A 57,671-nucleotide genomic window follows, 5' to 3' on the forward strand; every position below is an offset into this window, starting at 1 on the left:
AATAAGAGAAACTAGATATAATAGTAAATTTAGAAGGTGATAATAATGAGAAAAATAATAAAATCAATTTCTCTAATTATAATAGGTATTTTAATATTTGAATTAAATTCAACTACTGTTTTTGCAAAAGCAAGTGGCAAAACATTTAGAGTTAATGCAAGATGTGCTATAGCTATGGATAAAGATACACATAAAATTCTTTATCAGCAGAATGCACATGAAATTGTACCAATGGCAAGTACAACTAAAATTCTTACATCGCTTATTGCAATTGAGCAGGGCGATCCTAATAAAAAGGTTACTATAAGTAAAAACGCTTCATCAGTAAGAGGTTCTAAAGTAGGGTACAAGGCAGGAGAAGAAATATCTCTTAAAGAACTTATATTTGGCCTTATGTTTAGATCTGGGAATGATGCTGCTGTTGCTATAGCAGAATCTCTTGGAGGATCTGTAGAAAATTTTGCAGAGATAATGAATCACTATGCAAGGGGAATAGGAATTCTTGATTCGCATTTTGAAACCCCTCATGGACTTGATAAAAACGAGCACTATTCGACTGCGTATGATCTTGCAATACTCACATCAAAAGGAATGGATAATAAATTTTTTAGAGAAGTTGTTGGCTCAAAAGAAATAAAAAAAGAAAAATATAATTTTACAAGGGATTATTCAAATATAAACAAAATTTTATGGAAGATTCCTGGTGCAAATGGGGTAAAAACAGGTTACACAGGAGGGGCAGGAAAATGTCTTGTATCAAGTGTAAATAAGGATGGTAAAGATATTATAATAGTAGTTTTAAACTGTCCTGATAGATGGAATGTTACAGAAAAAATATATAAACATGTTTTAGAAGTATCTGCTTTTGAAAGTCTTAATATTAAAGAATTAATTTAAAAGGAAATTAAAGATTAATGTAGAATAAAAATATATGCTACTATTATCTCTTTTAGTAGCATATATAAATAAAAACATAAGAAGCGAGGTATGATATGAAATTTGAAGCAGTATACCATAGAACATCGGATAATTTATGTTATCCTTTAAATAATAATGAATTAATTGTAAATATAAAGACAGGGTATGATGTAGAGAAGATTTTTATTTATTATGGAGATCCATTTGATACAGGAATATTAGGCTCAAATCAAAAGTGGACAGGAACTAAGGAAGAAGTTATATATAAAAAAAGATTAAAAGACCAGATATGGTGGACAACCACATTAAAACCAGAGTTTAAAAGATGTAGATATTTCTTTGAATTAATATCTGCAGGAGAAAAGTGGTATTATTTTGAAAACGGTTTTTTAAGTGAAAAGCAGATAAATCTTTCTGGAAAACTTCTTCAATGTTTCACATTTCCATGGATGAATTCCGCAGATGTAAATGTAACGCCAAAATGGGTAAATAATACAACATGGTATCAGATTTTCCCAGAAAGATTCTGTAATGGAGATAAAAGTAATGATCCAGAATGGGTAACACCATGGGGAAAAGAGCCAGTTTTAAATAAAAATTTTTATGGTGGAGACCTTAAAGGAATTATAAATAAATTAGATTATCTTGACGATTTAGGAATTACAGGACTTTATCTTACTCCTATATTTGAATCTCCTTCATCACATAAATATGATACTACAGATTATATGAAGATAGATCCATGTTTTGGAGATGAAAATGTATTTGGGCAGCTTGTTGAAAAAGCTCATAGAAAAGGTATAAAGATAATGCTTGACGGTGTATTTAATCACTGTGGAGAGAATTTTAAACCATGGCTTGATGTTTTAGAAAATGGACCAGAATCTATTTATTTTAACTGGTTTATGATAAATAAGTGGCCATTTGAAAAACAATCAAGCGATACAAGAGATGGAAAGTATTATTCATTTGCATTTTCTTCAAATATGCCAAAACTTAATACTAATAATGATGAGGTTATAAAATATATACTTGGTGTATGTAAATATTGGGTAGAGAATTTCAAAATTGATGGATTAAGATTAGATGTTGCAAATGAAATCTCACATAAATTATGTAAGAAATTAAGAGAAGAAATGAAATCAATAAATCCTGACTTCTATATACTAGGAGAAATATGGCACGATTCAATTCCATGGCTTAGAGGAGATGAATTTGATGCAGTAATGAATTATCCTCTAACAAGTAGTATAACAGATTTTTGGATAGATAAAACGTTAGAGAAAGATGATTTTGAGTATACAATTAACAGGTGTTATACAATGTATATGCAGCAGAATAATGATGTTTTATTTAATCTTCTTGATTCACATGATACAGAAAGAGCAATAACAAGACTTAATGGAAATATAGATGCGTTTATTCAGCAGCTTGCGATTCTTTATACAATGCCAGGAAGTCCTTGTATATTTTATGGAACAGAAATAGGCCTTGAAGGTTCCTTTGATCCTGAGTGTAGAAGATGTATGCCATGGAAAGACATAGAAAGTGGAAAATATGATGACAGGATAAAACTTGTAAAGAAACTTATCCATTTAAGAAGAGAAGAGCCTTTATGTAGAAGTAGAAATTTCCATTTTCCTAATATAGTTGAAAATAAACGAGTTCTTGAATATATAAAATTAGATGAATATAAAAATAAATTAGAAGTATTTATTAACTGCTCTGATGAAGATGTAAAAATAAATGAATGTTCTAATGTAGTATTTAGTCACTTATTTGAAAATAGTATTCTTAAAAAAGGTGGAGTATTAATTCAAAAACTTTAAAAATAATATAAGTCTGGTTTTTATATTTTTATAAAAGCCAGACTTAATATTATCTTAAGTTATATCAGCATAATTTTTGATTAAAAACATTATCAAGATTAAGTTTCTTTATTCTTGATCTAATTTCAGAGGTATCTGTTGTATATAATCCAAGGCTTTTCATCCTTTCAAAATAAGCAGCTCCTGCAAAAGTATATCTGTTTTTTCTGCCTTCTCTATTTTTAGATTTTTGATTAGAATAAGATATAATATCGCCTATAGCGATAGATGTTGGAAGTATAAGAAGCGGAATTCCAAGAGCAAGTCGTACTGCATTATATCCTGCAAGTGTTCCTGTACATATTGCTTCAGTATGTCCAACGAAGAGACCAGATTTTTCACCAGCGCAAAAAAGATTATCAACGCCCATTACTTTTAAATCATCAGTTCGTGGAGCGACAGATAAATATCTTATTGAATTTCCTTTACTTCCTGCATAAGGGTCTACATATTTTGCAGATTCCATTCCTTTAATTTTTCTTAATTTCTCTAAAGGGTAATAAGTAGTCATTAATTTAGCATGTCCTGTATCAAGAAGTACAATATTTTCTGCAAATTCTTTAAGTGCATATTGCTGACATACTTTAGTATCTAGTTTTTTATAATTTATATCTTCTTTAGGAACTTTTAAAACAACTACGCCGTCTTTATCTAGTTTTTCTCTTATTTCATCAGAAAGACTTTCTTTTGCAAGCTTACATGAACCAGAAAAAGCACCTAAAGTATCATCTTCACGTTCACCTTGAATATCTGAGACACCACATTTAGCACTTATACTTATTCTTGGACCAAATGCAGGACATCTTAGTATACACATAGAACAGCCGTTTCCATATCTTAAGCAATTTCCCATAGGACCAGTAGTTCCAGTAGTTTCTATAAATACATCACCAGGTATATATTCATCATTAGCTAAATATACGCCTTTTATTTTACCATTTGAAAATTCTACATCATTAACACGGCTTTCTAGTAAAAGCTTTATGCCTTTTGATAAAAGATATCTTCTTACGGCACCTTCAATTTTATTTACATCATATAATGATGCATGCTTGTGTCCTGGGAAATCTATATTTTTATGTCTTGCATTATCATCTGTTATCTGAATTAAATCTCCTCCGCCAAGTTCAATTAATTCTTCAGCTGCAGTATATCTACCATTATTTCTCATTATTCCACCAACATTTCCAAGTCCAAGCAGAAGATCTGTTTTTTCGATTATGGTTACATCAGCACCAGCTTTTCTACTTTCAAGTCCTGCAGCAACTCCAGACCAGCCGCCTCCTATGACAACTATTTTCATATTAATCTTCTCCCTTCAAAAATATCTCTTACATCTGCCTGTTCTTTGCAATATCTTCTTATTTTATGATTCTTATAGCGTACTGTACATGCACCGCATATTCCTTCACCACAGCACATTTTAAAATTATTAAGACATGAAAGTTTTATATCTTTTCTATCTATAGAATCTAAATAATTTATTACGCTGTATGTCAGTATATCAGCACCAGCTATGTGTATATGAGTTATACCACTGTCTATGCTTTTTTCTATAAGAGCTTTTGCAATTTCTGTAAGATTACCTTTTTTAAGAAGGGAATTATATGAGATTTTCAAATTATTATTTTTAAAGAAATCATCATCTAATATTTCATTAAAAGGACTTTTATCTATGCATATAGAAACAGAACAGCTATTTGATATAAGTCTTTCTATGACTGGAATAGACGGTGCATATCCGATTCCTTTTGCAAGAATTAAAGATTTTTCACTTTTAGATTTTAAAATATTATTAATTCCAAAAACGCCATTAAAATATGGACCTCTTAAAAGAATGTTATCACCTGTTTTATAATTTAAAAGTTTTTTTGTCTTTATTCCTTTTATTTCTATAACAACCATTATAATATCATTATCAATGTCTGTTTTAGATATTGAGATAGGAATATCAAAATATTGATTTTCATCAGTTCTTAAAAAGATATATGTTCCAGGTCGTTTAAGATCAATTGCAAGTTTATGAGGAATTTCTATTTTGAACATAATTAGATTATCATCTGAATTTTTCATATCACAAATTTTACAGGAATAGATTTTTCGCCCTGGTTTTGCTTTATACCCATTGTTGTAAAATTCTTGAAAAACACAGACGCCTTTCCAATTTAAACAGTCACAGAAATTTTTTCCTTGACACTGAGAACATATTATACATTCATTAGTTTCAGCAAGTTTACATGGACAGAATTCTGTACCACAGTCTATACAATCAATAACATGCTTTGTCATCATTACTCCTAAAAGTATTATTCCACTTTTTATAATATTAAAAAATAATATAAAAAATACCTAATATTTAGTTTTAGTATGTTTTTTGTGTTTAAAACAATGTAAAACAACACATATTAGATAATAATTAAGAATTTTCATTTTGTACATTTGTTTGATTATAGTACATTAAAAAAAATATGCTATAATAATAAAAAAGGGGGACATATGATGAAACGATATTTTGTTATTGTATATGGACGAGTTCAGGGAGTAGGTTTTAGATTCTTCTGTCAGTCCCATGCAAAACTTATGGATATAACAGGCTATGCTAAAAATTTAGATGATGGCAGTGTTGAACTTCAAATTCAAGGAAAAGAAAATAGCCTTTTAAAATTTTTAAATATAATAAAAAAAGGAAATAGATTTATAAGAGTAGAAGATATGTCTGTTGATGAAATAGATGTAATTGATGAATATAATTTTAAGAGTCTAGGATATTAGACTTTCTATTTATTAAAGAACTTTTTGGATGGAGGAAATTTAAAATGATAAAAAGAAAATTAATAAAAAGTGTATCTCTTTTAGGCATAATTTTATCTATATTTTTGATATGTCCTAAAGGTGCATCTGCAGAATGGAAGCAAGATACTACAGGATGGTGGTATAGAGAAGGTGACTATTATGCACTTAATTGGAGAAAAATAGACGGAGAATGGTATTTCTTTGATAATAAAGGATATCTTGTTCAAGATTGTTGGGTCCCAATAGATGATGAGTGGTATTGCTTTGATAAAGATGGCAAAATGGCTCACGATACTGTAATAGATGGAAATAAACTCGATTCTACTGGAAAGTGGGTGAAAGATAAAGAAATTCTCACAAAAGATGACTTTAATATAAGTAGTGAAAATAGTGATTCAATTGATGGATATACAAATCTTATTGATTGTTTTAAACATAATGGATGTACAGATGATATAGGATATTATTTAGTAACTGAAAGTCATGATTCAAAAGATACGGAAAAATTTACAACAAATAGGGGAATAATGCTTGGAGATAAACTAGATAAAGTATTAAGCATATATGGTGAAGCTGAACCTAAAATTGCATATACTGATGATATATTCTATAAATATAATAAATATTGGAAAGATTATCCTGAAAACAATTATGTTTCATACTGTTTTTATGATGAAATATATAAATATAATATAAGATTTTACTTTGACTATTCAGAAAGGGTAGTTCTTATTGCATATACAGTTAATGAATATAATTTCCCTGAAGATAAAGATTTAGCTTATCTTACATGGAACAAATAAATATCGTGATCATTTTTTTATTATAAGAATATATAATATATTAATAAAATTGCCTAAAAAACATTTTAAAAATGTTTTTTAGGCAATTTTATTTTTAATTCATATTGACAAGTATATCAATTAAGTGTACTATTACACATAGTACATGTATTTAATAAAAAATGTATTTAGGAGGATGTTATGAAAAAAAGAAAAATTGTTTTTTATACTATTATTATTATTGCTTTAAGCCTAAATTTATTAATACCATATTTATCAGGGAAAAATAAAGTTTATGAAAAAAAGAGTGAATTTAAAAACTCTGATGAAGTTATTCAAAATATTTCAAATGTAACTTTAAAAGACCCTAAGAATAATGATACAGATAATTTTAAAGAATGCCTATCTAAAAGAGAGAGAACTGCAGGAACTGATGCTACTTATTTTAATAAAATTGATGTAAAAAAAGTTGATTATACTTCTGAAACCGTAGATAAAATATTAAAAAGTTATAGAAATATTAGACAAAATTTTTATAAATCCAGTAGTGACATTAATGAAATTGCTGCAGTTATAAATGTTGATACCTATATGGATAATGAATTCTTAGAAAATTCAACATACGATGTTGTTTTTATCGATGAGGGTGAAGGATATGTAATAGACTATATTGAACTTCAATACAATGATGTGTATAATTTTCAAGAATAAGGAGTGTAGAATGTTATGATTAAAATAGATCCTAGAAGCTCTACTCCTATATATGAACAAGTTAAATTAGGACTTAAAGAACTTATTTTAAAAGGTGCTATAAAAAGTGGAGAAAAAATACCTTCTGTAAGAGAACTTGCAGGCATGTTAGTAATAAATCCAAATACAATAAGTAAAGCTTACAATGAACTTGAAAGAGAAGAAATAATAGAAACACTTCGAGGAAAAGGAACATTTGTAAGAAATAATTTTAAAAAAGAAGCTGATTTCAAAAAAATGGATTATATAAAAAGTGAATTAAAGAAAATAATTTTAGAAGGAAGCTTAAGTGGTATTAGCGAAGAACAATTCACAAAAATTGTTAAAGAGATTTATAAAAGTTTGGAGGCTAAATAGATGATTGATATAAATAATATATCATTTAAGATAGATGGAAATACAATTCTTAAAGATATAAGCTTTAAAGCAAAAAAAGGAAGCATATTAGGAATAATAGGGAAAAATGGTGCTGGTAAAACTACACTTTTAAGAATTCTTACTGGTATATATAGGAGTAATTCAGGTGAAGTTTTGTATGATGGCGAAAATGTTTATGATAATCCTGATATAAAATCAAAGATAGGCTATGTTGCAGATGAAAATATAATAAATTCTAGATTTAAGGTTAAAGAAGTAGTTAAATATTATAAATATTCATATAAAAATTTTGATGAAAAAAAGTTTGAAAAACTAAATAAAATATTTGAAATACCTCTTGAACGATATATATTCAATCTTTCAAAAGGTATGAAAATGAGACTTTCTATAATGCTTTCTCTTTCAATTCATGCCGAATTTTTAATATTTGATGAGCCAACATCAGGACTTGATGCAATACTTAAAAAGAAGCTGCTTGAGATTTTATCAGATGAAGTTTTAGAAAATGAAACTACTATAATAATAAGTTCCCATCATTTAAATGAACTTGAAAGAATTTGTGATAACATAGTTATTTTAAAAGATGAAAAAATAGCATATAAAAATTCAATAGAAAACATGAAAAATTTGATAAAAAAGATTCAATGTGTATTTAATGATAATGTTATTATAGAAGAGTTTGAAAAAATGGATGAAATTGTTGCAGTATCAAAAGTAGGAAGAATTTATACAATTGTCACAGAAAAATACGATGATAAGTTTTTAGAAAAATTAAAGAAATTCAATCCTCTATTTATAGAAGAAGTAGATTTAAGTCTTGAAGATATATTTATCTATAAAGTTCAAGAAAAGGAGAAATAACAATGAAAAAATATTTTAATAAAGCGCTTATTTATCAATGGTTTAAAGCATCTAAAGCAGCAATAATACTATCTCTTTTATTCTGGAGCTTTTTATCAAGTCAACTTATAAAAAGAGAATTTTCTACAGTTGTTTCAGGTATAAGAAATTATCAGAATAATAGTTTTTACAGTATATCAATCGCACCTTATGCGTGCCTTGGATTTATATTTGTTGCTATATATTTTATGTCTATAGGATTTAATAAAAAACTAAATGAAATGTTTCTTATGAGTGGACCATACACAAAAAAACAGATAAAATATAATGAGCTTATATGCTTAGCTATTACACTTTTAATGTTTGTTGGAGTTTTCTTATATTTTGCTCTATACATTTATTTAGATAATAAACTTATTATAGATATTTCATATGGATATAGTTATTTTATCATTTTAGAAACTTTGAAAATTATTTTCTTAGGCATTATAGGTATACTAATTATGCTTATTATATTATCAATGTTTAATAATACATTTGCAGGTATAGTTACACTTCTTTTTGTAATACCAGAAACTTTTATTTTTATTTTATTATATATACGATCAGTAATATCTTATTTTAAAGTATATAATAATGAAATTATAGAAGGATATAGACCTCTAGCATACTTTGGGCGGGATGTTAGTATCAATATATCAGAAATAAATTTTAAATATGCATTTTATGACGTACTTATATTAATAGCTACTATTCTTATATTGTACTTAGTTTATGTCTATGTTAACAAAATAATAGAAAATAAAACTGGAAATAGAATATTTGTGTCAAAATACGTAGAAAACTTTATATGCCTTTGTGTATCTTTTGAATGTGCTAGTTTTATTTGTGTAATGGCAATTGAGTATTTTAATATTGGCAGCGGTGATATACTTTCTATATCTACAGTTAATTACTTCACAATTATGCTTATAACTCCTTTAGTTTTAACAGCGATAATCTTCTTTATACTAAAAAAGATATTAAGAACTGTTAAATAGTATTTATTTTTAGAACCAATTTTTATTTTAGTGAATAATATGTATTAAACTAATGAATAGGAGTTGGTAAACTTGTCTAAACATTCTAATGACTGTTGCTGTTGCTGTAGATGTTGTCAGCCTACATGCTGTCAATGCTGCAATAGTAATAATAACTGTTGCTGTTGTAATTCAAATTGTGGATGCGGCGGCTATGGCGGTGGTTTTGGCGGCTGTGGTGGCTCATGGATATGGATTCTCTTAATTCTATTTTTTGGAGGATGCGGTTTTGGAGGCTGCGGCGGCTGTGGTGGCTTGTTCTAATACTTTCCAGATAAGAGGTGCAAATAAAGCACCTCTTATTTTTTATACTATCTGTTTTTATGTTATAATCATTAGAGATAATATAAAATGGAGTGATTAGTATATGGAAGAAAGACTTCAAAAATTTATGGCTGAATGTGGAGTAGCTTCACGAAGAAAGTGTGAAGAATATATTCTTCAAGGAACAGTTTACGTAAATGGAGAAAAGATTGATAAACTTGGAACTAAAGTTAATCCTGAAAATGACAAAGTGGAATTTAATGGAAATGTCTTAAAAAAGGAAGAAAAAAAAGTTTACATAATGTTAAATAAACCTGAAGGGTACATAACATCAGTAAAAGACGAAAAAGATAGGCTTACAATTCTTGATATTGTTAAATGCAGTGAAAGGATATATCCCGTAGGAAGACTTGACTATGATAGCTCAGGACTTGTTCTTCTAACAAATGATGGATCAATATATAATAAAATAATTCATCCAAGAGAAAAGCTTATAAAAAAATATATAGCAGTTGTTAAAGGAAAAGTAACTGATAAAGATATAGAACATTTGAAAAAAGGTGTTGATATAGGTGGGTATATTACAAGTGATGCTGATGCTACTATAATAAGCATCGATGGTGATATTTCAACTGTTGAAATTGATATACATGAAGGAAAAAATAGACAGATAAGAAGGATGTTTGCATCTCTTAATTATGAAGTTATTTCATTAAAGAGAATTGCTATAGGTCATTTAAAGCTTGGGTATTTAAAAAAAGGTGGATATAGAGAATTAAATGATATAGAAATGAATTATATTAGAAATTTAACATAAAATATATGTGAAAGAATTTAAAAATAAACTTTCATTATTATGCTTCACATAATGGTATTTCTTGAATAAGAGTAAAAAAAATGATAGAATAATGATATGATTATTCAAAGATATAGACAGGAAGTGTAATTTGATGGAAAATACGGAAAACAGCAAAGACTTAATGAGACTAATTCAGGGAAAATTCACAAGACTTAGTAAAGGCCAGAAGTTAATTGCTGAATACATATTAAAAAATTATGATAAAGCAGCTTTTATGACAGCAGCTAGACTTGGTGTTTCGGTGGGAGTTTCTGAATCAACCGTCGTAAGATTTGCAAATGAACTTGGGTTTTCTGGTTATCCACGTTTGCAAAAAGCTCTACAGGAGCTTATAAAAAACAAATTAACAACAGTACAGAGACTTGAATTAAAAAATGATTATTTTTCAGATGGAGATGCACTTAAAGGTGTATTAAAAGCTGATATGGAAAATATACGTTCAACACTTGAAAAAATAAATCAAAATACGTTTGAGAATGTTGTAAAATGTATATTCGATGCAAAAAAAATTTATATAATAGGACTTAGAAGTTCAACAGCATTATCTGAATTTTTAGGATTTTATTTAAATATTATTCTTCAAAATGTTAAAGTTGTAAGTTATGGAATATCTGATGTATTTGAACAGATGATAAACGTCTCAGAAGGAGATTTAGTTATTGGAATTGGTTTTCCAAGATATGCAGCAAAGACAATTGATGCTCTTGAATTTTCAAAAGACAGAGGTGCAAAAGTAGTTGCCCTTACAGATAGTTTATTATCTCCTCTTGCATCAAAAGCTGAATATACATTAATAGCACAAAGTAATATGGCATCTTTTGTGGATTCTTTAGTTGCACCTTTATCTGTTATTAATGCACTTATAATAGCAGTTGGTATGAGAGAAAAAGAAAATATTTCTGATGTATTTGGAAACCTAGAGCAGATATGGCAAAATTATAATGTTTATTCTTATAATAACCGCAATGTATCAGATGAATAAAATTGCATAAGGAAGAGTTGATAAAAATGAATTTTAGTTTGCCTTCATATGTTAAATATGTTCTTGACACATTATCTTTTAATGGTTTTAAAGCGTATCTAGTAGGTGGGTGTGTTCGTGATTTTTTATTAAATATAGTTCCATCAGATTTTGATGTAACAACAAATGCAAAGCCTAATGATATAAAAAATATATTTAAAAATGTTTCTCTATATGGTGAAAAGCATGGAACAGTTGGGGTTATTAAAGATAACAAGATTGTTGAAGTTACGACTTTTAGAAAAGATGGATGTTATTTAGATTCAAGACATCCTCAAGATGTTTATTTTGTTGATTCTTTAAAAGAAGATTTAAAGCGAAGAGATTTTACAATAAATGCAATGGCTTATAATGAAAAAGAAAGTCTTATAGATTATTTTAATGGAAAAAATGACATTAAAAATAAGATAATACGAACTGTTGGAGAGCCTAAAGAAAGATTTTCAGAAGATGCTTTAAGAATGCTTAGAGCAGTACGATTTTCAGCAAAACTAGGTTTTAATATTGAGGAAAATACATATAATGCTATAAAAGAATCATATAAAAGTATGAAAAATATTTCAAAAGAGAGGATACAGTCTGAGTTTTCAAAAATACTTATTTCTGATCCTAAAAAAATAGACTATCTTATTTCTACAGGTCTTATTGATTATATAATTCCTTATTTTAAAAAGGTTGCTTTGGTTAAACAGAATAATCCATATCATGTGTATGATCTTTATGATCATACAATAATTGCGTGCTACAATATAGAAAATGAACTTTACTTAAGGCTTACTATGCTTTTACATGATATTGGGAAAGTAGAGACTAAAACTACAGATGAAAAGGGAATATCTCACTTTTACAATCATCCTAAAGTATCATCGTTTCTTGCGTTAAACATTTTAAAATGGCTAAAATATGATAATGATACTATAGATAAGGTTGTAAAGTTAGTTACATACCATGATTCTTTTTTGGATTCAAAAAAAGTAATAAAAAAGGTATTAAATAAATTAGGACTTGATCTTTTTAAAGATTTATTAAAAGTTCAGATGGCTGACTGCATGGCTCAGAATTTAAAAATGAATGAAAAAAGGGTTAAAGCAGTTAAAAATGCACGATTTTTATTAAATGAGATACTAGAAGATAAAGAATGTTTTACTCTTAAAGATTTAAATATAAACGGAAAAGATATAATTAATCTTGGTATAACAGATGGAAAATGTATTGGAAAAATATTAAATGATGTTTTAAATCTTGTTATTAAAAATCCTGATTTAAATAACAAAGATAAAATTATAAAATATATAAAAGTAACATATAAGTTATAATTGCCAAAGTGCTTTGTGCAATTGTAACTTTTTTTATGCTATAATTTAATAAAAAGATTTGGGGGTAAAATTTTAATGATAGATTATAAAAGAGATGGACATATACATTCTCCTCATTGTCCTCATGGTTCATCTGATACGTTTGATATGTATGTTAAAGAGGCTTTAAGAAAAGGACTTCATGAAATTTCGTTTACTGAACATCTGCCTTTTCCATGTTATTTTATGGATGATAAAAAGCTTTTAGATGACTCATCACCATCTAAAGATGAGATGAAGTTATACTTTTCTGATTTAAAAAGAATAAAAGAAAAATATAAAGAAAAAATAAAAATAAATTCTGGATGTGAGGTTGATTTTCTAGATGGACTTGAAGATAAATCAAAAGAAGTAATTAATGAGTTTGGAAATTATATAGAGGATGGTCTTATTTCTGTTCATTTTATACGAATTAATGATAAATTTTATGATATAGATGGGCTTGAAGGATTTAAAAATGCAACAAAAGCATTAGGAAGTGTTGAAAAAGTATATAATAAATATTATGAAACTATTATAAAAGCAGTAAAATCAGACCTTGGTCAATATAAACCTAAGAGAATTGCACATCCAAATTTAATAAGAGTATTTAATAAATTATATAATATATCATATAATAATAGAAAACTTTTAGAAAATGTTGTATTTGAGATAAAAAATAATGGATATGAAGTAGATGTAAATACATCTGGACTTAGAAAAGAATATTGCAGAGAAATATTTGTTGATGGTATTATGAAGGAATTAGTTAAAAAGTATGAAGTAAAACAAGTATTTGGCTCAGATTCACATAAAGCAAAAGATGTAGGATCTAATTTTAATTTATATAAATAAAAATCAAGGAGAATGTTTATGAATTCTTATATAGAAAAAATCCCTTTAAAAACAGAAAACGGTGAAATAGAAGATGCCTATCTTATCAAATTAGATAATACATATATTTCTGACATGGTTAATTTAGATAAGAAAATTTATGCTGATTTAAATAATAAAGAGTATTATTTTTGTTCTCCAAAAGAAGAATATGAAACTATAATAAATGGGGCAGGTTTAGCACTTGGAATTATTGATAGCAAAAATAATCTTATTGCTATGGGAGTGTATTTTGAGCCTGGAAAAAGAGAAGAAAATTATGCTTTTGATATTGAAGAAATAAAAGAAAAGGCAGAATTAGAAGGTCAGATAGAAGCTACTGTTGTTCTTAAAAAGTATCGTGGAAATAAAATTCAAAAAAAACTTTGTATGTATCTTGAAAAAGAATCAATAAAAAATAATAAAAAATATCTATGTGCAACAGTTCATCCTGATAATAAATATAGCCTTAACACATTTTTATCTTTAGGATTTAAAAAGAAGATTGAAAAAAACAAATACAAAGGCCTAAGAAGAACAGTTTTATTAAAAATTTTACAATAATAAATAAAAAAATTTAAAAAAGTATTGATTTTATTAAAATTTTGAAATATAATAAAGTCAACTTATTAATACAGAATGATTTGTATATAAATGCACAGATTAAGAAAAGTAAGTTCAAATGAATGATTTAAGAGAGCAGATGATGGTGGGATGTCTGTATGAATTCTGAACCGAAAGAACACTTAGGAGTAGCTGACCGAAATAATAAATTATTAAAGTAGACTCAGCCGGAGCCAAACCGTTATAATTGGAAGGTATAAACAATGAAGTTTGTACTGTAATGAGATAGTCTTTTAGACTAATTTGGGTGGTACCGCGTGATATTTACGTCCCTATGTAGAAAATCTACATAGGGACTTTTTTTATACAAATTATCAGAAAAAAATTACATTTATATAAAAATATTGAATTGAAAGGAAGAATTAAAATGAAAAGAACTTTTATAAAGGACATATCAGAGAAAAAAGATCAAACCGTTCTTCTAAGAGGATGGGTACACAAAATAAGAGATTTAAGTCATGTAACATTTATTATGCTTAGAGATAAGTCAGGAATAATTCAGCTTGTATGCACTAAAGAGGAAGCTTCGGAGTTAAGACTTGAAAATTCAATAGAAATTACAGGAACAGTTATAGAAAATGAAAAAGCAAAGGGAGGATATGAAATCCATACTGAAAGCATAAAAACTGTTGGAAATGTTTATTATGATAAACTTCCTTTTGAAATTACAGCATATAAAAATAAGACAGCACTTGAAACACAGCTTGATTATAGAACAATAAGTTTAAGAATTCCTAAAATAAAGGCAATATTTAAGGTTGAAAATGAGATAGAAGAATCATTTAGAAGATTCTTTAAAAGTAAATCATTTGAGGAAATCCATACTCCTAAGATAATCAATTCTGGAACTGAAGGCGGAAGTGAGATGTTCACTGTAAATTATTTTAACAAAAGAGCATTCTTAGCACAGAGTCCTCAATTTTATAAACAGATGATGGTTGGTGCAGGATTCGAAAGAGTTTTTGAAGTTGGATACGCATATAGAGCAGAGCTTCATAATACATACAGACATTTAAATGAGTATGTAAGTCTTGATGCTGAAATGGGATTTATTAAAGATGAAAATGATCTTATGGATGTTGAAGAAGAATTTATAAGATATATGTATAATCATTTAAAAGAAACATGCAAAGAAGAGCTTTCTCTTTATGATGTTGAAATTCCGGAAACAATAGATATTCCAAGAATTCCACTTAAAAAAGCACAGGAAATTTTATTAGATGAATATGGAAAAAGATCTCCAAATGGAAACATCGATAATGAAGGAGAAGTATTATTTGCTAAGTATGTAAAGGAAAAATACAATTCTGATTTCGTATTTTTAACTGAATATCCAACAGCTAAAAGACCAATGTATGCGATGGAAAGAAAAGAAGATCCTGAAACTACAAATAGTTTTGATTTAATCTTTAACGGACTTGAAATCACAACTGGAGGTCAGAGAATACACGACTATAAGATGCTTAAAGAAAAAATGGAAAAGTTAGGGCTTGACCTTGATGCTTTTGGATTTTATCTAAACACATTTAAATATGGAATGCCACCACATGGAGGATTTGCAATTGGTCTTGAAAGAATAACAATGAAAGTTTTAGGACTTTCAAATATTAGAGAAGCATCATTATTCCCAAGAGATATGAAAAGACTTGAACCATAAATTTAAGAGGTGAAAAAAATGAGTGTAAGTATTGATGAAGTAAAATATATAGCAAAGTTATCAAAATTAAAATTTACTGATGACGAAGCAGAAAAATTTTCAAAGGAATTTGAGAGTGTTTTAGATAATTTTAAATATTTAAATGAACTTGATTTAAGTATAAAAGATGATGTAAAAGTAGATACATTAGAACCAGTTGAAAGAAAAGATGAAATTAAAGATTTTGGCGAAAAAGATTTATTTAGAAATGTTAAGAATATGCAAGATGGGTACTTAAAAGTTCCTAAGACTTTTGATTAGGATGGTGAAAAATATGATTGAAAAGATGAGTTTAAAAAGTCTTTCTGAAAAGATAAAAAAACAAGAAATTACAAGTGAAGAAGTAGTAAAAAAATATATAGAAAATATACAAGAAAATGAACCAAAAGTTAATGCATTTCTTACTCTTTTATGTGATGAAGCATTAGAAAAGGCTAGAGAAATAGATAGAAAAGCAAAAAACAACGAAAAACTTGGAGCACTTTGTGGTATTCCAATTGCAATTAAAGATAATATTTGCACAGAAGGAATAAATACAACATGTGCATCAAAAATGCTTGAAGATTTTAATCCACCATACGATGCAACAGTAATCAAAAAACTTCAAGATGAGGATGCAATAATAATTGGTAAAACTAATATGGATGAATTTGCAATGGGTTCATCAACTGAGAATTCAGCATTTAAGGTAACTAAAAATCCTAGAGATTTATCGAGAGTTCCAGGAGGTTCATCAGGAGGTTCTGCAGCAGCAGTTGCAGCTAAAATGTGTCCAGTTTCTTTAGGATCAGATACTGGTGGATCAATAAGACAACCAGCAGCATTTTGTGGAGCAGTAGGACTTAAGCCTACATATGGACTTGTTTCAAGATTTGGGCTTATAGCATTTGGTTCATCGCTTGACCAGATAGGACCTTTTACAAATACTGTTTCTGATAGTGCATATATGCTTAATATTCTTCAAGGAGCAGATAAATACGATTCAACAAGTATAAGAAATATTTCTAAAAAAGATTATACATTAAATTTAGATGATGGAATAAAGAACATGAAGATAGGAATTCCTGAAGAATTTTTATTAGAAGGATTAAATGAAGAAATAAAAGATGCACTCTTAAATACAGTTGATAAGCTTAAAGAACTTGGTGCAGAAGTTGAAAAAATATCACTTCCTATAATGAAAGATGGACTTGCAGCATATTATATAATTTCATCTGCAGAAGCAAGCACAAATTTAGCACGATATGATGGAATAAGATATGGACATAAGACAAACGATTATACAAATCTTGAAGAACTTATGGTAAATACAAGAACTGAAGCATTTGGAAATGAAGTAAAAAGAAGAATTATGATGGGAACATATGCTTTATCATCTGGCTATTATGATGCTTATTATAATACAGCAGATAAATTCAGAAAAAAATTAAAATATGAATTAAAGAAAACTTTTGAAAAATATGATTTAATTCTAGGACCTGTATCACCAATTCTTCCATTTAAGATTAATGAAAAACATGAAGATCCTCTTTCTATGTATCTTGCAGATATATATACAGTTAATGTTAATTTAGCTGGTTCTCCGGCACTTTCAATGCCAGTTTCAAGATCAAGAGAAGGTCTTCCAATAGCGATACAGTTTATAGGTGATAGACTTTGTGAAGATAAGATATTTAAAGCAGCACATACTCTTGAAAAAGCTTTAAATGTAGAATTATAGGAGGCGAAATGTTATGAATTATGAAACTATAATAGGTCTTGAAATACATGCGGAATTAAAATCGAAAACAAAAATATTTTGTAATTGTTCGACTTCATTTGGAGCAAAACCTAACGAACATACATGTCCTATTTGTACAGGTATACCAGGAACTCTTCCAATGCTTAATGAAGAAGTTGTTAATCTTGCAATTAAGGCAGGTACAGCACTTGGATGCAAAGTAAATAAATATAGCAAGATGGATAGAAAAAATTACTTTTATCCAGATCTTCCAAAGGCTTTCCAAACATCTCAGTATGATCAGCCAATATGCTCAGGAGGAATTGTTGAATTTGAGCATGAAGGTAAAAAGGTAAAAGTAAGACTTAATAGAATTCACATTGAAGAAGATGCCGGAAAGCTTGTACATCTTGAGGAGGAAGAAGTAACTTTAGTTGATTACAATAGAGTAGGTGTTCCTCTTGCAGAAATAGTAACTGAACCAGATATGAGAAGTGTTTCTGAAGCAGTTGAATTTATGAAAAGATTAAAAGCAATATTAGAATATGGTGGAATCTCAGATTGTAGAATGGATCAAGGTTCTTTAAGATGCGATGCTAATATATCTCTAAGACCAGTTGGTAGTGAAAAATATGGAACAAAGGTAGAGATTAAGAATATAAACTCATTTAGAGAACTTCAAAAAGCACTTGAAAAAGAAGAACAAAGACAGTCAGAACTTTTAAGCTTTGGTGAAGGCGATAAAATAGTTCAAGAAACAAGAAGATGGGATTCTGGAAAAGGAAGAACAATTTCAATGCGTACAAAAGAAGAAGCTAATGATTATAGATACGTTGTTGAACCAGATCTTCCTCCTATAATTATTTCAGATGAGCAGATTAAAAAAGAAAAAGAATCACTTCCAGAAATGCCTGATGCTAAGAAGGAAAGATTTATAAAAGAATACAATTTATCTAACAGAGATGTTGATATTTTAATATCAGATAAAACACTTGCATTTTTCTTTGAAGATCTTGTAAAGTTAGGTATAAAACCAAAAACTGCTGCAAACTGGATTTTATCTGATATCTTAAGAAAATTAAATGAAAATAAAATGGCATCAAATGATATGAAATTATCTGCAGAAAATCTTGTTAAATTATTAAAAACAGTTGAAGAAGGCAAAATAAGCAATAATATTGCAAGAGAAGTATTTGAAAAAATATTTGATGAAAATACTGATCCACTTAAAATAATTGAAGAAAATGGATTAAGCCAGATAAGTTCACAAGATGATCTTTTAAAGATAGTAAAAGAAGTTGTTAAAAATAATCCTCAATCAGTTGAAGATTTTAAATCAGGAAAGAAACAAGCAACTTCATATCTTATGGGTCAAGTAATGAAAGAAACAAAAGGAAAAGCAAATCCAAAGATTGCGAAACAATTAGTAGATAAAGTATTAGAAGAAATTTAGTTAAATAAAAAGAACTGAGTGCAAAAAAGACTCAGTTCTTTTTTTATTCATCATCAGCTGACATAATAACTTTATCGAGATAAAAATAAAATTCAATGCCATCTTTTATATTATGAAATTCGAATTCAGATTTATGAAGATGTAAAATATTCTTTACTATAGATAAGCCAAGACCTGTACTGTTACTTTGAGTCCTTTCTCGTGACTTATCAAGTCTATAAAATTTATCAAATAACTTTTTGAGTTCATCTTCTGGAATATTTACTCCAAAATTCTGAACTGAGATTTTATATCTTTTAAGTTCTTCGTCTTCAGCAATTATTATCTTTATAATATTATCGCTTGGCGTATATTTAATTGCATTTGTTAATAAATTAGTGAAGACTTCTTCCATCTGAAATGGATCAGCATATACATAACTATATTCATCACACGAATCAAAAAATATCTTTAGATTTTTTGAAGAAGCATCTGGTTCATGTTTTTTCACTACTTTTTTAATAAGCCTATTTATATTAAAGTCTTCAAAATTTGGCTTCAATACTCCTGATTCTAGTTTTGAAAGTTCAAGCATATTTGATACTAAAACTCCCATTTTTTTAGCTTCATCTATTATTGTTTCTAAATATAAAGTTGCATCTTCACCTGTTACTATTCCGTCTTTAATTCCTTCAGCATAACCTTCTATGATTCCAATTGGAGTTTTTAGCTCATGGCTTACATTATTTACGAAATCATATCTCATATTTTCAAGCTGCCTTTCTTTCTCTATATCATGTTTTAGAGTTTCATTTTTGTCTTTAAGATCATCTAATGCATTTTTTAGATTTAAAGAAAGAGAATTAAGTGATTGACCAAGACTTCCTATTTCATCATTTGATGTAATTTCACATTTTTCATTAAAATTCATCTTAGCCATCCTGCAAGCAACATTATTAAGACGTATAAGCGGCTTTGAAACAAGATCTGAATATATCATTGAAAGCATTGCAGAAATTCCTATAAGCCCTATAAAAAGATAGAGCGAGAATTCTTCTATTACCTGTGTAGCTTCTTCTATAGGCTGAATTGATGAAACACAGATTATTATGTAGTCATTTTTAGTATTTAAAGACATAGGAGAAACTATACCAATTTTTTTTAGATTGCTGCTTTCATTATAAAAATTTTCATACTGCGTTCTAGATGTTTCAAGTGCAGTATTTATTATAGTTTTGTTCTTTATAAGTTCTGAACAAAAGGCTGTAAGTGTATCAAAATTATCTTTATCGTTTGTTGATTTATCTGGAAGAAATATTTTATTTTCATTAGGTGAAAATAATGCAAGTTTTGCATTATTTTTTATTTCGAAATCCTTCAAAGCAGAAAATAATTCATCATCATCTTTTAAATCACTTGAAAAAACTATATTAAGTTTATTTATTTCTTTTACTAAAGAAGTTGTTTTTTTATAGGAATAGAACTTCTCAAACAAAAGTGTTTGAGAAGTATATGTAACTGCAATAAGACAGAGAATCATAAGCAAAGTTATTGTAAATAATTTTTTTGCAAGACTTGTTTTTTTCTTAATATTATTTTGCTTCAAATTTATACCCGCTTCCACGTACAGTTACTATATATGATGATTTATCTAAAAGTTTTTCTCTTAGTCTTTTTACATTTGTATCTACAGTTCGGATATCACCATAATAATCTATTCCCCATACATTATCTAAAATATTATCTCTTGTAAGAGCCATTCCTTCATTTTTTACAAGATATATAAGAAGTTCATATTCTTTCGGCGATAATGTAATTATATTTTTGTTAATTTTGACTTCATGAGAAAGAGTATTTATTGTAAGGCCATTAAAATCTTGACAGCTTGAATCTATATCATCTCTTGTTCTTTTTAAAAGGGCCTTAACTTTTGCAATTAATACTTTTGGGCTGAATGGCTTTGTTATATAATCATCTGCACCTGTTTCATAGCCTAAGAGTTTATCTGTTTCCTGCTCTTTTGCAGTGAGAAGTATTACAGGAACAGTTGAAACACTCCTTAATTTTTCAAGCATTGTCATTCCATCCATTACAGGCATCATAATATCTAGAAGAACTATATCAATTTTATTTTTTGAAAATGCTAAAAGTCCTTCCTCACCATTTGAGGCTTCAAATACATTAAAATTATCTTTCATTAGATAATCTCGTAGTAAAAATCTTATTCTAAGTTCGTCTTCAACAATTAAAACTGATTTTTTCATATATTCATCTCCCTACTTTAATAATATAATACTATCACTAAAATAAGGCAATTATGTTACAGAGTAATTAGTGACACAAATTAAAGTTTATTGTATTATTAAATATGAAATGGAAAGAAAGGCAATGGTTAGTTTAATGTTTAATTTGAATTTTGATATAAAAACTCATACTTTAGAAAACGGTCTTGAAGTAATTACAATAAAAAAAGATACAAAAATAGGTTCAGTAAATATAGGAATAAAGGTTGGGCCTATGTATGAAAATATGCAGGAGAAGGGAATAAGTCATTTTATAGAACACACTTTATTCAAAGGAACTAAAAAAAGAGATAATAAGACTTTAAATAGCGAGCTAGATTTTCTTGGGGGAGAATATAATGCATATACTGATTATGATGCTACCGTATATACAGTTTCATGTTTATATGAAGAATTAAATTATGCATGCACACTTCTTTCTGATATGATGATGAATTCAGTATTTGATGAAGATGAAATTGAAAAAGAAAGAGGGGTTATCATATCAGAAATTTTAACTAATAAAGACGATATAGAAGATTTAAGTTTTAAAAATGTTAATTTTGAAGCGTTTGAAAATGGTTTTCTAAAATATGATGTTACAGGAATAGAAGAAAATGTTAAAAACTTCACAAGAAATGATATAATATCATTTTATAAGAAATTTTATGTTCCAAATAATACTGTAATTTCTATAGTTTCACCGTTAAGTCATGAAGAATCATTAAAAATTATAAAAAATAATTTTTTAAAGTGGCAAAAAAAGAATATAATTTTTCCAAAAGTAAATATTGAAAATAATAAAAATACAACGGTAACAAATTATAAAAGTAATCTAGAACAAAGTACTATAACATATTTATATACTTTTAATGATTTAAAAAAAGAGGAGGAGCTTCCACTTAAAGTACTAAATTATAGACTTGGAGAAAGTGCAAACTCACTTTTATTTAGGGAAGTAAGAGAAAAAAATGGATATGCTTATGATATATATACTCATCTTGAAATTACAAACAGAATAAAAACTCTTTATATATATACAGCCGTATTAAATGGAAAATATAAAGAGGTAAAAAAACTGATTGATAATATTTTAGAAAAATTATTTTTAGGAAAGATACAGATAACAAAAAGAGATCTTGAAATTATGAAAAAAGTTCATAAAACTGCTGTATTTACAACTCTTGAAGATTCATCAGAACTTTGCAATTATATTCTTCATCAAAAACTTGATGGTGCAGATATACTTGAATTTATAAATGATATGGAAAAAATAAATACTTTAGATATTAATTCAGTTACTAAAGTTGCACGAAAGTTATTAAAAAATCCAACAGTTCATATCCTTATGCCTAAAAAAAGTAAAGGAAGATAGAAATGAAAAAAATAACTAAAATTGAACATCAAAAAAGAAATAAGGATAGATTTAATATTTATGTTAATGATGTCTATTCATTTGCTGTTTCAATTGATATCTTATATAGTGAATCATTAAAAGAAGGCATTGAAATTGATGAAGAAAAAATAAAAAGTATTTCAGATAAAGAAATGCTAAATAAATGTAAAAATACTGCTCTTAATATAATTGAAAGAAATCTAAAAACTAAAAAACAATTAGAAAATAAACTTAGAGAAAAAGAATTTGATGATAGTATAATATTTGAAACTATGAAATTCTTAGAACATTATGGATATATTAACGATAGTGAATATATAAAATTATTTATTAAGGAAAAAATAAAAAAATATGGTAAAAGAAAAATTATTTATGAACTTATAAGAAAAGGTATAAAAAAAGAAGATGTAGAACTTGAATTTGAAAACTCATCTTATATAGAAGATATTGAAATAGAATCTGCAAAAAAGATAGCAAAGAAAAAACTTGATTCTATTTTAAAAAAAGAGGATGACAAGTATAAAATAAGAGGGAAATTATATAATTATCTTTTATCAAAAGGGTATCAGACTAATATTATAAAACAAATCATAGAAGAATTAACTTAGGCATATTATATGCAAAAATAGAGGTGAAAACAAATGGATTTTTCAAATATTAGTTACACAATTATTGCTTTTATAATGCTTTTTGCTATTATAAAAACGGTAATAACTGTTTTGCACACATCAGATATAAGGCAGGCAATGTATCCAATAATGCGCGATATTTCAAGTTTTATAAGCTTTATTATAATAGTATTATTTTATGATAAATTTTATGAATTTATAAAATTTATATTATCATTATTTTCAAAATATAAAGTTGCATCACTTGGAGTAATGAAACTTGCAGGTCTTGTTATAGTATTCTTTTTAATAAGAATATGTATAAAATGGATATTATTTCTAATAAATGAATTTGTATTAAAATTCTTTATAAATTTTATAAATGGAAGTAAGATTATCTCTATGTTATTTGGTATGCTTCTTGGTGTAATAAGAGGAATGACTCTAGTTTTCGCTTTATTTATACCAATTGCAATCATAAATTGTATTCCACAAAGTCCTGTCGTTATTGATGTATTTGATAATATGTATGGATATGACAAGGTACTAAATATAGTAAATACAGGGACATCTAAAATAATACAAAGCGGACTTACAAAAGATGTGAAAAATAATAAAATTATTCTTTATAATGGAGTAACTATAGAAGACGGAGTAAAGAGTAATTCTGAAATAGATAATAAGGCAAAAACACTTGTATCTAACTATAATACAGATAGAGAAAAAGCTAAAAAACTTTATACATGGGTAGGAAGCAATATAAAATATGATGATTCTAAAGCTCAGCAAGTTATAAATTCAGAGGATGTAAAAGATAGTGGGGCAATATCAGCTTTTGAAACAAGAAAAGGAATATGTTTTGATTATGCATGTCTATATGCAGCTATGTCAAAGGCAGTAGGTCTTAAAGTAAGAGTTATTACAGGTCAGGCTAATAATGGTCAGCAGTTTATAAGCCATGCTTGGAACGAAGTATACCTTAATGATGAAAAAAAGTGGATAAAAGTTGATCCTACATTTTATTCTGGAGGAAACTATTTTGATAATAGTGATTTTGATGAAATTCATAAAAAAGAAAATATTGCAGGAGAATTTTAATTTGAATTTGTTGTTATTTTAGAAATAAGAATATTAACGGCTTTTTCACATTCTTTATCATTTGAATCAATACTCCATGCAAGATTAAAAAGTCTTAAGGCTTTATCTATACATTCTTTCATTGCATAGCAGTATCCTAAATTAAAAATATATTTTCCTTCTCTTGATAAACTTATAGCTTTTTTTAAAAATTCAATAGCATCATCATAATTTTGAAGCTTTATGAAACATACACCTGAATTATAATAGGAACATGCTTCATTTTGATTTTTAAAAATTGACTTTTTGTAGTAGTAAAGAGCCCGTTTATAGTCCTTTTGATTATAATATTTATTACCTTCGTTAAAGTAGTTCATACAAGCCTCCGACTATGTTTAATTTTGCATTTTGCAATGAATTATAGTAGAATATAATAATTGATAAGTTGTATACTTACAATAGTTATATTCTTAACTATTTAATGAAAATTTATACATTATACTATCGATTTAATTTTTAAGTAGGTGAAAAATTTAGATGAAGATTTACAAAATTGGTCTTGATATTGGATCTACAACTGTTAAACTTGCAGTTTTAAATGAAGAGAATCAGTTGATTTATAAAAAATATCAGAGACATTTTTCAGACATTAAAAATACTATTATTTCATTAATTAAAGATTGTTATACAAAACTTGGAGATATAGAATGTACAATTGCAATGACAGGATCTGGTGGACTTTCTATATCTAATTTTTTGGGTATAAAATTTGTACAAGAAGTTATTGCATGTTCAAAAACAGTTGAAACGCTTATTCCTAGAACAGATGTAGTTATAGAACTCGGTGGAGAAGATGCTAAAATTACATATTTTAGAGATGGAATAGATCAGAGAATGAACGGCAGCTGTGCAGGAGGAACTGGTTCTTTTATAGACCAGATGGCATCTCTTTTAAATACTGATGCTAAAGGACTTGATAAGCTTTGTGAAAATTATAAAGTAATATATCCAATAGCAGCACGATGTGGAGTATTTGCTAAAACAGATATTCAGCCACTTATTAATCAAGGAGCTGCAAAAGAAGATATAGCAGCATCTATTTTTCAAGCTGTAGTTAATCAAACAATAAGTGGACTTGCTTGTGGAAAGCCTATACGCGGAAATGTTGCATTTTTAGGAGGTCCATTACATTTTTTGCCACAGCTTAGAAAAAGATTTATAGAAACGTTAAAGCTTGGCCCATCAAATGTAATAGCACCTTCAGAGTCTCAGCTTTTCGTTGCAATTGGTGCTTCTCTTATGTCTAAGGATGAAAAAGAATGTAAATTTTCAGATATATATAAAAGTGTAATTAATTTAAGTGCTGAAACAGATAGCAATGTATTAACACTTGATCCACTTTTTGAAAATGAAGATGAATATATAAAGTTTAAAGAAAGACATGATAAAGATAAAGCTAAATTTAGAGAACTTAATTCATATACTGGACCTGCCTATTTAGGTATTGATGCAGGATCTACAACAACAAAAATAGTTTTGATGGATGATAAAAACGAGATACTTTATACAGAATATGAATCTAATGAGGGAAATCCATTAAACAAAGTAGTAAATATGCTTAAAGATTTATATAAATCTTTGCCAAGTAATGTGAAAATAGTTAATTCAGCAGTTACAGGATATGGAGAAGCACTTATAAAAAAGGCTCTTCATGTTGATATTGGAGAAGTTGAAACAATAGCTCATTATAAGGCTGCAGATTATTTTCTCCCTGGAGTCGATTTTATTCTTGATATAGGTGGACAAGACATGAAATGTATCAAGATAAAAAACGGAGCAATTGATAGTATAATCTTAAACGAAGCATGTTCATCAGGATGTGGTTCATTTATAGAAAGCTTTGCAAAATCATTAAATATGTCTGTAGCTTCTTTTGCAAAAGAAGCACTTAAATCCCAAAAGCCCGTTGATTTAGGTTCAAGATGTACGGTATTTATGAATTCAAGAGTAAAACAGTCTCAAAAAGAAGGGGCTAAGGTATCTGATATTTCAGCTGGACTTTCATATTCTGTTATTAAGAATTCATTATTTAAAGTTATAAAACTTCGTGATGAAAAAGATATTGGAGATCATGTTATAGTACAAGGTGGAACTTTCTATAATGATGCAATTTTAAGAAGCTTTGAATTAATTTCAAAGAAAAATGCTGTAAGACCTGATATTGCTGGGCTTATGGGAGCTTTTGGATGCGCAATAATTGCAAAAGAAAGACTTAAAAAAGACTATAAATGTACTTTATTAAATAAAAATGATATAGAAAACTTTACAATGACAACATCATTTAGAAGATGCGGAAAGTGTACAAATAATTGTCTTCTTACTGTAAATAAATTTTCTACATCTGAAGAATTTATTACAGGAAACAGATGTGAAAGAGGACTCGGAATAGAGCCTTCAAAGAAAAATAAGCTTCCAAATCTTTATGATTATAAATATAAAAGAACATTTGCATATAAGCCATTAAAGGAAACAGATGCAAAAAGAGGAATAATTGGAATACCAAGAGTACTTAATATGTACGAAAATTATCCGTTCTGGTTTACTCTTTTAACTGAGCTTGGATTTTCGGTAAGATTATCTCCAAAATCAAATAAAAAAGTATTTGAAAAAGGAATTGAAACAATTCCTTCAGAATCTGCATGTTATCCAGCTAAATTAGTTCATGGACACATAATGGCATTAATTGAAAATGGAATAAAAACAATATTTTATCCATGTATTCCTTATGAAAAGAAACAGTTTAATGATGCAAATAATCATTATAATTGTCCAATAGTTACTTCATATCCTGAAGTAATAAGAACAAATGTTGAAAGAATAAAAGAAGTAAAATTTATAGAACCGTTTTTATCACTTGATAATTACGATATTCTTCCTAAAAGAATTGTAGAAGAATTTAAAGATTATAATGTAACATATAAAGAAGCAAAAAATGCAGTATTAAAAGCAGTGGATGAGAGAAATGCATATAAAAATGATATTGAAGAAAAAGGAAAAGAAGTTTTAGAATATCTAAAAGAGAATCATAAAAAGGGTATTGTATTATGTGGAAGACCTTATCATGTTGATCCTGAAATAAATCACGGAATACCTGAAATAATAACATCTTTTGGTATGGCAGTTTTAACTGAAGATAGTATATGTAATCTTGGAAAATTAAAAACAGAATTAAGAGTTGTAGACCAGTGGGTCTATCATTCAAGATTATATAGGGCAGCTTCATTTATTTGTGAAAATGATAATCTTGAGATTATACAGCTTAATTCATTTGGATGTGGACTTGATGCTGTTACAACTGATCAAGTATCAGAAATCATGGAGTCTTCTGGAAAATTATATACTGTTTTAAAAATTGATGAAGGAACTAATCTTGGAGCAGTAAAAATAAGAATACGATCATTAAAAGCTGCAATTGAAGAAAGAGAGAGAAGTAAGTATAAACCTATTTTATCTGAAATAGAATATAAAAATCCAGTATTTACAAAGGAAATGAAAAGTGAATATACTATTCTTACTCCTCAGATGTCGCCTATACATTTTGATCTTATTGAAGCAGCAGTAAGAAGTGTAGGTTATAATATTCATGTTCTTCCTTCAAATGATTTAAAAGCAGTAGATGAAGGTCTTAAATATGTAAATAATGATGCTTGTTATCCGTCAATAATAGTTGTAGGTCAGATAATAGAAGCTTTAAAATCTGGAAAATATGATTTAAATAAAACTGCTGTAATAATGAGCCAGACAGGTGGTGGATGCAGAGCAACAAATTATATTGGATTTATAAAACTTGCAATGAAACATGCTGGATTTTCTAATATTCCTATTATCTCATTAAATACTATAGGACTTGAAAAGCAGCCTGGATTTAAATTAAGTATTCCACTTATAAGAAGATCTTTAATGGCAATAATTTATGGTGATCTTCTTATGAGAGTTCTTTATAGAGTAAGACCATATGAAAAAGAGAAAGGCTCTGCAAATAGTCTTTATAATAAATGGAATGAAATCTCAAAAGATAATTTAAGAAATGGAAAAATGTCTATATTTAAAGAGAATATTAAAAATATTATAAAAGAATTTGATAATCTTCCTATTTTAAATATAGTAAAACCTAGAGTAGGTATCGTAGGAGAAATCTTAGTTAAATTTCATCCAACAGCTAATAACAATATCGTTAATATATTAGAAAAGGAAGGTGCTGAAGCAGTAGTACCCGATCTTTTAGGCTTTTTCTTATATTCTGCAACAGATAATCAGTTTAAAGCAGATTATCTTGGAAAAAGCAAAATGAATAAAGTTATATCAGAGCTCTCTATAAAATATATAGAATCATTCACTAAAGTTCTTAAATCTGAACTTGATAAAAGTGAAAGATTTGAAAGCCCTGATAGTATAAAACATTTAAAAGAACTTGCATCTAAGATTTTATCTATAGGAAATGAAACAGGTGAAGGATGGTTTCTAACAGCAGAAATGCTAGAGCTTTTAGAAAATAATGTTAAAAATATTATATGTATTCAGCCATTTGCATGTCTTCCAAACCATGTTACTGGAAAAGGAATGATAAAACCACTTAAGGAATATTCTCATAATGCTAATATTGTAGCAATAGATTATGATCCTGGTGCTTCTAATGTAAATCAGTTAAATAGAATAAAACTAATGCTTTCAGTTGCCTTTAAAAATATTGATGTTTCTGTAAAAGAACATAAACATGCTGAAAAATCAAAAGAAATTGAATCAGAAAACGCAAATATTAAATTAAGCAATGTATAATTAGGAGAGATTTATATGAATAAAGAAATTGATATTAATGAATTAAGTGAAATTTTAAAAAGACTTGATTTACTTATGCCTCTAGATGTACTTATCCGTTCAAAATTAAGTGGTGGATGGGTTACAATTCAAGGAAAAGCTTTTATAGAAGAAAATACTAATTTAAAAAATAGTATTGATATAAAAATTTCGGATAGAGAAACAAAAGAAGGAAATATTATAAGGATAGTTGGAAGTAAATCTAAAAAATTTAATATAAGTCTTTCTCCAAGTCATTATAAAGAAATAAAAAGACATGGAATTAACATCGATATGATAAAAATTGATGATACTTCATGTAAATTTAAAATAGATGATAGTATTATTTTTTCTATTAATAGAAATGAACATGAAATAGAAAAACTTATTTTTAAATAATTCTATTAAGTTTAAAAATGAGTGTTCGATTATTAAAAAGAGAGATTGGAGGTGTATTTATGATCAAAAAATACAAAATAATTAGCATATTATCTTTATTAGCTTTGCTTAGTCCTTGCATTAATGTGCATGTTTATGCTGATGATAATGAAAAATATAAACCTACAGATGTTACTATGGAAGATTATAGCAATCCTGTAACTCCCGGTTTTAATAATGAAATAGAAAAAAGTGAAGAGTATACAGATTCATTTATAAGTGCATTCAATCAGAATGAAATTAAAAAAACTGATAATGAAGATGAAAATAACAGTTCTAATGAAGATGAAAAAAGTGATGTTTATGTATATTATAATAAACCTGCTGATTTTAAAGTCGATTATGATATTGTATCTTCATGCCCAAGTACAGGAAACAGAGGAGATTTTTGGGGACAAACAAACGATGGCAAATGGATATGTATAGTTAACGGTCTTCCTGCAACTGGTTGGAAGAATATTGGTGGAACATGGTATTATATGGACTATGATGGTATTATGCAGACAGGATGGGTAAATGTTGGTCAGTATTGGTATTATTTTTATCCAAGTGGTGCAATGGCATATAATACATGGATTGGAAATTATTATTTAGGATATAATGGAGATATGAGATAGCAAAAAAGTTTCTGCAAAAAAAGCAGAAACTTTTTTATTTATTTGTATTTCTTTTTCTAAAATTAGTTGGAGTAATTTTATATTTTTTTCTAAATATTTTATTAAAATATGATATGTTATTAAATCCACATTCAAGAGCTATATCCATAATAGATTTATCAGTTTCATCAAGCAGATGAGCGGAAGATTCTATTCTATAATTATTTATGTATTCTGTACATGTCATCCCTATGTATTTTTTAAAAAATCTCATAAAATGATACTCGCTAAAGTTACAATAATCTGAAATTTCTTGAATTGATATTTGTCTTGTATAATTGTCTTCAATATAATTTAATATTTTTTTTATCTTATTTGTAATATGACTATTTATTTCAAACTGTTTATTGTCAGTAAAAACATGATTTTTATAAAAATTATAAAATAGTTCAAAAAGAAGTGACTTTAGTTTTAATTCAAATGCATCAGATTTATTCTGATAACATAAGAATATTTCATCTATAATATTTTTATATAATTCATAATCTTTAAAATTTCTTTTAATTATTACAGGAACAATATCATTTTCATTACATATATTAGAAAAATATCTAAATGCACATACATCTGTAAGTGCACTATTTAAAATATCCATATTAAAGACCATAGTATTACTTCTAAGTATATCTTGTTTAAGTTTTACTATAGAATGTAGAGAAAAAGGTTTTATAATAAGTATATCTCCTTCTTCAAGTTCTGTATCAAATAAATTAATATTATAAATGCATCCACCCTCTTCTATTATTGATATTTCAATCTCTTCATGCCAGTGCATATTAAGAACATTTGTTTTATTTTCAAATAAACATTTATAAATCGTGAAAGGAAGAAGGAAGTCTCCATGTATCCTTTTTTCTTTTAAATTTTTATAATTTATGTTTTTCATAGTTATCCTTTCTTAAAAAAGCAGTATTGTGTTAAAAATATTGCGATAATGCAAGATTTTTATAAAAACATCTAGTATAATATATATAATAACATTTTAAACTAAAAAGGAGTGACAAAAATGAATAATTTATTTGGAAAAATAGTTGACTATCAAATAGATGGAAACGATGTAATGATACAATTTGAAGAAAGAAAAGCACAAGTTTCTGTAATTAAAGAGGATATTATTAATTTTTTTGTACCTGTTTTTAGAGAGAAAAGGCTTTCAAAAGCAGTTTCTGATTTAAAACCTTTCCATGGAAATATCCATGTTGAAAGAAAAAATGATTGTATAGTAATTAAAACTGCAAAATTAATTATAGAAGTTTTTGATAATTTTGTAACAGATATATATGATAAAAATCATAATATTTTATGTAAAGATTATAGAGAAAATCTTGATCCTTTCAAAAGAAGATTTTCTAATATGGAACTTGCAGAGTCAGAAGGACATGAGTGTGCAAAAGAAAATTTATATAAAGTTTGTATTGCAAAAGAAATGGAAGATAATCAGTTCTTCTATGGTCTTGGAGAAAAAACTGGCCATTTAAATAAAAAAGGTTATCATTATGTAAATTACAATACAGATAATCCAAATCCTCATGGAGAGACATTTGATAGATTATATAAATCAATTCCATTTATGATTTCAATTAAAGATGATACTTCATTTGGTATTTTCTTTGATAATCATTTTAAAACATATTTTGATCTTGGAAGAGATAATTCAAAATACTATTATTTCGCAGCTGATGATGGAAACATAGATTATTACTTTATATATGGTCCTGAAGTTTCATCAGTGGTTAGAGAATATACATCTTTAACAGGAAGACCTAATCTTCCACAATTATGGACATTAGGATATCAGCAGTGTAGATGGTCTTATGACAGCAAGGATAGACTCCTTGAAATAGCTGATAATTTTAGAAAACGTGGTATTCCATGTGATACATTATATCTTGATATAGATTATATGGATGGTTATAGAGTATTTACATGGGATAAAAAGAAATTTGGAGATCCAAAAGAACTTAGAGAAAAATTAACTTCAATGGGCTTTAAGCTTGTTACTATAATTGATCCAGGTGTAAAAGCAGATCCAAATTATAAGATTTATAGCGAAGGAATTAAAAATGGTTACTTTGCAAAAGACAATGAAGGAATAACATATAGAAATGAAGTATGGCCAGGAACATCTGTTTTCCCAGATTTCTTAAATAGTAAAGTAAGAAAATGGTGGGCAGAAAATCAGAAAATAATGGTTTCATATGGAGCTGACGGAATTTGGAATGATATGAATGAACCTGCAAGCTTTAATGGACCTTTACCTGATGATGTTGAGTTTGATTATGATGGAGTTAAAGTACTTCATAAAGAAGCACATAATGTTTTCGCTCATTTTATGGACAAGGCAACTTATGAAGGCTTAAAGACAGAAACTGGTCTAAGACCATTTATAGTTACAAGAGCGTGCTATGCAGGAACTCAAAAATATTCAACTGTATGGACAGGTGATAATCAAAGTACATGGGAACATTTAAGAATGTCTATACCTATGCTTATGAATCTTTCACTTTCAGGTTTTCCTATCTGCGGAACTGATGTAGGTGGATTTGGACATGACTGTACTAAAGAACTTTTATCAAGATGGACACAGGTTGGAACATTTACTCCATTATTCAGAAATCATGCTGCAATGGGAACAAGAGATCAAGAACCTTGGGCATTTGATAAAGAAACAGAAGATAATGTTAAGAAGTTTATTAAATTAAGATATAAAATAGTTCCATATATTTATGATATGATGTGGAAAATGACAAAAACAGGTGCGCCACTTATAAGACCTCTTTTATTTAATTATCAGGAAGATAAAAATACTTATGAAATAAATGATGAATTTATGTGTGGAGATAATATTTTAGTAGCTCCAGTTTTAACTCAAGGTACAAAAGTAAGAACTGTATATCTTCCAAAGGGTGATAACTTTATTGATTATTACACAAAAGAAGAATTTAAAGGAGGACAGTATATTATAAAAGAAACTCCTTTAGATGTATGCCCTATTTATATAAAATCAGGAAGCATAGTACCAGTTTCAACTGATAAGAACTATGTTTTAGACTCAAAAGATGATAACTTAAGAATTGATGTATTCCTTGGAAATACTGAAACAGAAACAACATATAATCACTTTACAGATGACTATAAGACTTTTAAATACGTTGCAGGAGAATATAGCAATTATAAAATTAAAGTTAAATCATCAGAAGATTTAGTTCATATAAAATTCAAAATTGTTGATAATAATTTTGATGACAAAATTAAGAAAGTTAAGTTCAAATTATACAATCTTTCTAGCAGAAAGGTAATTGTAAATGGAGAAAATGTATCTGTAGAAGATAATAAGATTGTATATAGAATAAAATAGAGGTGTTTGACTTGAAATATGAAAATGGATTAATGAAAAAGCTTCTAAATATAACATGGCCTATATTTATTGAGCAGCTACTTTTTATGCTTCTTGGGAGCATGGATATATTTATGCTTGGAAGATTTTCTGACAATGCAGTTGGTGCAGTAGGAATTGTCAATCAGATAATAGGCATGTTAACTCTTATGTTTGGAATAATTACTCTTGGAACTACAATTCTTTGTGCACAATACATAGGTGCTAAAAGAAGTAATTGTGATATGATACGTCTTGTATTTACATCTATAATGGTTAATTTAGTACTTGGAGTTATAATAAGTATACTTTTATCTGTATTTTCAGATTCATTTTTAAAATTTATGAATGTTGCACCTGAACTTTATGATTATAGTTCTTCTTATATAAAAATTGTAGGAGGATTTATATTAATTCAGGCTCTTACAATGACTTTTTCAGCAATCCTGCGTTCATTTGGATGCACAAAAATATGCATGACAACAACTTTTATTATGAATCTTATAAATGTAGTATTTAATTATATTTTGATTTTTGGAAATTTCGGTTTTCCGAAACTTGGAGTTACAGGAGCTGCAATATCAACCACTTTAAGTAAAATAGTAGGTGGAATAATCCTTGGATATATTTTGTTCACAAAAGTACTTCCTAAATTTCATTTTAAATATTTAAAAGAGTCTTTAAAACCTGAACTTAAGAATATATTTCTTATGGGTGCACCATCTGCAGGGGAACAGATATCATATTCTACAGCTAAAATTGTAACTACAATTATTCTTACACATATAAGCATTGCAGCCGTAACAACCAACTCATATATTAATAATATTTGTATGTTTATATATGTATTTGCAACTTCTATAGGTGAAGGAACAGCAATTTTAGTAGGACGGCTTGTTGGAGACGGTAATAACGATGCTGCACACGATCTGTGTCTTTCATCATTTAAAAAAGCATTTGTAATATCAAGCATAATGGCATGTATTGTTGCATTTTTAGGGAAAAATATATTTGGCATTTTTACAACTAATGCTGAAATAATAGATATTGGAACAAAAGTATTATTTGTTAATATTTTTCTTGAGATAGGAAGAACATTTAATGTTGTAATAATAAATTCTTTAAGAGCTGCCGGAGATGTTAGATTCCCTGTGTATATTGGGATATGTTCTATGTGGACTGTAGGAGTACTTCTTGCATATTTTTTAAGCATTACATTAAATTTAGGTATGCCTGGCATGTGGATGGCACTCGCTCTTGATGAATGGACAAGAGGTATTATCATGTACAAAAGATGGACAAGAAAAAAATGGTATGGAAAAGCTCTTGTCACAAAATAAAAATATAACTGTCACCTATTTGACATTATTTATCTGTATTATATAAGTATAGAAGATTTATTAAGAGGTGACAGATATGAATCTAAGTAATAAAATTAAAATTATGGTAAAACAAGGATTTAAAAAATACGTTTCAAGGATGACAAATACTATTACATTTGAATATAAAGGCAATGTATGGACATTAGACCAGGTCAAAGATATTTCAATTGCAATAATTTTAAGATATAAAAAATGGTACGATGGATATATTACAAACTTAGAACTTCAAAGAGCTATTGTATTTGATAGAAAATATAGAAAAATTCATGAAAACCTTGCTTTAGGATAAAATTAAAAGCTGACAGAAATAATAAAATATTTCTGTCAGCTTTTTAAATTAAAAAAATTATATTAATATAAAATAGCAATAATATCACTACTTGTGCAAATAAAAACATATAAATTAGTAGTTTTATTTTAAATATAATAATATAATTATAGTATAAAAGTAATGGGGATGAGAATATGAAATTATTAAATAAAGGTGATAAAGTTGCACTTACAGCATGTTCTAACACACTTATGCCATATAGAAAAAATGAAATAGATAGGCTTTTAAAAATACTAACAAACATTAATTTAAAACCGATTTTAAGTCAATATATATTTTCTGATAATATATTTTCTGTTAAACCTAAAGATAAAGCAGATGAACTTATAAAATTTTATGAAGATAGAAGTATAAAGGCTATATTTGATGTCTCTGGAGGAGATTTATCAAATCTTGTATTAGATTATTTAAATTTTAATATAATAAAAGAAAAAACTAAACCATTCTTTGGATATAGTGATTTATCTGTACTTTTAAATGCATTCTATCACAAAACGAATAATTTAAGCTTTTTATATCAGATAAGAAATCTTGCAAACGATAAATCTGAAAGACAGATCAAAAGATTTTCTGAAACATTTATTGATGGTACGAATCAAAGTCTTACTAATTTTAAATATAGATGGTTAAATCATCATGCGATGTCTGGAATAGTAATTGGAGGAAATATACGTTGCTTTTTAAAACTTGCAGGTACAAATTTTATGCCTTCATTTGATGATAGAATTTTATTTTTAGAAAGCTATGGTGGAGATAAATTGAAAATAGCTTCTTTTTTTGCGCAATTAAAAAATAGCGGCATTTTAAAAAAAGTAAGTGGAATACTTTTAGGAACATTTACAGAACTCGAAAAAACAGATAATATAGAAGATGTACTTTCATATGTTTTTGGAAAGTTAACTATACCAGTTGCAAAAACAAATGAAATAGGTCATGCAACTGACTCAAAATGTCTTATTTTAGGTGAAAAATTAAATTTAAATTAAATACTACATGTAAACAAGGAGATATATATTATGGATAAAATATTATATGAAGAAAATTTTAACAATCTTTCTAGAGATGAGAAACAGAAATTAATGATTTCTATAGAAAATAAATATGAAAATTTAAAATTCAAATCATTCGAAGAATACGAAACTGAAGAAGGAAATTTTTCATCAGCTGTTTTTATATTAGATAATTCAGAGTTTGTTTTTATTCCAGGAAAAGAAACTCATATAGGTTTTTCGGATAAAAATAGCATTATGAAAAATAAAATTTATCCATATATAGATGAATATCTAAAGGATGAGACTGCACAAATCCCTTGCTTACTTAATAGTACAGATGAATTTTTTAATAGGTACTTAACAAAAAGAAGAAAATTTAAAATGGAACCTACTCTTGTTGAAAGAGATAAAATTGAAGTAAAATGTATAAACAATCCGGAAGAAAAAAATCAAAATGATTCTAAATTATATTATGATGGTGTTTTTTCAATACTTGATATCAAAAGATATATAAAAGAAAGTGGATTTTCAATAATTACTGGCGATGAATGGGAATATTTAAGTGGTGGAGAAAATCCTGATATATTTATTCCTTCTATTTATCAAGAAATTGAAAAATATGCCACTAAAAATATGTCTTATTTTGATGATGAACCCTATTTAAATAAATTTGGACTTTTTATAAATTATAATAATATGGAGGCAGAACTCGTTGATTCTCCTTATTTATGTAAGGGAAGTGATTTTGGAGATATCATTTCATTGTATAATATTTATGCAGACAGTATGCCGTATTCAAGCCATTATATACCAATGCAAAGAGTTAATGAAGAAGACATAATGGCTGATGGATTTGATATTTATGTGAGAAGAGTTTTAAGATTAAATAACTTATAAATTTGACAATCGTAAAAATTTAGATTATTATAAATTTATAATTTTATAAATAGAAAACAGTGATAAAGAGGAGTAAATTTTACATTCATTATTAGAGAGAGGGAAAAAGCTGAAAAACCCTTATGATATGTAATTTTGAAGGTAGCTTTTGAGTTTCTTTGGTGAAAAGTGTAGTAGCTAAAGACGGTTTTAAATCGTTAATTTTTAAGAGCCTGATTTTTCAGGAATAAAGGTGGTACCGCGGTCTTCGTCCTTTCATAGGATGAAGGCTTTTTTTATATTTTATAAAAATTTTTATATGGAGGAATTTATATGTCAGAAATAAAGAATATTGCAACAACATATGATCCTAAAGAATTTGAAGATAGGATCTATAAAAAATGGGAGGATAAGAAGTATTTTACACCAGAAGTCGATAAAAGAAAAAAACCTTATACAATTGTAATGCCTCCTCCTAATATTACAGGAAAACTTCACTTAGGTCACGCACTTGATAATACAATGCAGGATATGCTTATAAGATTTAAGAGAATGCAGGGATATTGTGCATTATGGATTCCAGGTGAAGATCATGCATCAATCGCAACAGAAGTTAAAGTTGCTAACGAACTCTCTAAAAAAGGAATAGATAAAAAAGAAATCGGAAGAGATGCTTTTCTTGAAAAAGTTTGGGATTGGACTCATGAATATAGAGAAAGAATAAGAACTCAGCTTAAAAAAGTAGGAGTTTCTGCAGACTTTACAAGAGAAGCTTTTACAATGGATGAGAATCTTGATAGAGCTGTAAAGCACGTTTTTGTAAAATTATATAATGAAGGTCTTATATATCAAGGAAACAGAATTGTTAATTGGTGTCCTAAGTGCCAAACTGCTTTATCTGATGCAGAAATAGAATATGAAGAACAAGATGGATTTTTCTGGCATATTAAATATCCATTTGTTGATGGTTCAGGATTTTTAGAAATCGCAACAACAAGACCTGAAACATTACTTGGAGATACTGCAGTTGCAGTAAACCCTAATGATGAAAGATATAAAAATATAGTAGGAAAAGATTTAATTCTTCCTCTAACAGATAGAAAGATTCCTGTAGTTGCAGATGATTACGTAGATATGGAATTTGGAACAGGAGCAGTTAAAATCACACCAGCGCATGACCCTAATGATTATCAAGTAGGAAAGAGACATAATCTTGAAGAAATAAAGATTTTAGATGAAAAAGGTATAATAAATGAAAATGGCGGAAAATATAAAGGAATGGACCGTTATGAAGCAAGAAAAGCTATGGTTAAAGATCTTGAAGATCAAGGATTTTTAGTTAAAGTTGTACCACATTCTCATAATGTAGGAACACATGATAGATGTCACACAACAGTTGAACCAATGATTTCAAAGCAGTGGTACGTAAAGATGAACTCATTAGCAAAACCTGCTATTGAAGCTGTAAGAAGTGGAAAAACAAAATTTATTCCTGAAAGATTTGATAAAACATATTATAACTGGATGGAAAACATTCAAGACTGGTGTATTTCAAGACAGTTATGGTGGGGACACAGAATACCAGTTTATTATTGTAAAGACTGTAATAATATTATGGTTCTTGAAAATGCTCCACATAAATGTAGTAAATGCGGAAGTACACATATAGAGCAAGATAAAGATGTACTTGATACATGGTTTTCTTCAGCTTTATGGCCATTTTCTACTCTAGGCTGGCCTGAAAAGAATGATGAGCTTGAATATTTTTATCCTACAAATGTATTAGTTACTGGATATGATATCATTTTCTTCTGGGTTGCAAGAATGATATTCTCAGGAATACACAACATGGATGAAACACCATTTAACACTGTTTTAATACATGGTATTATAAGAGATTCTGAAGGAAGAAAGATGAGTAAATCTTTAGGTAATGGTGTTGATCCACTTGATGTTATTAAAGACTATGGTGCAGATGCACTTAGATATATGCTTATTGCAGGAAATGCTCCTGGAAATGATATAAGATATTATCCTGAAAAAGTTGAGGCAGCAAGAAACTTTGCAAATAAGATGTGGAATGCATCAAGATTTGTTATGATGAATCTTGATAGAGATTTAATTAATAAATATAAAGATGATACAGATTATGATTTAGCTGCAAAATGGATATTATCAAGAGCAAATGATTTAATTAAAGAAGTTACAGACAATCTTGAAAAATATGAACTTGGTATAGCTATGCAAAAAGTTCATGATTTTATGTGGACTGAATTCTGTGATCTTTATATTGAAATTGCAAAACCAGCTCTTTATGGTGATGATGAAAAAGCAAAGGGAATAGTATCAAATGTATTATATAAAGTACTTGTTACTGGTCTTAAATTATTACATCCTGTTATGCCATTTATCACAGAAGAAATATATACTCATTTAACAGAGGAAGATACTATAACAACTGCAAAGTGGCCAATATATGATAAATCATTAAATAATAAAAATGCTGAAAAAGATATGGATTATATAGTTGAAACTATAAAAGCATTAAGAAATATAAGAGCAGAGATGAATGTTGTTCCATCTAGAAAAGCAAAAGTTATCTGCTATGTTAGTGATGAAGCAAAAGAAGCATTTAAATTAGGTGCTCATTACTTAGAAAAACTTGCATCAGCTTCTGAAGTTGAACTTATAGATAATAAGGACAGTGTACCTAAAAATGCAGTTTCACTAGTAGTTACAGCTGGAGAAATATATATGCCGTTATTTGATTTAGTTGATAAAGATAAAGAAACTGAAAGATTAAATAAAGAATTAGACAGATTAAATAAAGAAATTGAAAGAATTGATAAGAAACTATCTAATAAAGGTTTTGTATCTAAAGCGCCCAAAAATGTCGTTGATGGAGAAAAGGATAAAAAAGCAAATTATGAAAAGATGTTTAAAGCTGTTAAAATAAGGATTGAATCTTTAAATTAGATGTTTTCACAAATTTACAAAAAGCTATTTATATATTTTTGTTTTTAATATATAATATATATTGTTTTTAAAATATATTTATTCATACGAAGGGGAGAAATCGATGGCTGAATTAAATCATGAACTTGGAATAATAGCATTGGAAAGCTGCAGACAGCTTGGAAATGATATAGATAAGTTTATACAGACTAAGAGAAATAAAGATGAATCTTTTCTTATTCCTGTTAATGAAATAAGATTTGCAAATGGTGAAGGAAAAATTAAAATTTCTGAATCTATAAGAGGCAAAGACATTTATATATTATGTGATGTAGGTAACTATAATTGTACATATAACATGTTTGGCTTTGAAAATCATATGGGACCTGATGAACATTTTCAGGATATAAAAAGAACTGTTTCTGCAATAAGGGGAAAGGCTGCAAGTATTACTGTAATTATGCCTTTACTTTATGAATCAAGACAGCATAGAAGAAAAGGAAGAGAATCTCTTGACTGTGCTTTAGCACTCCAAGACCTTCAAAGACTTGGCGTTGATGAAATATTTACATTTGACGCTCATGATCCTAATGTACAAAATGCAATACCATTATTGTCTTTTGAAAACCTATATCCTACATATGATATAGTAAAGTCACTTATATCAAATGAAAAAACATTAGAACTTGACAAAGAAAAATTATTAGTTATAAGTCCAGATACAGGTGCTATGGATAGAGCTATTTATTATGCAAGTGTTCTTGGAGTTGATGTTGGTTTATTCTATAAGAGAAGAGACCGTTCAACAGTTATAAATGGAAAGAATCCTATAGTTCAACATGAATATGTTGGTAGAGATGTAGAAGGAAAAGATGTTTTAATCGTTGATGATATGATAGCATCAGGAGAATCAGCTCTTGATGTCGCAAAAGAACTTAAAAAGAGAAAAGCAAAAAATGTATATATAGCAGCAACATTTGGTTTCTTTACTGAAGGAATAGAAAAATTCAATCAAAATTATAGAGATGGAATAATAAAGAGAATCTACTGTACAGATTTAACTTATATTCCAGAAGAACTAAAAACAACTGAATGGTTTAAAGCTGTTGATATGTCAGAATTTGTAGCAAGAATAATCAATAGATTAAATCACGGTAAATCTATAGCAAAATATTTAGATGCAACAAGAATTATTCATACATTATTACATAAATAATATTTATTTATTAAACTTAAATTTATGCTGTTTCAAAATAATTTTTTGAAACAGCATTTTTTATAAATATGTTATAAAGTGTTAAATGTGTCCATATATTAGAATATTAGATTAGATTCAAAAGTATGGAGGCATATATGAAAACTAAAAAAAGTTTAATCAATTTAGTATTTTGGATTTCACTTTCTTTACTATTTAATATATTTATATACTATTTAAAGGGATATGATTCTGCAATAGATTATTTAGGAGGATACATAATTGAAATGTCTCTTAGTATCGATAATCTATTTCTTTTTTTAATGGTTTTTTCAGAATTTCATATAGATGAAAAATATCAAGAGAGAGTACTTCTTTATGGGGTATTTGGTGCTATGATATTGAGATTTATTTTTATAATATTAGGAATTAGAATAATAAATGCATTTTCATTTATGCTTTCAATTTTTGGAATAGTAATTATAATGAGCGGATTAAAAATGTTTTTAGGAATTGAAAAAAACGAGAATTTTCATAATAAACATATTGTTAAAATTATAGAGAAATTTATACCTATAACAGATCGAATTTATGGCCATAAATTTTTTATAAAAAAGAATAATATTATATATGGTACACCTCTTTTGCTTTCACTTTTAGTTATCGAATTTTCAGATATAATTTTTGCACTTGATTCAATTCCAGCTATATTTTCTATTACTACTGATACATTTATTGTGTATTTTTCAAATATATTTGCTATACTTGTTCTTAGAAGTATGTATTATATTTTAGCTAAGATGAATAGCATGTTTAAATTTATGAAATATGGTGTTGGATTTATTCTTATTTTTACAGGAATAAAACTAGTACTTTCAGATTTTAGCTATAAAATATCATCGTCAATTTCAATTTTATTTATTGTATCTATATTATTATTTTTTATTTTACTTTCATTACTAATAAAAGAAAAGGGACACTAACATAGGGAGGGATTTTTTGAAATTAAATAACAGAACAAAAGGAATATTATGCATGATATTTTCTTCATTTGGATTTGCAATGATGGCAACATTTATTAAATTATCAGGTGATCTTCCATCATTTGAAAAGAGTTTTTATAGAAATTTTATTGCAATTTTAATTGCAGGATTTATGCTTATAAAAAATAAACAAAGTTTTTTAGGAAAACTTGAAAACCAGAAATTATTATTACTAAGATCAACACTTGGTACATGTGGAATCTTTTTAAATTTTTATGCAATCGATAGGCTTGTCTTATCTGATGCAAATATGTTAAATAAGCTTAGCCCATTTTTTACGATTCTTTTATCAACTATAATTTTAAAAGAAAAAATGACTAAAAAACAGGCAACTGTTGTGACAACATCACTTATATTTGCATTTTTAGGTTCTCTTTTTGTAATCAAACCGAAATTTGCATTTGAAGCTTTACCATCATTATCTGGAGCACTTGGAGGATTTTGTGCAGGTGCTGCTTATACATGTGTAAGGAAACTTTCAGGTAAAGAGAAACCAAATACGATAGTATTCTATTTTTCTCTATTTTCATGCCTTGCATCATTACCTCTTATGATGATTTCTTATAAACATATAACACTTATACAGTTTATATATCTTATCATGGCAGGTGTATTTGCAAGTGTAGGACAATTTGGTATAACTAATGCATACAAGTTTGCAAAAGCAAATCAGATATCTATTTTTGATTATACTAATATAGTATTTTCAGCAATAATAAGTATAGTTTTATTTGGAGTAATTCCTGATGTATATAGTTTTATAGGATACATTATAATTTTTCTTTCATCTTTTTATATGTTTATGTTTAATAAAAAGATGGATCAATGTACAGATACTAAATAATTTAAAAAACTTTCATAATTAACTATATTTCTCATATAATATGTTATAGTAATTATTTGCGGTGATTCTTGCATTTGGAAAAGTACATAAGCTCTAGGTTTTTATATATTCGCTCTTTAAAAAAAAATCATATAGCTGAATTTAAAACAAAAGAACTTGAAAAAGAATATAGAAAACAAAAAAAGCTTATACTAAATATAAGTAAAGATAAAAATAAATCTCTTGCTATTTTAAAAAAAATGGTTAAAAAATGGTATATAAATAATGGATGTGACTTAAAATCTGAAAGAGTATATATAAATACAAAACTCCAGTCATATATGGCTGGAGGGTGTGGTATAGAAGCATCATTTATAGCGAGCTTTACTGCAAGTATGACATTATCATTCTTAAACAATAATATTTTAAAAACAGAGAAGTTTTATGCTGTTATTTATGTTATAATTTTTTTGTGTGGTTCATCGTACTTTTTACTTAAAGAAAATAAAAATGTAGAAATGTATAATTTATTCTTAGAAGCAGTAAATGAAATATTAATTTCTGAATAAACTTTCTTCAAAATGAGAAAAATACTCGTGAAAGGAAGTGCTGCTTTATGGATATGGACAAAATTGAGAAGCTTAATAAAAATGATTTAAATGATGGCTTTTATGATTACCATTCTGGTTATGTATTAAGTGATGAAAAAGATAAACTTTCTGAGCATTATCAAATACAAGGATTTGATGGTAGTAATTTAGAAAGTAAAGAATAAAAAAATTATAGGCTGCACATAAATTTATGTGTAGCCTTTTTATTATAATAATATTTTAAGGTGAAATAGTATATGTACAAAATAGAAAGTGTTATTGATAATGTTATATTTTTAGATATTGTAACTGCTTCTGGTAATAATGGAATATCTTATATTATTGCATTATCATTAATTAAAATAAAAAATAAAAGACTATATAAAAAATCTTTTTATATAAAACCTCAAAGAAAAATAAATACAGCTTTATTAGAAGATAACGTAATAATAGATAAAAATCTTTTATATATAGGTAAGAATATTAATGAAATAAGAGATGAATTTATTACTTTTTTAGAAGACCTGCCTGTAATATGTGATAGTGAAAAAAAATATTTAATGATAAAAACTATATTTCATAATTTAAAAAATGTATTTATGAATAGCTTTGAACTTGCAGGAATACTAGAACCGTATCATGAAAGTTTTACTAAAGACTACCTTTTAAAAAATCTTACAAATAAAGAATTTAGCACTATTTCCATCGAAAATTTACCGCTTAAGAATTTTTATATAGTAAACTCTCTTCTTGTAAGACAGTATGACAGAGAAAATAGGGAGAAGGATGATCTTTTTAATGTTATAAAAAACGATTATAAAAATCTTTTATCATGGTCATGGATAAAATATATAAAAATGCCTTTATTCTTTGATTTTTCAAAATATGATTATGTCTCTTTTTCTGATAAAATAAAAAAGAATATTCATAAAAAGAATATAAAAATAGATTATAAAAAGTGTGAAATGTTATTAAAAAATAAAGAGATTTTTGATAACGGAACAGAATTTTCATATAAATATAGACCTTATCAAGAAGAAATTTCAAGAAAAATCAGAGAAAATATACAGCAAAATGAAAAAATATTTATTGAAGCTCCAACTGGAAGTGGTAAAACTTTTGCATATGTTCTTGTTCTTGTAATTTTATCGTATATAAATAAGTTAAGAAATAAGAGAGCAGATGCAAGTTTCATTATTTCAACAAATACAAAAGAACTTCAAAATCAACTTATAAAGAAAGACATACCAGATATAATAGACACATTAAATTTAAGAAACTTAGTAACATTTGGATCTATTAAAGGTAAGAATAATTATATTTGTATTGATAGAATAAATTCATGCGAAAAATTTGATAAATCATATGAATCATCATTATCAGAAATTTATATAAGAAGATTTATAAAAGGTGGAAAATTTGGAGATATTGATGATATTAATTTTTCAATGTATAGAAAATTTAATGTTTCTTATTACATAAATGATATAGTCTGTGATTCAGACTACTGTGATACTTCATTATGCAAGAAAGAATGCTATTTTAAAAACAAATGTTTAAACCTTTCTGATGAAAATATAACAGTTATAAATCATTCGCTTCTTGCATGTTGGCCATATAAGGAAAAAAAGAAAATATCTCATCTAATTATAGATGAAGCACATAATTTATTAGATAAATGCTATGATTTTTTTTCAGAAGAATTTAGCTATTTAGAATTTTTAAAACTGCTTGAAAATATTGATAAACATAATCCTACTATTATTTATAATCTTACAAATTTAAATATTTCATATGGATTTCGTGAAAATATTGATAAAGAAAAAATAATACGTTTAAAAAATGATGCTAAAATAAATACTGAACTTCTTTTAAACGAATTTAAATCCATGAAAATTTCAGATGGAAGATATAATTATTCTTTTGAATTTTTTTTGCCGCCTTCTGATATAAAAGATAATATAAAAATATTAGCAGATGAGATTTATGATATAAAAGAAAGTATTTATGCTCTTTATAAAACAATCGAAACTTACTTCAAAAATATAATGAATGAAGATAGTGACACAGATGACAAAAGTGCAAAAGTAGTAAGTGAATATATTGTAAAGTTAAAAAAATATTTTGATTTGCTTGATAAATTCCTAGAAAAAAATAAGAACTTTGCTAAAATTATTACTGTAGATTCTGAATATAATGATTTTAAAATCACAAATACTCCATTAAATGTAGGAAATATGTTTAATGAAAATATACTAAAAGATGTTAAAAGTACAGCATTTATATCTGCAACTTTGAAGATTGATAATTCGTATAAAACAATAAAAAATCATTTAATGCAGCAAGAAGCAAAGGAATATACTGTAAAACCAATATTTAATCTTAAAGACAGGACAAAAATATTTGCTTTAAATGATGCTGGAAGATATACTTCTTCATTTTTTATAAAAAGAATATCAAATTTCATTTTTAATATAGCCGTAAAAACTAATGGACATATTTTAGTTCTGTTTACTAACAATTATAGAAAGGAGCAGGTTCTTTCTAACCTTGAAATATTATCTAATAATACAGATATTGAAGTTTATACAAACAAAAAATCAATTAATGCATTAAAAGATCCAAAAAGAAAAGTTATAATTCTTGGAACAAAATTATTTTTTGAAGGAATTGATATACCTGGAGATGCTTTAAATGTTGTAATTTTAGATAAACTACCAAATTATAGTCCAGAATATCCTATATTAAAAGCAGTTACAACATATAAAAATAAGTCATATCAAAGCTTTAATTATCCAAATTTATGTATCAAAATGAAACAAATTTATGGTAGGCTTATAAGAAGTGATCTTGATTATGGATATTTTATTGTATTAGATCCTGGTATTAATAAACTTACAATGTATAATCTTCAAAATGATTTAAATGGTCCTGACATTAAAAACGCATCTATGGCATCTATTATAAAATTGATAGACGCTGATTATAAAAAATACAAAAGAGAAAATCTTAATTCAATTATAAATAAAATAAAATGTAAAGATAAAGAAATATATGATAATTTTAATAATGAATCAAAAATAAATAAATTATTTTGGAAAGTTCAAAAGGATGATAAAAATTGTTATTTATTTAAAAATATTGATTATGTCTTAAAAACTACTAAAAAGTTATAAAAATGTTTACATATTTATGATATAATATATTAAATAATATTGAAAAATAGGAGATACAAAATGATTACTAAGAAACTTAAGAAGCTAATATTATTTACAGCTATATTAACTGGAACGTTTTGCTTTACTAATGAAAATGTATATGCTGAATGGATTCATCAAGACTCATCATGGAAGTATACAGAAGAAGGAGTTAACATAACTGGCTGGAAACTTATAAATGGACTTTGGTATTATTTCTATCCAAATAATAATATGGCAGTAGGATGGGTAAATGATAATGGAACATATTATTATATGGATGAGTCTGGTGCAATGAATACTGGATGGATTAAAATTAATGATAAATGGTATTATCTTTTAGGAAATGGCAGCATGGCAACTGGCTGGATTAATGATAATAACGCTTCTTACTATTTAAATAGTAGTGGCGATATGGCAGTAGGTGTTATTAATATAGGAAAAATGCAATATGAGTTTGATGAAAGTGGAAGATTAATAAAAAGTTCATCAAAAGAAGAATCATCATCTCAGATAATAGATTCAGACAAAGATTATGCATATGATTATATTAATAAAAACGGATATGTTGCCACATCAGAAAATCCACTTAATGTAAGAGAAAATGCGGATATTGGTTCTAATATAGTAGACAAGCTTCCTAAAAATTCAATGGTTTATGTGCTTTATTCAAAAAATAATTTTTATAAAGTGCAATATAATAATACTAAAGAAGGATTTGTTTCAAAGGATTACATAACTTTTGATAAAGAAAACATAGTAACTGATGATAATTTTTCAAAAAATACTATCTCTTATGAAGAAAATTCATATACATTCAATTTTAATATAAGAAAAACAGCTCCTTATAAAGATAACAAGAACTATTATTCTAATAATAATATTTTTTATCAGGTAAAACTATCACCTCCATTTATGAATGGAAGTAAACAAATTATAGGGAACTGTACTTGGTATGCATATGGACGAGCTATGGAAATTACGGGCATGAAACAACTTGATGCAGGATTTACTGGGAATGCATATGAGTGGTGGAAAGCTAATCTAAAAAGTGGGAAATATAAATATGGACAAACGCCAAGACTTGGTGCTATTGCTGTATGGAATACATCTCTTCCAGGTTCTACAGGTCATGGACATGTTGCTGTAGTTGAAGATATAGATGGCGACGATGTATACATATCAGAATCAGCTTGGTCTGGAGTTCTTTTTTCATATAAACATATATATAATACTGAAGATTTATTCGGATATATATATTTAGATCAGCCAAATTTCTAATATCTATTTAAGGAGGAATTTATATGAGCGAAAAAGAAAATGACAATAAAAAGAGTAGAAAAGTTAAATTATCCGAATCAGAGCAAGAGGATGCTGCAAAGGCAATAATAACTTCATGGCTTCGAGAAAATAATTAAATAAGGTATTTACAAATGATAGAATGTTTAATAGTAAGTTTATTATTAATTTTTATAATAACTTCTTTAATAAAAAATGTATATTACAAAATAAAAAGGAATGCCATTGGCAAGAATGGCGAAAATGAGGTAAATAAGATTATATCAAAGAATTTAAATAGAAATTTTTATATTCTAAAAGATATATTATTAAATCATAATGAAAAGACTTCACAAATAGATCACATTATTATTTCTAAAAAAGGAATATTTGTTATAGAGACTAAAAATTACTCTGGGAAAATTATAGCGAATAAAGATAAAAAATATTGGACTCAATTTGTAAAAGGGGAAAAGCATTTTTTCTTTAATCCTATATTGCAAAATGAAGGCCATATAAGAATGCTTAAAAATATTTTAAAATATAAATATGGTAGAAATATAAATATATACTCAGTAGTTGTTTTTACAAATAGAAGCAAAGTAGAAAATATTGATTTTTTAGATTCAGTCATATATATAAATCAACTGATTAAATTTATTAAAAATAAAAAATGTTCAAGAAAAGACATGATTTCAAAAGATGACATGAATTATTTGAAAGATCTAATATTAGAAAATAATATTAAAGATAAAAAAATTAGAAATAAACATATTAAATATGTAAAGGAAATAGCAGGAAAGAAATGATGTAATGTCTAAAAAGAAAATAATAATTGGAGTTTTGTCTTTATTTCTAGCTTCTGCACTAGGTGCAATACTTGGAATTTTAAAATATAATAATGATTATAATTACACATTTAAAAATAATTATAAAATATTAAAAAGTGAAGATACTAATAAAACAAATAAAAATGCAATATATTCTGATAAAGATATTGATATAACAAATCTTCAGAAACTTGATTGCGAACTTACAGCGTATTGTGGCTGCTATGAATGTTCAAAGAATTTTGGAATAACTACTGCACTTGAAACTGAAGCTAAGATTGGTATAGTTGCAGCTCCTGTAGATATACCTCTTGGTACTATGCTATATATTCCAAGTCTTAAATATTTAAAAGAAGATGGAATATTTTATATTGAAGATAGAGGTGAAGCTGTAACAATCAAGAATAATGATGTACATATAATTGACGTTTATCTTCCAAAACATGAAGATACAATTGAATTTGGAAGAAAAAAAAGTGATGCTTACATAATAAAGTAGTATAAATAATTAAATATAACCTAAACTAAGAGTACTCTCGGAAACAAATGAATAAATGATGGAATTTTATGCAGTTCAATTTATGCCTGATTTTTGCAATGAAATAATTAAAAACAGGCATGAGAAATAAGCCTTACTAAAAAGGTTTGAAAAAAATGGTATTTATAATATCAAAGACATTTATAATTTGATTCTTGCATCAAGATGAATATTTATTCCAATCATCATGGTAAAAAATGAATATCTTTTTTTACCGCGAATTTGCATCTGATGAAGCTTATAATCATTCAAGATGCGGTTATTAATCCGTTCAGAACAGGTTCTGGTTTTATAGGTTTCTTTCCACTTTTTTGTACCTCTAGGTACTGTAGTGAATAGACGTAAATCCCAGTCCGGTTTTGTATAAATTACTCGCCCATATTTAGATGGTGAGCATTGATTCTTGTGAGAACATTCATCAATTTTGCCACATGCTAGAGGGCAACGCCATTTATGGCGTGAACGGCTTTTGCAAAAGCCGTCATAAATCATTTCATTACTACCAATACAGATAGGGATTCCTTTATCTGTTATGCTGATTGCTTTCGGAAGCGTAGCAGCTTTTCCACGATTGGAATTTAAGTCAATGAAAGGATTTATTCCCCATTCTTTGAGTAATTCATAGGTGGGATAATTGTCATTAGCAGAGTCAAAGCAGATATTGCTTATGGGAAGTTCGGGAGAAACTTCTCTAAGCTCTGCTAGTGAAACAATGCCTGAAATACTATCGTGACGTTTTGCTTGGGTATAACGAAATAATAATGGAAGATCCGATTTAGTAACAGGATCATAAGTAGATAACGCATATAACGTATGTCCATAAAACCAAGTATTAAGATCACTGTCCCATCCCCAAGTGGCATCAATATCAGAATATTTTCTATCACAGTTACAGTTATAAATGCCGTTTTCGCGGCAACTGCAAACTTTAGAACCTAGTGATGAAGAGTGACAGTGAACGCAAGTACCATCGCCAGCAACAGTAAGGTTTTCAATAGAAATTAACCCTAACTCAATAGATGGAACTATAGCAATAAGAGAGAAAATATCTTGAAGAAGACGTTCGTAACGGTTAGAAAAATTTTTATCTGTAAGAAAAAAGTCAGTAAGTTTTTTAACCACATTTGGGTGTTTGTTAGGTAATTTTTTATTTTTGCCAGGTGCTTTTGACTTAGGTTTTGATGACTTTGGATATTTATGAAGTTCTTTTTCATCAAATCTATCTTTAGAAGTATCTCGAAGCCATAGGCGATTAATTAAGTCATAGTAAGAGCCTAAAGGTGGAAGTGAATCAGGAGAACAACCTATTAGCATTGCTAAAAGATCATCAGAGATTAAAGTGTTCACCCAATTTGTAAGACTGGTTTCTCCCATATCTAGCATGAGAATGATAGAACGAAAAATTTCAGGTTGATTTAATGAAGGTCTACCAGTTTTAGAGTAATAAGGTTCTAAAACAGAATGTAGTGGATCAAGATTAAGAGAAGTAAGTTTTTTTATCGAATCAGAATAAGAACTAAGCCTTTTTCGCAAAGAAGCATTTAATGTTGATGCGGAATTAGAAAGAAAATCAATATATTCCTTGTGTGAAGTCCAAAATTTTAGCATATGTGAAGTGCCTCCTAAAAAATGTATTTTTATAAGAGGCTACGCCGCAAATTTCTGTAAATTTGTCAAGTGATTTATACAAAAAACAGAAAAATTATGCATAAATTTTGGAGGAATCCATATGGAATATCAAAAATAAAAATCGAGTAAACTCGGGCGTTATAGACTTTCCGAGAGTACTCAACTAAGTAAAAGGAGGTTATATTTTATGAAAAAATTTATACACACTCTTATACTTACTATCTTATGTATTAATATATTTAGTCTAAATACATTTAAAGTCTATGGTATTGTTGAATCAAGAGAGAAAGATTATTTAAATAATAATAGACAGATAATAAGAGATTTAAAACATAATATAGAATCAGAAGATATCTCCTCTTCTGATGTACGAAAAGATTTTTTTGGATATTTTTTTCATATTAATAAATCTTCTATACGAATGAATGAAAATATACTTAAGTATACTAAAAATAAATATTTAGCAAAACAAGCCAAAATATCTATAAAAAAATGTTTGAATAATGAAATGCAAATGGCGGCACTTCTTGAATGTATTAATGAAGATTTATCTGAAGATAAAGAAAAAGCAGAATCATTTAATTCAAAATTCAAAGAAACTTACAATGAGATGCTTTATAAACTTAAAAATCAAGAATTTAAAGGCAGAGTAGATCTTGATTTCAAAGATACAATAAATATTCATCATGAATATTCTATTGCAATCTGTACTGAATCTTTAAAATATATTAATGGAAAAACAGAATATAAAGTAATTAACAACATTATTAAAGATTATCAGAATGACTTAAAAAAGTATGAAGATATAATAAATTAATAATAGAGGGATAGAATTTATCTATCCCTCTATTTATTTTATATAAAAATCTTTATTTTTTAATAAATTTATTTCTATAATAAATTAAACATTTACATTGGCTGATTTGCTATAATGATAAATGAGCAATAAATGCAGTATATAAATGTAATTATGTCAATAAAGTTGACATCTTATTGCTATAATGATATTATAATTTGTACAAAGATAAACAATTTATAATTTATCTTTTTTCGCAATAATTGCAATAATTATATTTATAAAAATGGGGGTTTTTATTATGAACGGACTTATAATGATAGCCATAGTAATCGTAGTATTGGCTTTGGGGTACCTTTGCTACGGAAGATGGCTTGTCAAAACTTGGGGAATAGACCCAGAAAGAAAGACACCTGCATATACTAAGCAGGATGGTGAAGATTATATTCCAACACCAAAAGGAGTTGTATTTTCACATCAGTTCTCATCAATTGCAGGTGCAGGTCCTGTAACTGGACCTATAATTGCAGCAATGTTCGGATGGCTTCCGGTATTAATCTGGTTACTCGTTGGGGGAATCTTTTTTGGTGCAGTACATGATTTTGGAGCACTTTATGCATCAGTAAAAGAAGACGGTAAATCAATTGGAGAAATAGTAGAACAGTATATAGGAAAAACTGGTAGAAAATTATTTTTCATATTTGCTTGGATATTTTCACTTCTTGTAATTGCAGCTTTTGCAGATATGGTTGCAGGAACATTTAATGGATATACAGCACAAGGCACTAAAAATTATGCAGGTGGTGCAGCAGCATCTATTTCAATGTTATTTATTGTAGTAGCAGTTTTATTTGGTTTATTTATTAAATATAATAAACCATCTCAGAAATTACAATTTGTTATCGGAATTATTTTATTAGCTGCAATGCTAGTTGCAGGTATTGCATATCCAATAATATTAAGCAAATATTCTTGGCTAGTTGTAATATTTATCTATCTTTTCTTAGCTGCAATTACTCCAATGTGGATTTTAATGCAGCCAAGAGATTATTTAAGCACATTCTTACTTATTGGAATGATTTTAGCAGCAGTTGTTGGTGTTATTGTTAATAATCCACCAATGAATTTACCTGCTTTTACTGGATTTGAAGTAAATGGGAAATATCTTTTTCCAACATTATTTGTAACAATTGCATGTGGTGCTGTTTCAGGATTTCATAGTCTTGTTTCATCAGAAACTTCTTCAAAAACAGTTAAAAATGAAAAAGACATGCTCTTTATAGGTTATGGTGCTATGAATATTGAAACATTACTTGGAGTTATTGCATTAATAGTTGTTGGATCTGCAGCAACAAATGGACAAATGCCAAAAGGAACACCTTTTTCAATATTTTCATCACATGTTGCAAGTTTCCTAGAGATATTTGGAATTCCATCATATGCAGCAACATGTATAATGACAATGTGTGTTTCTGCATTAGCTTTAACAAGTCTTGATTCAGTTGGACGTATAGGACGTATGAGTCTTCAAGAATTTTTCTATGATTCAAAGAGTAAAGATAAAGATTTTACAGGATTTAAGAAATTTATCACAAATAAATACGTTGCAACAATACTTACTTTAGGAATAGGAGCTTTATTATCACTTGGAGGATATAACAATGTTTGGCCATTATTTGGTGCAGCTAACCAATTATTATCAGCATTAGTACTTATAACCCTTTCAGTATTTTTAAAAACAACACACAGAAAAGGTGCAATGCTTTGGGCTCCAATGTTTATAATGCTTGCAGTAACATTTACATCATTAATTCAGTCATTAGTATCAATATTATTAAAATTGAATACAGGAAAGTTTGTATTCTTAACTGATGGCTTGCAATTAATATTTGCTATTCTTCTTATAGGACTTGGATTATTAATAGCAGTTCATTGTCTAAAGAAATTATTTGTAAAAGATGATAATGCTATTGAAGCATAAATTGCAAAACTTATTGGGGTATAGCACAAAATAAAGTGTTATATCCCTTCTTTTTTAATATAAAAACATATATTAAATGAGTAAATTCTAATTTAAATAATATTATTTAAAAAAGAAACTTAAAAATACTTGCTTTTTATATCTAAAAACTTTATTATAATAATATAATATAATTTTTATAAGAAATGCAATGAGGCATGTGATTTAGATTACATGCCTCTTTTTGTTTGTTAAAAAAGAAGAAAGAGGAAACACACATGGATAAAATTGATTTAAAAATAATAGACTTATTAGAAAAAAATGCTAGATATCCTTTGAAGCGTCTGGCAGAAGAAGTATTTCTATCAACACCTGCTGTATCTGCAAGAATTGAAAAACTAGAAAATAACGGCATAGTAACAGGATATACAGCTACACTTGATCTTTTAAAACTAGATTATAACATTAAGGCTTTTATAAATCTTGAAATGTCACCAAATCAAAAAACTGAATTCTATCCTTTTATTGCATCATGTCCTAATGTACTTGAATGCAACTGCGTAACTGGAAAATATTCAATGCTTATTAAAGTAGCATATCGCTCAACAATAGAACTTGATAATTTTATAGGAAAACTTCAGAAATTCGGAAATACAGAGACTCAGATAGTATTTTCAACTCCAGTTGAAGCACGTGGATTAAAAATAGTAAAAGGAGTTTAATTAATATGTTGATTTTTATATAAATTAGATATAATAAAAGTATAGATTTTTATTAAGGAGATGTAAAAATGAATATACACAGAATAACTAGTATAGAATTGTTAAATAAAACACCTTTTTTGAATTTATACAAAGTTTTATATAAAAATAAAAAAGATACTATAAGAAACTGGATTGTTGCATCTAGAAAAAAAGAAGATGAATATAAAAATACACTTTTAAAAATATCTGACTCTAAAGATGATGCAGTAGTTATTGCAGCATTTCATAAAAAATATAAAAAGCTAGTAATAATTAAAGAATATCGTGTTCCAATTAATGACTATATATATGAACTTGTAGCAGGTCTTGTAGAACCAAATGAAGAATCTTTAAGTGCATCATCAAGAGAATTTAAAGAAGAAACAGGACTTAATTTAGTAAAAATATTAAAAAGCAAAGAAAATATATATGCATCTGCTGGAATGACCGATGAATCATTTAAATTAATATACTGCACTTGTGATGGAGAAATAAGTACAGATTTTCAAGAAGATGATGAAGATATAGAAACTCTATTAATAGATAAAAATGAGGCATTATCTATATTAAATAGCAATAATAAAATAGATGTAAAGGCATATTTTGTTCTTAAAGAATTTGCTTGTGTAGGTGAAAAAATGTTTATAGAGTAAAGTAAATAAAGGTGGTATAATAAAGGAATAATATAAAATTTGGGGGCAAAATATATGGAAACGGATTTTGAAAAAATAAGCAAAGCAAATATGATGATAAATTCCTTGTGTATTTTTACATCAATAAAAAATGATGAGGTGCTAAAAAAATACAAAGATTTACTTCAGTATTTAAGTAATGATGATGTAAATGTAGAAGAGGCTATAGACAAATATAATAAATTTCTCTATTCTCTTTTAGAGAAAGCTTCTGGAATATCTTTAAAAAAATATATAATTGATAAGATATTCTTAGATAATAATGCATTTACATCAATGATTGATATGAATAATATGATCAATCCATTTATTGTTAAACAGGTAAAATTTGAACTTAAAGCACTTCATTACATATCAGATATTAATTCTAATGTAATAAAACAAGTTATTCTCGTAAAAGGAAAGGCATTTGATTTTGAAGAAGAAATTGTAAAAAATCTCATAGATTTAGAAACAGATATTGATAAAGAGTATAATACATATAAAGAAATAGATAAACTTAAGTATAATATTTTAAATTGTGATAATTGGGGAGACTCTTTAGAAAATATAATTGAGTTTTACAAAAAATATGGTACTGGAATTTTTGGAGAATATCGTGCTTTTGTATGGGAAAATAATGATAAAAAAGGTTATCTAAGAGGTGTGAATTCTCCTGATCCTATACTCCTTTCACAGCTTGTTGGATACGAATATCAAAAAGAAACTATTATAGAAAATACTAAACAGTTTTTAAAGGGCCTTCCTGCGAACAACATTCTTTTATATGGTTCACGAGGAACAGGAAAGTCTTCTACAGTAAAGGCTATAATAAATGAGTTTTATAAAGATGGTTTAAGACTTATTGAAGTAGATAAGGAAAAGCTTGTTGATTTTACTAAAATTATAAGGATATTAAGAAATAAGAATCTTAAATTTATAGTGTTTGTAGATGATCTTGTTTTTGAAGAAGGAGAGGAAAGTTACTCTGCACTTAAAACAATATTAGAAGGTGGAGTAGAAACAAATTCAAATAATATTATTATTTACGCGACAACAAATAGAAGACATCTTGTTAAAGAAACATTTAGTGAAAGATCATCAGATAATGATGATGTTCACGCAATGGATACAGTTGAGGAAAAGCTTTCTCTATCTGATAGATTTGGAATTACAGTATCATTTTATTCACCAAATCAGAAAGAATACTTAAATATAGTTGACAAAATAGCTAAAGAGAGGAATATAGACTGCGACAAAGAATATCTTCATAAAGAAGCAATAAAATGGGTAAGGTGGCATAATGGGCAATCGCCAAGAACTGCAAAACAGTTTATAAATAATCTTGAAGGAATTTTAGATAAATAAAAAAAGCACCTCATACATATAAAGATTTTGTATGAGGTGCTTTTTTCTATTTAATTTTAAGAACATCCTCAAGATTCCCAAATATTGAATAATTAAAATCCTGATGAAGCTTAACTTCTAAAACGTCGTATAATTTTTCAAGCTGCTTTATAATCTGTTCAAGTATAAAATCATTTTTTACAAGAAGATAAATTTTACTTGTTGAACCATCTCCAATTCTAGCACAGAGTATTCCTTCAAGATTAAATGCACGTCTCGTAAAAAGGCCAGTAATATGACTCATTACGCCTGAATGATTTTGAACTATAAGTTCAATAAGATAAAAATCTTTATTAATCACCTATATCACATCCTATCATATTTAAATTTGAACTGCCTGGCTTAACCATTGGATATATATTCTCATTTTCATCTATTTCTATATTTATAAGATAGGGTTTTTTAGACTTTAAAATTTCTTTTAATTTTTTAATAGGATCAGCTTCATTATTTAAAGTAACTGAATTTATAAAAAATCCTTTTCCTATAGTTTCAAAATCAGGATTTTTTATAAAAG

The 57,671-nt window shown here is 27.2% G+C and carries 53 protein-coding genes and 2 other annotated features (1 of these 55 running past the window's edge); of the genes, 44 read left to right on the top strand and 9 right to left on the bottom strand.

All coding sequences use genetic code 11. The features are described 5' to 3' along the window. The first annotated feature begins 45 nt into the window (after nucleotides 1-45). Complete coding sequence (locus tag MTX53_RS06165) at nucleotides 46-897, top strand: D-alanyl-D-alanine carboxypeptidase family protein (protein WP_244835380.1); 852 nt, start codon at nucleotides 46-48, stop codon at nucleotides 895-897. A 95-nt stretch (nucleotides 898-992) separates the two neighbouring features. Further along, complete coding sequence (locus MTX53_RS06170) at nucleotides 993-2,747, top strand: glycoside hydrolase family 13 protein (RefSeq protein ID WP_244835381.1); 1,755 nt, start codon at nucleotides 993-995, stop codon at nucleotides 2,745-2,747. A 64-nt stretch (nucleotides 2,748-2,811) separates the two neighbouring features. Here the strand turns inward: MTX53_RS06170 and MTX53_RS06175 are convergent, their stop codons facing one another. Beyond that, nucleotides 2,812-4,089: an FAD-dependent oxidoreductase gene (locus MTX53_RS06175; RefSeq protein ID WP_244835382.1), complete on the bottom strand. Its 1,278-nt coding sequence runs from the start codon at nucleotides 4,087-4,089 to the stop codon at nucleotides 2,812-2,814. Beyond that, nucleotides 4,086-5,075, bottom strand: coding sequence for a sulfide/dihydroorotate dehydrogenase-like FAD/NAD-binding protein (locus MTX53_RS06180; protein WP_244835383.1), 990 nt, complete (start codon nucleotides 5,073-5,075; stop codon nucleotides 4,086-4,088). The genes MTX53_RS06175 and MTX53_RS06180 overlap by 4 nt, the downstream gene beginning before the upstream one ends. A 207-nt stretch (nucleotides 5,076-5,282) precedes the next feature. Here MTX53_RS06180 and MTX53_RS06185 point away from each other — a divergent pair, with 207 nt between their 5' ends. The 16 genes from MTX53_RS06185 to gatB all read left to right on the top strand — a co-directional run bounded on the left by MTX53_RS06185 (nucleotide 5,283) and on the right by gatB (nucleotide 19,252). Continuing rightward, nucleotides 5,283-5,558: an acylphosphatase gene (locus MTX53_RS06185; RefSeq protein ID WP_244835384.1), complete on the top strand. Its 276-nt coding sequence runs from the start codon at nucleotides 5,283-5,285 to the stop codon at nucleotides 5,556-5,558. Between the two features lie 44 nt (nucleotides 5,559-5,602). After that, the gene (locus MTX53_RS06190) at nucleotides 5,603-6,382 is read left to right on the top strand and encodes a hypothetical protein (RefSeq protein WP_244835385.1); all 780 of its coding nucleotides are present in this window, start codon (nucleotides 5,603-5,605) and stop codon (nucleotides 6,380-6,382) included. Between the two features lie 180 nt (nucleotides 6,383-6,562). Beyond that, the gene (locus MTX53_RS06195) at nucleotides 6,563-7,072 is read left to right on the top strand and encodes a hypothetical protein (protein WP_244835386.1); all 510 of its coding nucleotides are present in this window, start codon (nucleotides 6,563-6,565) and stop codon (nucleotides 7,070-7,072) included. Nucleotides 7,073-7,087: 15 nt separating this feature from the next. Further along, nucleotides 7,088-7,468 carry a GntR family transcriptional regulator gene (locus tag MTX53_RS06200; RefSeq protein ID WP_244835387.1) on the top strand — a complete coding sequence of 127 codons (381 nt, stop codon included), beginning with the start codon at nucleotides 7,088-7,090 and terminating at the stop codon, nucleotides 7,466-7,468. Next, nucleotides 7,469-8,350, top strand: coding sequence for an ABC transporter ATP-binding protein (locus MTX53_RS06205; protein WP_244835388.1), 882 nt, complete (start codon nucleotides 7,469-7,471; stop codon nucleotides 8,348-8,350). A gap of 2 nt (nucleotides 8,351-8,352) precedes the next feature. Further along, entirely contained in the window at nucleotides 8,353-9,369 is a 1,017-nt protein-coding gene (locus MTX53_RS06210; RefSeq protein WP_244835389.1) for a hypothetical protein, read from the top strand. A gap of 72 nt (nucleotides 9,370-9,441) precedes the next feature. Continuing rightward, the gene (locus MTX53_RS06215; protein WP_244835390.1) at nucleotides 9,442-9,672 is read left to right on the top strand and encodes a ground-like protein; all 231 of its coding nucleotides are present in this window, start codon (nucleotides 9,442-9,444) and stop codon (nucleotides 9,670-9,672) included. A gap of 103 nt (nucleotides 9,673-9,775) precedes the next feature. After that, complete coding sequence (locus MTX53_RS06220; protein WP_244835391.1) at nucleotides 9,776-10,489, top strand: pseudouridine synthase; 714 nt, start codon at nucleotides 9,776-9,778, stop codon at nucleotides 10,487-10,489. 133 nt (nucleotides 10,490-10,622) lie between these two features. Beyond that, a complete protein-coding gene (locus MTX53_RS06225; protein ID WP_244835392.1) occupies nucleotides 10,623-11,513 on the top strand; it encodes a MurR/RpiR family transcriptional regulator in 891 nt (296 codons plus the stop codon). Nucleotides 11,514-11,539: 26 nt separating this feature from the next. After that, nucleotides 11,540-12,868 (top strand): CCA tRNA nucleotidyltransferase, encoded by a 1,329-nt coding sequence (locus tag MTX53_RS06230; protein WP_244835393.1) that lies wholly within the window; start codon nucleotides 11,540-11,542, stop codon nucleotides 12,866-12,868. A 75-nt stretch (nucleotides 12,869-12,943) separates the two neighbouring features. After that, nucleotides 12,944-13,741 carry a histidinol-phosphatase HisJ gene (gene hisJ, locus MTX53_RS06235; RefSeq protein ID WP_244835394.1) on the top strand — a complete coding sequence of 266 codons (798 nt, stop codon included), beginning with the start codon at nucleotides 12,944-12,946 and terminating at the stop codon, nucleotides 13,739-13,741. An 18-nt stretch (nucleotides 13,742-13,759) separates the two neighbouring features. Then, complete coding sequence (locus MTX53_RS06240; RefSeq protein WP_244835395.1) at nucleotides 13,760-14,323, top strand: GNAT family N-acetyltransferase; 564 nt, start codon at nucleotides 13,760-13,762, stop codon at nucleotides 14,321-14,323. 86 nt (nucleotides 14,324-14,409) lie between these two features. Continuing rightward, nucleotides 14,410-14,660, top strand: a binding site (T-box leader). Nucleotides 14,661-14,750: 90 nt separating this feature from the next. Beyond that, entirely contained in the window at nucleotides 14,751-16,040 is a 1,290-nt protein-coding gene (aspS, locus tag MTX53_RS06245; RefSeq protein WP_244835396.1) for an aspartate--tRNA(Asn) ligase, read from the top strand. 18 nt (nucleotides 16,041-16,058) lie between these two features. After that, the gene (gatC, locus tag MTX53_RS06250) at nucleotides 16,059-16,340 is read left to right on the top strand and encodes an Asp-tRNA(Asn)/Glu-tRNA(Gln) amidotransferase subunit GatC (protein ID WP_244835397.1); all 282 of its coding nucleotides are present in this window, start codon (nucleotides 16,059-16,061) and stop codon (nucleotides 16,338-16,340) included. Nucleotides 16,341-16,353: 13 nt separating this feature from the next. Then, nucleotides 16,354-17,799: an Asp-tRNA(Asn)/Glu-tRNA(Gln) amidotransferase subunit GatA gene (gatA, locus tag MTX53_RS06255; RefSeq protein ID WP_244835398.1), complete on the top strand. Its 1,446-nt coding sequence runs from the start codon at nucleotides 16,354-16,356 to the stop codon at nucleotides 17,797-17,799. A gap of 13 nt (nucleotides 17,800-17,812) precedes the next feature. Next, nucleotides 17,813-19,252, top strand: coding sequence for an Asp-tRNA(Asn)/Glu-tRNA(Gln) amidotransferase subunit GatB (gene gatB / locus MTX53_RS06260; RefSeq protein ID WP_244835399.1), 1,440 nt, complete (start codon nucleotides 17,813-17,815; stop codon nucleotides 19,250-19,252). Nucleotides 19,253-19,295: 43 nt separating this feature from the next. On the opposite strand, the gene MTX53_RS06265 is transcribed toward gatB, so the two are convergent. Continuing rightward, complete coding sequence (locus MTX53_RS06265) at nucleotides 19,296-20,771, bottom strand: HAMP domain-containing sensor histidine kinase (RefSeq protein ID WP_244835470.1); 1,476 nt, start codon at nucleotides 20,769-20,771, stop codon at nucleotides 19,296-19,298. Nucleotides 20,772-20,823: 52 nt separating this feature from the next. Then, nucleotides 20,824-21,495, bottom strand: a complete 672-nt coding sequence (locus MTX53_RS06270; protein ID WP_244835400.1) for a response regulator transcription factor — start codon at nucleotides 21,493-21,495, stop codon at nucleotides 20,824-20,826. Between the two features lie 136 nt (nucleotides 21,496-21,631). On the opposite strand from MTX53_RS06270, the gene MTX53_RS06275 reads away from it, so the two are divergent. From MTX53_RS06275 to MTX53_RS06285, 3 genes are read left to right on the top strand one after another with little or no spacing between them, the layout of a single operon-like run. Then, the gene (locus tag MTX53_RS06275; protein WP_244835471.1) at nucleotides 21,632-22,888 is read left to right on the top strand and encodes a pitrilysin family protein; all 1,257 of its coding nucleotides are present in this window, start codon (nucleotides 21,632-21,634) and stop codon (nucleotides 22,886-22,888) included. Nucleotides 22,889-22,890: 2 nt separating this feature from the next. Then, nucleotides 22,891-23,517: a recombination regulator RecX gene (gene recX, locus MTX53_RS06280; RefSeq protein ID WP_244835401.1), complete on the top strand. Its 627-nt coding sequence runs from the start codon at nucleotides 22,891-22,893 to the stop codon at nucleotides 23,515-23,517. A gap of 33 nt (nucleotides 23,518-23,550) precedes the next feature. Then, a complete protein-coding gene (locus tag MTX53_RS06285; RefSeq protein WP_244835402.1) occupies nucleotides 23,551-24,615 on the top strand; it encodes a transglutaminase-like domain-containing protein in 1,065 nt (354 codons plus the stop codon). Here MTX53_RS06285 and MTX53_RS06290 read toward each other — a convergent pair. Then, nucleotides 24,612-24,971: a tetratricopeptide repeat protein gene (locus MTX53_RS06290; protein WP_244835403.1), complete on the bottom strand. Its 360-nt coding sequence runs from the start codon at nucleotides 24,969-24,971 to the stop codon at nucleotides 24,612-24,614. The genes MTX53_RS06285 and MTX53_RS06290 overlap by 4 nt on opposite strands. Before the next feature lie 160 nt (nucleotides 24,972-25,131). Here MTX53_RS06290 and MTX53_RS06295 point away from each other — a divergent pair, with 160 nt between their 5' ends. Genes MTX53_RS06295 through MTX53_RS06305 form a run of 3 tightly spaced genes read left to right on the top strand, consistent with a single transcriptional unit; the run spans nucleotide 25,132 to nucleotide 30,503 of the window. Next, nucleotides 25,132-29,430, top strand: a complete 4,299-nt coding sequence (locus tag MTX53_RS06295) for a 2-hydroxyacyl-CoA dehydratase (RefSeq protein WP_244835404.1) — start codon at nucleotides 25,132-25,134, stop codon at nucleotides 29,428-29,430. Between the two features lie 15 nt (nucleotides 29,431-29,445). Next, nucleotides 29,446-29,847, top strand: a complete 402-nt coding sequence (locus MTX53_RS06300) for a hypothetical protein (protein WP_244835405.1) — start codon at nucleotides 29,446-29,448, stop codon at nucleotides 29,845-29,847. A 59-nt stretch (nucleotides 29,848-29,906) separates the two neighbouring features. Then, entirely contained in the window at nucleotides 29,907-30,503 is a 597-nt protein-coding gene (locus MTX53_RS06305) for a cell wall-binding protein (RefSeq protein ID WP_244835406.1), read from the top strand. 34 nt (nucleotides 30,504-30,537) lie between these two features. Here the strand turns inward: MTX53_RS06305 and MTX53_RS06310 are convergent, their stop codons facing one another. Continuing rightward, nucleotides 30,538-31,428 carry an AraC family transcriptional regulator gene (locus tag MTX53_RS06310; RefSeq protein ID WP_244835407.1) on the bottom strand — a complete coding sequence of 297 codons (891 nt, stop codon included), beginning with the start codon at nucleotides 31,426-31,428 and terminating at the stop codon, nucleotides 30,538-30,540. Between the two features lie 120 nt (nucleotides 31,429-31,548). On the opposite strand from MTX53_RS06310, the gene MTX53_RS06315 reads away from it, so the two are divergent. The 15 genes from MTX53_RS06315 (at nucleotide 31,549) to MTX53_RS06385 (ending at nucleotide 49,909) form a co-directional block, all read left to right on the top strand. Next, on the top strand, nucleotides 31,549-33,900 hold the full coding sequence (locus tag MTX53_RS06315) for a glycoside hydrolase family 31 protein (protein WP_244835408.1): 2,352 nt from the start codon (nucleotides 31,549-31,551) through the stop codon (nucleotides 33,898-33,900). A 2-nt stretch (nucleotides 33,901-33,902) separates the two neighbouring features. Then, a complete protein-coding gene (locus tag MTX53_RS06320) occupies nucleotides 33,903-35,258 on the top strand; it encodes an MATE family efflux transporter (protein ID WP_244835409.1) in 1,356 nt (451 codons plus the stop codon). Between the two features lie 76 nt (nucleotides 35,259-35,334). Next, nucleotides 35,335-35,589, top strand: coding sequence for a hypothetical protein (locus tag MTX53_RS06325; protein ID WP_244835410.1), 255 nt, complete (start codon nucleotides 35,335-35,337; stop codon nucleotides 35,587-35,589). A gap of 176 nt (nucleotides 35,590-35,765) precedes the next feature. Next, nucleotides 35,766-36,617 (top strand): LD-carboxypeptidase, encoded by an 852-nt coding sequence (locus tag MTX53_RS06330; RefSeq protein ID WP_244835411.1) that lies wholly within the window; start codon nucleotides 35,766-35,768, stop codon nucleotides 36,615-36,617. Nucleotides 36,618-36,647: 30 nt separating this feature from the next. Next, nucleotides 36,648-37,520 (top strand): hypothetical protein, encoded by an 873-nt coding sequence (locus MTX53_RS06335; protein ID WP_244835412.1) that lies wholly within the window; start codon nucleotides 36,648-36,650, stop codon nucleotides 37,518-37,520. A 50-nt stretch (nucleotides 37,521-37,570) separates the two neighbouring features. Then, nucleotides 37,571-37,778 (top strand) — a binding site (T-box leader). Nucleotides 37,779-37,832: 54 nt separating this feature from the next. Then, nucleotides 37,833-40,475: a valine--tRNA ligase gene (locus MTX53_RS06340; RefSeq protein WP_244835413.1), complete on the top strand. Its 2,643-nt coding sequence runs from the start codon at nucleotides 37,833-37,835 to the stop codon at nucleotides 40,473-40,475. Nucleotides 40,476-40,578: 103 nt separating this feature from the next. After that, nucleotides 40,579-41,670, top strand: coding sequence for a ribose-phosphate pyrophosphokinase (locus tag MTX53_RS06345; protein ID WP_244835414.1), 1,092 nt, complete (start codon nucleotides 40,579-40,581; stop codon nucleotides 41,668-41,670). Nucleotides 41,671-41,807: 137 nt separating this feature from the next. Next, nucleotides 41,808-42,632, top strand: coding sequence for a TerC/Alx family metal homeostasis membrane protein (locus tag MTX53_RS06350; protein ID WP_244835415.1), 825 nt, complete (start codon nucleotides 41,808-41,810; stop codon nucleotides 42,630-42,632). A 52-nt stretch (nucleotides 42,633-42,684) separates the two neighbouring features. Further along, a complete protein-coding gene (locus tag MTX53_RS06355) occupies nucleotides 42,685-43,536 on the top strand; it encodes a DMT family transporter (RefSeq protein WP_244835472.1) in 852 nt (283 codons plus the stop codon). Nucleotides 43,537-43,610: 74 nt separating this feature from the next. After that, the gene (locus tag MTX53_RS06360) at nucleotides 43,611-44,084 is read left to right on the top strand and encodes a hypothetical protein (protein WP_244835416.1); all 474 of its coding nucleotides are present in this window, start codon (nucleotides 43,611-43,613) and stop codon (nucleotides 44,082-44,084) included. A 47-nt stretch (nucleotides 44,085-44,131) separates the two neighbouring features. After that, a complete protein-coding gene (locus MTX53_RS06365) occupies nucleotides 44,132-44,290 on the top strand; it encodes a hypothetical protein (protein WP_244835417.1) in 159 nt (52 codons plus the stop codon). A 72-nt stretch (nucleotides 44,291-44,362) separates the two neighbouring features. After that, nucleotides 44,363-47,281, top strand: coding sequence for a helicase C-terminal domain-containing protein (locus tag MTX53_RS06370; RefSeq protein ID WP_244835418.1), 2,919 nt, complete (start codon nucleotides 44,363-44,365; stop codon nucleotides 47,279-47,281). A gap of 60 nt (nucleotides 47,282-47,341) precedes the next feature. Then, on the top strand, nucleotides 47,342-48,583 hold the full coding sequence (locus MTX53_RS06375) for a CHAP domain-containing protein (RefSeq protein WP_244835419.1): 1,242 nt from the start codon (nucleotides 47,342-47,344) through the stop codon (nucleotides 48,581-48,583). A gap of 152 nt (nucleotides 48,584-48,735) precedes the next feature. Further along, nucleotides 48,736-49,389, top strand: coding sequence for a nuclease-related domain-containing protein (locus tag MTX53_RS06380; RefSeq protein ID WP_244835420.1), 654 nt, complete (start codon nucleotides 48,736-48,738; stop codon nucleotides 49,387-49,389). Nucleotides 49,390-49,393: 4 nt separating this feature from the next. Further along, nucleotides 49,394-49,909: a 3D domain-containing protein gene (locus MTX53_RS06385; RefSeq protein ID WP_244835421.1), complete on the top strand. Its 516-nt coding sequence runs from the start codon at nucleotides 49,394-49,396 to the stop codon at nucleotides 49,907-49,909. Nucleotides 49,910-50,089: 180 nt separating this feature from the next. On the opposite strand, the gene MTX53_RS06390 is transcribed toward MTX53_RS06385, so the two are convergent. Beyond that, nucleotides 50,090-51,556, bottom strand: a complete 1,467-nt coding sequence (locus tag MTX53_RS06390; protein WP_244835422.1) for a transposase — start codon at nucleotides 51,554-51,556, stop codon at nucleotides 50,090-50,092. A 208-nt stretch (nucleotides 51,557-51,764) separates the two neighbouring features. Between MTX53_RS06390 and MTX53_RS06395 the strand changes: the two genes are divergently transcribed. The 5 genes from MTX53_RS06395 (at nucleotide 51,765) to MTX53_RS06415 (ending at nucleotide 57,115) form a co-directional block, all read left to right on the top strand. Continuing rightward, the gene (locus tag MTX53_RS06395; RefSeq protein ID WP_244835423.1) at nucleotides 51,765-52,394 is read left to right on the top strand and encodes a hypothetical protein; all 630 of its coding nucleotides are present in this window, start codon (nucleotides 51,765-51,767) and stop codon (nucleotides 52,392-52,394) included. 280 nt (nucleotides 52,395-52,674) lie between these two features. Next, nucleotides 52,675-54,354: a carbon starvation protein A gene (locus tag MTX53_RS06400; protein ID WP_244835424.1), complete on the top strand. Its 1,680-nt coding sequence runs from the start codon at nucleotides 52,675-52,677 to the stop codon at nucleotides 54,352-54,354. A gap of 257 nt (nucleotides 54,355-54,611) precedes the next feature. Beyond that, nucleotides 54,612-55,055 carry an Lrp/AsnC family transcriptional regulator gene (locus tag MTX53_RS06405; RefSeq protein ID WP_244835425.1) on the top strand — a complete coding sequence of 148 codons (444 nt, stop codon included), beginning with the start codon at nucleotides 54,612-54,614 and terminating at the stop codon, nucleotides 55,053-55,055. 68 nt (nucleotides 55,056-55,123) lie between these two features. After that, nucleotides 55,124-55,729 carry an NUDIX hydrolase gene (locus MTX53_RS06410; protein WP_244835426.1) on the top strand — a complete coding sequence of 202 codons (606 nt, stop codon included), beginning with the start codon at nucleotides 55,124-55,126 and terminating at the stop codon, nucleotides 55,727-55,729. Between the two features lie 54 nt (nucleotides 55,730-55,783). Beyond that, on the top strand, nucleotides 55,784-57,115 hold the full coding sequence (locus MTX53_RS06415; RefSeq protein ID WP_244835427.1) for an ATP-binding protein: 1,332 nt from the start codon (nucleotides 55,784-55,786) through the stop codon (nucleotides 57,113-57,115). Between the two features lie 46 nt (nucleotides 57,116-57,161). Here the strand turns inward: MTX53_RS06415 and ilvN are convergent, their stop codons facing one another. Continuing rightward, complete coding sequence (ilvN, locus tag MTX53_RS06420; protein WP_244835428.1) at nucleotides 57,162-57,455, bottom strand: acetolactate synthase small subunit; 294 nt, start codon at nucleotides 57,453-57,455, stop codon at nucleotides 57,162-57,164. Then, nucleotides 57,448-57,671 carry the 3' end of a biosynthetic-type acetolactate synthase large subunit gene (gene ilvB, locus MTX53_RS06425; RefSeq protein WP_244835429.1) on the bottom strand. It continues 1,459 nt past the right edge of the window, so the window shows 224 of its 1,683 coding nt (coding positions 1,460-1,683); its start codon lies off the right edge, out of view — the gene reads right to left on this strand; its stop codon occupies nucleotides 57,448-57,450. The genes ilvN and ilvB overlap by 8 nt, the downstream gene beginning before the upstream one ends.

This window comes from Clostridium sp. BJN0001 (assembly GCF_022869825.1).
Taxonomy (GTDB): Bacteria; Bacillota; Clostridia; order Clostridiales; family Clostridiaceae; genus Clostridium.

Excerpts from the sequence above, each read along its gene's own strand:
- hisJ (WP_244835394.1), top strand. The coding sequence starts at position 12,944 with ATGATAGATTATAAAAGAGATGGACATATACATTCTCCTCATTGTCCT.
- gatA (WP_244835398.1), top strand. The coding sequence starts at position 16,354 with ATGATTGAAAAGATGAGTTTAAAAAGTCTTTCTGAAAAGATAAAAAAA.
- MTX53_RS06415 (WP_244835427.1), top strand. The coding sequence starts at position 55,784 with ATGGAAACGGATTTTGAAAAAATAAGCAAAGCAAATATGATGATAAAT.
- MTX53_RS06410 (WP_244835426.1), top strand. The coding sequence starts at position 55,124 with ATGAATATACACAGAATAACTAGTATAGAATTGTTAAATAAAACACCT.
- MTX53_RS06180 (WP_244835383.1), bottom strand. The coding sequence starts at position 5,075 with ATGACAAAGCATGTTATTGATTGTATAGACTGTGGTACAGAATTCTGT.
- MTX53_RS06220 (WP_244835391.1), top strand. The coding sequence starts at position 9,776 with ATGGAAGAAAGACTTCAAAAATTTATGGCTGAATGTGGAGTAGCTTCA.
- MTX53_RS06225 (WP_244835392.1), top strand. The coding sequence starts at position 10,623 with ATGGAAAATACGGAAAACAGCAAAGACTTAATGAGACTAATTCAGGGA.
- MTX53_RS06300 (WP_244835405.1), top strand. The coding sequence starts at position 29,446 with ATGAATAAAGAAATTGATATTAATGAATTAAGTGAAATTTTAAAAAGA.
- MTX53_RS06330 (WP_244835411.1), top strand. The coding sequence starts at position 35,766 with ATGAAATTATTAAATAAAGGTGATAAAGTTGCACTTACAGCATGTTCT.
- MTX53_RS06210 (WP_244835389.1), top strand. The coding sequence starts at position 8,353 with ATGAAAAAATATTTTAATAAAGCGCTTATTTATCAATGGTTTAAAGCA.
- gatB (WP_244835399.1), top strand. The coding sequence starts at position 17,813 with ATGAATTATGAAACTATAATAGGTCTTGAAATACATGCGGAATTAAAA.
- MTX53_RS06205 (WP_244835388.1), top strand. The coding sequence starts at position 7,469 with ATGATTGATATAAATAATATATCATTTAAGATAGATGGAAATACAATT.
- MTX53_RS06290 (WP_244835403.1), bottom strand. The coding sequence starts at position 24,971 with ATGAACTACTTTAACGAAGGTAATAAATATTATAATCAAAAGGACTAT.
- aspS (WP_244835396.1), top strand. The coding sequence starts at position 14,751 with ATGAAAAGAACTTTTATAAAGGACATATCAGAGAAAAAAGATCAAACC.
- MTX53_RS06355 (WP_244835472.1), top strand. The coding sequence starts at position 42,685 with ATGATATTTTCTTCATTTGGATTTGCAATGATGGCAACATTTATTAAA.
- MTX53_RS06310 (WP_244835407.1), bottom strand. The coding sequence starts at position 31,428 with ATGAAAAACATAAATTATAAAAATTTAAAAGAAAAAAGGATACATGGA.
- MTX53_RS06170 (WP_244835381.1), top strand. The coding sequence starts at position 993 with ATGAAATTTGAAGCAGTATACCATAGAACATCGGATAATTTATGTTAT.
- MTX53_RS06275 (WP_244835471.1), top strand. The coding sequence starts at position 21,632 with ATGTTTAATTTGAATTTTGATATAAAAACTCATACTTTAGAAAACGGT.
- gatC (WP_244835397.1), top strand. The coding sequence starts at position 16,059 with ATGAGTGTAAGTATTGATGAAGTAAAATATATAGCAAAGTTATCAAAA.
- MTX53_RS06200 (WP_244835387.1), top strand. The coding sequence starts at position 7,088 with ATGATTAAAATAGATCCTAGAAGCTCTACTCCTATATATGAACAAGTT.
- MTX53_RS06325 (WP_244835410.1), top strand. The coding sequence starts at position 35,335 with ATGAATCTAAGTAATAAAATTAAAATTATGGTAAAACAAGGATTTAAA.
- MTX53_RS06380 (WP_244835420.1), top strand. The coding sequence starts at position 48,736 with ATGATAGAATGTTTAATAGTAAGTTTATTATTAATTTTTATAATAACT.
- MTX53_RS06395 (WP_244835423.1), top strand. The coding sequence starts at position 51,765 with ATGAAAAAATTTATACACACTCTTATACTTACTATCTTATGTATTAAT.
- MTX53_RS06340 (WP_244835413.1), top strand. The coding sequence starts at position 37,833 with ATGTCAGAAATAAAGAATATTGCAACAACATATGATCCTAAAGAATTT.
- MTX53_RS06390 (WP_244835422.1), bottom strand. The coding sequence starts at position 51,556 with ATGCTAAAATTTTGGACTTCACACAAGGAATATATTGATTTTCTTTCT.
- MTX53_RS06385 (WP_244835421.1), top strand. The coding sequence starts at position 49,394 with ATGTCTAAAAAGAAAATAATAATTGGAGTTTTGTCTTTATTTCTAGCT.
- MTX53_RS06400 (WP_244835424.1), top strand. The coding sequence starts at position 52,675 with ATGAACGGACTTATAATGATAGCCATAGTAATCGTAGTATTGGCTTTG.
- MTX53_RS06270 (WP_244835400.1), bottom strand. The coding sequence starts at position 21,495 with ATGAAAAAATCAGTTTTAATTGTTGAAGACGAACTTAGAATAAGATTT.
- MTX53_RS06185 (WP_244835384.1), top strand. The coding sequence starts at position 5,283 with ATGATGAAACGATATTTTGTTATTGTATATGGACGAGTTCAGGGAGTA.
- MTX53_RS06315 (WP_244835408.1), top strand. The coding sequence starts at position 31,549 with ATGAATAATTTATTTGGAAAAATAGTTGACTATCAAATAGATGGAAAC.
- MTX53_RS06190 (WP_244835385.1), top strand. The coding sequence starts at position 5,603 with ATGATAAAAAGAAAATTAATAAAAAGTGTATCTCTTTTAGGCATAATT.
- MTX53_RS06345 (WP_244835414.1), top strand. The coding sequence starts at position 40,579 with ATGGCTGAATTAAATCATGAACTTGGAATAATAGCATTGGAAAGCTGC.
- MTX53_RS06350 (WP_244835415.1), top strand. The coding sequence starts at position 41,808 with ATGAAAACTAAAAAAAGTTTAATCAATTTAGTATTTTGGATTTCACTT.
- MTX53_RS06195 (WP_244835386.1), top strand. The coding sequence starts at position 6,563 with ATGAAAAAAAGAAAAATTGTTTTTTATACTATTATTATTATTGCTTTA.
- MTX53_RS06405 (WP_244835425.1), top strand. The coding sequence starts at position 54,612 with ATGGATAAAATTGATTTAAAAATAATAGACTTATTAGAAAAAAATGCT.
- MTX53_RS06370 (WP_244835418.1), top strand. The coding sequence starts at position 44,363 with ATGTACAAAATAGAAAGTGTTATTGATAATGTTATATTTTTAGATATT.
- MTX53_RS06165 (WP_244835380.1), top strand. The coding sequence starts at position 46 with ATGAGAAAAATAATAAAATCAATTTCTCTAATTATAATAGGTATTTTA.
- MTX53_RS06335 (WP_244835412.1), top strand. The coding sequence starts at position 36,648 with ATGGATAAAATATTATATGAAGAAAATTTTAACAATCTTTCTAGAGAT.
- MTX53_RS06375 (WP_244835419.1), top strand. The coding sequence starts at position 47,342 with ATGATTACTAAGAAACTTAAGAAGCTAATATTATTTACAGCTATATTA.
- MTX53_RS06365 (WP_244835417.1), top strand. The coding sequence starts at position 44,132 with ATGGATATGGACAAAATTGAGAAGCTTAATAAAAATGATTTAAATGAT.
- MTX53_RS06230 (WP_244835393.1), top strand. The coding sequence starts at position 11,540 with ATGAATTTTAGTTTGCCTTCATATGTTAAATATGTTCTTGACACATTA.
- MTX53_RS06175 (WP_244835382.1), bottom strand. The coding sequence starts at position 4,089 with ATGAAAATAGTTGTCATAGGAGGCGGCTGGTCTGGAGTTGCTGCAGGA.
- MTX53_RS06285 (WP_244835402.1), top strand. The coding sequence starts at position 23,551 with ATGGATTTTTCAAATATTAGTTACACAATTATTGCTTTTATAATGCTT.
- MTX53_RS06305 (WP_244835406.1), top strand. The coding sequence starts at position 29,907 with ATGATCAAAAAATACAAAATAATTAGCATATTATCTTTATTAGCTTTG.
- MTX53_RS06240 (WP_244835395.1), top strand. The coding sequence starts at position 13,760 with ATGAATTCTTATATAGAAAAAATCCCTTTAAAAACAGAAAACGGTGAA.
- MTX53_RS06295 (WP_244835404.1), top strand. The coding sequence starts at position 25,132 with ATGAAGATTTACAAAATTGGTCTTGATATTGGATCTACAACTGTTAAA.
- recX (WP_244835401.1), top strand. The coding sequence starts at position 22,891 with ATGAAAAAAATAACTAAAATTGAACATCAAAAAAGAAATAAGGATAGA.
- MTX53_RS06265 (WP_244835470.1), bottom strand. The coding sequence starts at position 20,771 with ATGATTCTCTGTCTTATTGCAGTTACATATACTTCTCAAACACTTTTG.